Origin of the sequence: Acidocella sp. (assembly GCF_035535915.1) — a bacterium.
Classification (GTDB): domain Bacteria; phylum Pseudomonadota; class Alphaproteobacteria; order Acetobacterales; family Acetobacteraceae; genus Acidocella.
Window position 1 is genome coordinate 1 of record NZ_DATLPB010000008.1, and the last position, 45,277, is coordinate 45,277.

The window sequence follows — 45,277 nt, forward strand, 5'->3', positions numbered from 1 at the left end:
TTCCCCTATACCCCTGCGTGCCCCCGCAACCAATACATATCAATTAAAATAAGGCGTTAGACGAAGGCGGATATCCGCCGAGGTTTCCGCTTAAGCCTGGCTCATTTCGCCGCGAACAGCCGCCGCGCCGTGTCCTCCGCCAGCGCCGCATAAGCGCCGTTCAGTGCCGGTGTGTGGGAATGGTAATCGCCGATCGCCGGCAGCAGCGAGTCGTGTGTTTCGTCCAGATATCCACGCAAAATCAGCGCCGCGGCGGCGATGTTGAAGCAAGGGTCCTCGATCAGCCGCGTTCTTGTCTCCGACTCGTTAAAGCCTGAGCGCGCCGCCAAGACGGGCACCCAGATCGTGTTCACCTGCATCACGCCGAGATCCTGCGTGCCATTCTCGTTCTGGTGCACGACGCCCACGGCACCGCCTTCGATTTTCTGAAGCACCGGCAGTACCCTTGGCGGCAGCGCCGTGGCGGCGGCCACCACCAACATGCAGTGCAGATATGGAATCATTTGCCTGCCTTGTCCTGGTTTCGCGGCTTGCTTGTCGTTATGACGATGCTATATCCGGGCGGGACACGCAGCAGAAGAGGCGGCCTTGGCTGACATAAAAAGTTCATATTATAACAGCAGATTTTTAAAACATGAGGAGCGTGAACGGGGTTTCACGTTGCTCGAATTGTTGGTCGTCATCGTCATTCTCGGTCTGCTCATCGGCCTGGTTGCCCCGGCTGTGCTGAGCCAGCTCGGTCACGCGAAAAATTCGATTTCAAAACAATCCATCGAGCGCATCGGTTCCGTGCTTGATCTCTATAAGCTCGATGTCGGCTCCTATCCCAGCACGGAGGATGGTCTTCAGGCGCTGATCACCAAGCCGGACGATGCCAATGCCTGGGCCGGCCCGTACCTTAAGGGCGGTGGTCTGCCGCGCGATCCTTGGGGCCATCCCTATCTCTACCAGTCGCCTTCCAACCGCCCGGGGCTGGATTACGATCTCTGCTCGCTGGGGCCGTCTGGCAAGCCCGGCCAGCCGGGCGATCCGGGGCTGGTCTGCAACCAATAAAACAAGAGAAGGAAGGCCGCTTTCTGCAAAAAGCGGCCACTTTCTTGCTTTTCTTCCCGTTCTAACCGCCGCCGAGCTGCATCACGCTGTAAGGATGTGGGCTGTCCGTGCCGGCCAGGCTGAACACGCCATGCCGGTGGACCATCGCCCGCCCGGGCCCCGCCTCCGCCTCGATCTCCACGGTGGGAAAGCTGCCCCGGTAGCCGTCATGCAGCGCGCCGGGGTCATTCGCCAGTTCCAGCGCCCGCCGCACCAGCGGGCTGGAGAGGGCAGGGTCCGGGTCATCGGTCTGGTACAGGCTCATATAAGGCAGCATGGCCTGCAGCAGCGCGGGCGTCATGCCCAGCACGTCCTTGAGCTCAGCGAGATCGGAAAACGCCGTCCCCGGCGGCGAAAATTTCAGCCGGGCGCGGCGATAGGTCTGCGCGCGCGCCGTCTCCGCCGCCTCGGAGAGCGGTGGGCTGCGCCAATCGATGATGGCCGCGGCCAGCCGCTTGGCCTGCGCCTCGTCCGCTCCGCAGGCTTGCAGCACCCCGGCGAGCAGGTTGGTGGAGGCGAGGTTGGGGTTGATCAGCCCGCCCAGCGTGGTCACGCGTACGCGCACGCCCTCCGGCAGATCATGCCAGCTTCCATCCGGTGCCCAATGCTGGGCGCCAGTGGCCAGCGCGTGGAACAGCGCCTCGTTGATGGCGCCGTCAGCGCGGGCGCCGGCGGACGCCGCGTCGCGCACATTGCCGGCCAACGTGATGGCGGTGCGGCCATTGGCAAGCAGGGTGGTGATCATCAGCGCCAGCAGCACCATGCTCCACAACACGATGAGCAGAGCAAAGCCACGCTCCCGGCTTGGTTTCACTGGTTCATCCGCGCCCGAAGCGTCTGGGTCGGATCGTCGGAGCCCTGGAATGGTTCGCGCTGCAGCGCGACCGGTACCAGGGCCGCATTGGGCAGTTGCTGCCGCAGGTCCCGGGTCAGGTCCAGCGCTTGGCTCTGGTCGCGGATCACATGCGGGGTGATCAGCACCAGCAGCTCTTCGCGCGTGCGGTTGTTGGTCTGGGTGCTGAGTAATGCACTGAGCAGCGGCACGTTTTTCAACCAGGGAAACCCTGAATTCTCACGTGAATCATTGTCGGAGATCAACCCGGCCAGGCCAATCGTCTGCCCGTCCTGGATGGCCACACGCGAAGTCACGTTGCGCTCGGTAAAGGTCGGCGAAGCGATGGTCGAGGAGGTCGTCGGGGTTACGCCGCTGACTTCCTGACTGATATCCATAGTCACCAGCCCGTCGCTGCCGACATGTGGCGTGACGCGCATGATCACGCCGATATCGCGGTAATTGATGGACTGGATCACTTGCGAGGTGGAGGTGAGCGTACTCTGCGATGTCTCCGAGAGATAGGGCACGCTGTCGCCCACCGTCAGGCTTGCCGCCTGTCCGTCCAGCACCATCAGTTCCGGCGAGGACAGCACCCGCACCTTGGTCACCGCCTCCAGCGCCGAGATCGCCAGCGGGGCGGCATCGTTGCCATGGCCGGAGAGCACGAAGCCGGGGAAGTTAGTCGCCAGCGCCGAACTCGCGGCATTGCTGAGCACAGCGTTGATGCCGCCCATCTTGAAGAAATATTGCGTGCCGTATTCCAGCTGCCCGGTGAGATCGACCTCGGCGATCGTCGCATCGATCCGCACTTCCAGGGGCTGGATGTCGATCTTGCTCAACATCGCCTCCACCTGGTCGTCCTCCACGGCGGTGGCATAGATCATCACTGCATTGTTCGACGTATCGGCAATGATCCGCATTTCGTCGTTGCTGTCGCTGCTGGTGTTGGCGGTCAGGGGGCCGAGCAACGCGCTGGCGCTACCGGTATTGCCGCCGCCGCTGCTGCTGGTGGCGCCGTTCCCGCTTGCCGTGTTGGCGGGCCCGCCGGCATTGGTACTGCTGTTGCCGCCGCTGTTGCTGGTACCCGTGCTGGTGGTCATGCCGGTGGTCGTGTTGCCGGCGCCGGTGTTGTTGTCGCTGTTCATCGGGCTGGTATCGGTCTGCGTCGCCGGCGGGGTTGGCTGGGCGGTGACATTGTCCGGCGTGAAGGCTTCCTGCAGCAGATAGGCCGCGTCATTGGCCTGGGTGTTGCGCAGATAAAAAACATGCCAGCTGCGGACCGTCTCTCTCTGCACGCGGTTGATCACCGCATAAATGCGCCCCGCATTGGTCAGATCTCTCTGTGCGCGGGCAATCACCAGGACGGCGCTGATCCGCTCCAGCGGCACCACCGTCACCGCCGCCGTGCCCTTGGTGCTGGCCGGCTCGCCCAGCGCGGCGGTGAAGGCGGTGGCGAAATCCTTGGCATCGCCGCTGGTCACCGGGAACAGCTCATAGGATTGCCCGGCCAGCGTATCCACATCGAAGGCCTGCACCAGTCCGGCCAAGGCCACGCGCGCCGCCGGGTCGCCCTGGATGACGATGCTGTTGCTTCCCGCATCTGCCGTCAGCGCGCCGCCCTTGGCGACATAAGGTTGCAGCACCGAAGCGAGTTGCGTGGCGTTGGCGTACTGCAGCGGTATCACCTGCGTATCCGCCGCAGCACCTGCGCCCTCGCCGGCCGGCATCACCCGGTACAGCCCGTCCGTCTGCACCAGCACGGCGCCGTTTTGCGCCAGCAGCGTCTGCAGGGTGGGCAGCACCTGGTTCAGGGTCAAAGGCACGATGGTCCGCAGTGTTGCCGTACCCTTGACGTCCGGATCGATCGTGTAGTTCGCGTGCAGAATATTGCCGAGAATCTGGGCGGCAACGGTACGAATATCGGTATCGGCGAAGTTGAAGCTGATAGCGCCCTCGCCCTCCACCGCCGTGCCGGTGCCGCCGACAGGGGAGGGGGCCGGCGTGCCGTAAGAGGCGCTGGGGCGGGGCAGGGCGCCTTGGCGGGTCACGGCGCCGCTGATCCGGGCGGCGGGCGGCATGAGTTCCCCCTGTGTCGCGGCCACAGGTGTCACCGGGGAGCCGATCAGCGAGGCCGGCGGCACCCGCTCATGGCAGGAGGCGAGGACGAGCAGGCCTAACAAGGCGGGAAGCGGGGTCTTACGCATGATCACTCGTTATCGTAGGGGCCGGCGGTAAAGCTGGAATCGAGCGGTTGCCCGGTGATTGGTGACACTGGGACAGGCGGGGGTGGCGCGGCGGCCGATGTCGCGCCTTTGGCGAATCGTGGGCGCAACGTCACCGGTCCGGCCGGCGTGAGCAGCACCACCTTATCGGCGCTGATGCTCTGCACCCTGTCGCCATCCACCAGCCCGCCAGGCTGCACCACCAGCGGCTTGTGGCCGTCAGCGGCGAAGATGGCGCTGGCCATGCTTTGCCCGATCAGGATGGCGGAGAGGCGCGGCAGCCCGTCGCCGCTGGCGGCGGCACCGGACGGGCGGCGGTCCTGATTGAACAAGGGCCGGGCCAGGATCGTCTGGATCCAGCCCCGCACATCCGGGTCAGCTGTGGCGGCGCCGCCGCGCGGGAGGGGGACGGCGGGCCGGGGGCCGCCATCGTTGCCGCCGGGCTGCAGCTCGGCCAGCAGGACCAGCCCGAGCAGCGCCGCCAGAACGGGGCGGACCCCGAGCCTGGCGGCCCAACCGGGCAGGCGCGGCCCGGTTTCGCGGCGGCGCAAGGTCGCCAAGCGCCTACCCAATCCTGTATGTCCCCTCATGACCCCCCTGCCGCGCGGAAGGCGCTGACGGTGAAGCTGGCCTGCACGGGGGGCGCACCGCCGGCATCCGGAGGGCCGGCGTTGCTCAGGCTCAACCCACCGACAATCATGCGCGGGCTGGCGGTTTCGATGGAAGCAAGGAAGCTGATCAGGGCCGGCCAGCTTGCCGTCAGGCTCACCTGCAGCCCGAGCTTGCGCAGCGGCCCCTGCGCTTGCACCGGCGCCAGGGCGGCGCTGTCCAGGCTGGTGCCGGATCGCGTGGCGAGATCCTGCAGCGCCGATTGCAGATTGGCACCGGCAATGGCGTCACTGTCGCCTTGCAGCAGCAGCGCCGGGCCGCCCTGGTCCGGACCTTGCGCGGCGACGGCGGCGCGCAAGGTCGGAATCTCACGCGCCAGGGCTTGCATGCGCACCGCCAGGACGCGCTGCTGCGCCAGCTCGTCGGCCCGTTCCTGGTACCATCCAAAAAGCGGGGCCAGCAGTGCCACCCAAAGCAACAGCAGCGCCGCTAGCCCTATGCCCAGCGCCAGAATCTGGCCGCGCCGCCCGTCCGGCAGCCTGAGGTGCAAGGGATTCATTCCTTTACCCCGACGCGCAGCGAGAACAGATCCGCCTTGCCGTCATTGGTGCGTGTGACCGGGGCCGTGAAGCTGGGATCCTGCAGCCCCGGCACGGCGGCGAGCCGCGCGATCAGCTTGGCGGCATCGGTGGATTGCCCGTCCATGGTCAGGCTGCCGGATTTCAGCGAGAGATCGGCCAGCCAGGTATCGTCCGGCAGCGCTTGGGTAAGGGCAGCGAGGATCTGCAGCGCATCGCCCTGGTGGCGCGCGGCCGCGATGGCGGCGCGCCCGGAGGCGGCTTCTTCCAGCTGCGCGCGCAGCAACTGGGCAACATGCGCCGCTGGGGCACGCTCTGCTACCAGCGCTGCCGCCTGGTTCAAGGCAATCTGCTGGCGAATGAAGGGTACGGCCAGGCAGGCCAGGGCCAGCGCCGCGCACAAGGCGGCAAGCGCGGACTGGCGGCGCGGGCGCGGCGCGCCGGCATCGAGCGGAATGCGCCCCTGGGCATGCTCGATCCAGCCCGGCGCCAGCTTCTGCCCCGCCAGCCAGTCCAGCAGCGCCGTCACCGGGGCACGCGGCGCGATGGCCAGGCGCAGGCGCAGCCGGTCCTGGGTGCGGTCCTCGCTCTGGGCGGAAACGCCCCAGAACAGCTCATCCGCGTCGAAAGGGGTCAGCCGGTCCATCTCGAAGCGCAGCACGGAACGCAAATCCCGCGCCGCGGCCAAAGGCAGGGTTAGTTCGCGCACGAGCAGGCAGCCGGGGGGCAGGCGCAGCAGCATCGGCAGCCCTGGCGGCACGGCACTCCGCTCCGGCTCGTCGAGCGTGCGCAGACATTGCTCTTGCCCGCTGCGTCGCAGCAGCAGCGCGCCGCCGGGCGCGCCGGCATGGCCCAGCCGGTCAATGGCGATGATCAGCGCATCCGACGCCTGGCCCGGTCCGATCAGGCCTTGCACCAGGGCACGCATCTGGCTGACCCACCACGCGAAAAATTCCGCGAGCATCAGCACGCGCCCGGCAGATGCCACCCCAATTTCATGTCGGCTGGTTAAACTTTTGGGTGGCGGTCGTACCGGGCTGGTCAAAATTCATGCCGGACGGTTAACCGGTCTGTTTTGCAATAAAAAATGAAGCTTTCGTGTCATCCGCTGCCTCAATTGCCTTGCGCGGTGGGGGCGGCGATCAGGTCCGGCCACGGGCGGCCGCGGCGTTCCAGATGCATGCGGACCAGCAACGGCAGGCCCTTGCCGGACCATTGGCTGCCCCAAACCGGTCCGGCACCGGGCGCGTTTTGCAGATAGCTGAAGCTCACCTCTCTCAGCCCGGTGGTCAGAATGTCGATTTGCGGCGTCGGGGCGGGGCCGAGCGGCAGGCCCGGCGGATGCGGGGTCGAGCGCAGCACCAACACGCCGTCAGGGCCGAGCTGCAAGGCCACATCCTGCAGTCCACCCACGACGCCGGCCCCCTGCGGCAGACGGGTGGTGAAGGCAAGGGAATAAGGTCCGCCTGTCATGCTGTCCGGCTGCGCCTGCTCGATCATCCTGCGCAGCGCCATATCCATGGCGGCCAGATCCTCCGGCGCCTGGATGGCGCGGCTGCCCGCGGAAATGGCTGAGACGCCATAGCGGAAGGCCTGGGCGACGCCCGCCATCACCAGCCCGAACACGACGAGCGCCACCAGCATTTCCAGCAGCGTGAGGCCCGCCTCGCCGTCTCTCATGTGCTGGGACCCAGACGTTTCGTGGTCAGCGTCACCACGCGGGTGCCGAAGCGCTCCGTCACCTGCACATCGTACAAAGTCAGCGTGCCGGTGCTGGGGCCGGCGGCGATGTGGATCTGCCAATGGAAGCCGCCGCCGTCATCGCCGCTAAGCTGCTCGGTCTGCAGCTTCACCAGGGGGCCGACCGCGGCGAGACGCGATTGCGCGCGCACCAACGCCTCCTGATAGCGCGCGGCGGTGACCGCCTCGGTCATGCCCGAAACCCCGGCCTTGTAGAGCACGATGCAGGCCAGGGCAGCGATGATGAAGGCCACCATCACCTCGAGCAGCGTGAATCCCGCCTCGTGAGCATGACGCGGCATCATTTCGTCCGGATGCTGATCTGGCCGGTCAGCCAATTGGCGCTGATCAGGCTGCGCATGCCCGGCGCCGCCAGCAGGACGGTCCCGCCGCTGGAACTGCCGTCCGGCGCGAAGATCAGCCCCTCTTTGGGAAACTGGGCGATCACGCTGAGCCAGCCGGGCAAAGCCGGCAGGGTGACACGCACCGGCCGGCCGGTGGCAATGGCCAGGCCCCGGTCCTGCCTCATCACGGCGGCAACGCGCTGCGCGGCGCGCTCGACCTCCAGCCGATGGCTGTGGGGCTGCGCGTAGCCGGTGATGAGCAGCATCATCAGGCCCATCACCACAATGGTGATCAGCATCTCCAGTAAAGTGAAGCCGCGCTCGGTGTGACTACTGGGCGACATTGTTGAGGCTGAGCATGGCCAGCATCAGCGAAGAGACGATGCCCGCCACCACAGTGCCCATGAAGATGGTGATGGCCGGCACCAGCAGCGCCACCAGGCGCTGCAAGGCGAGGCGGGTGCGCTCCTCGAACAGGTCCGCGGCGCGCAGCGAAAGCGGGCCGAGTTGTGCCGTCTCCTCGCCCAGGCGCAGCAGATGGACGAGGCGTGTGGGAAAAACCCCCGCCGCCCCGAGCGCGCGGGACATGCCCTGCCCCGTCTTCGCGCTTTCGGCGGCCGCATGCACCGCAATCTGCGCGGCCTTGTTTCCCAACAACTCCTCCACGATGCCAAGTGCGGGCAGCAGGGCGACGCCATTGATCAGCAGCATGCCCAGGGTGCGGGCGAAGCGCGTGGCAAGAATTTCCCGCGCAATGCCGCCGGTGAGCGGCAGGCGCAGCATTAGCCTGTCCCAGACCAGGCGGATGCCAGGCCGCTGAAGGGCCTGGTGCAGCCCCAGCCCGGCAGCCGCCATGGCCAGCAGCGCATAAAGCCCATAGGCTGAGACGGCATGGCCCAGTTCCAGCAGGAAGGCGGTGGAGGCGGGCAGGGCCAGCCCGTTCTCGGCAAAAAGCGGCACGAATTGCGGCAGCACCTGGGTGAGCAGCAGCACGATGGAGCCGATGGCGGCGAGCAACAAAATGGCGGGGTAGACCATGGCCGACTGCACGGTGGCGGTAAGCCTGCGGCTTCGTTCCAGCTGCTCGGCCAGCCGTTCCAGTGTCCCGGCCAGATCACCCCCCGCCTCACCCGCGCGAACCAGGCCGATAAAGAGGCGCGGAAAGCTTTTCGGCTCGCGTTGCAGGGCGGCGGCAAGAGCCACACCGTCGCGCACCGAATCACGCACCCGCCCCAGCACGGCGCCCACGCGCTTGTTAGGCGCCTCCTCGGTCATGAGCCGCAAAGCGCGGTCCATGTCCTGACCGGCGGCGAGCAGGCTGGCCAGCTCGCGCGTCGCCTCGGTCAGTTCGCCCCGGCGCAGCGCCGTCCCGCCCAGCTCCAGAGCGAGCAGCCCAACGCCGCGCCCGGCCGGGGTGATGCCGAGCACCATGGCGCCGCGCTTCTGCAACTGCGCGGCCAGCTCGGCGGCGCTGGCCGCCTCCTGCGTGCCTTTCTGCAACGTGCCGTCGGGCCCGAGAACGCGGTAAGTGAAGTCTGCCATCACTCCTCGGCCCGCACCGCGCGCAAGATTTCCTCAACCGTCGTCTCGCCGCGCGCGACCGCCTCCATGCCGGTGACAAGCATGGTCTTCATTCCAGCGGCGATGGCGGCGCGTTCGATGGCGCTCTGGTCGGCCTTGGCAAAGAGCAGGCGCTCGATTTCGGCGTCGGGCGTCAGGAATTCCGCGATGGCCTGGCGGCCGCGATAGCCGGTGTTGCGGCAGGCGGGGCAGCCATGGGGCCGGAAAATGGTCTCCGCCTGGATGTTGTAGCGGGTGCGGAATTCCGCCGGCGTTTCCAAGGGCGTTTTGCAGTCGTCGCACAAGCGGCGGACCAGCCGCTGGGCCAGCACGCCGCGCAGCACGGCGGCGATGAGGTAATCCTCCATCCCCATGTCGCGCAGCCTGGTGATGGCGGCGGCGGCGGAGTTGGTGTGCAGGGTGGAGAGCACGAGATGGCCGGTGAGCGCCGCGCGCGCGGCGATTTCCGCCGTTTCCAGATCACGGATCTCGCCGACCATGATGATGTTGGGATCCAGCCGCACGATGGAGCGCAGCAGCGTCGCGAAATCCAGCCCGATCTGCGGCTTTACCTGGATCTGGTTGATCCCCGGAAGCTGATATTCGATCGGGTCCTCGACGGTGATGATCTTCGTCTCTTCGGCGTTGAGCGAGAGCAACGCCGTATAGAGCGTGGTGGTCTTGCCCGAGCCGGTCGGGCCGGTGACGAGCAGGATGCCGTTGGGCGCGGCCAGCGCCGCCCGCAGCCGCGTGATGACCTGTTGATCGTGGCCCTGCGCCGCAAAATCGAAGGAGACGGAGGAACGGTCGAGAATGCGCATCACCACGATCTCGCCATGCAGGCTGGGCGCGGTGGCGATACGGAACACCACCTCCTGGCCGCGCACCGCGATGCGGATGCGCCCGTCCTGCGGCAGACGGCGCTCGGCAATGTCCAACTTGGCGAGGATTTTGAGGCGCGAGACGATAGCGGGCGCGAAGCGTGCCGCTTGCGTTTCGGCCTCCTGCAAATCGCCGTCATAGCGGTAACGAATCCTCACCCGGTCCTCGAAGGGCTCGATGTGAATATCGGAGGCCAGGCTCTCCACCGCGCGGCCAATGATCTGGTTGACCAGACGGATGACCGGCGCCTCGCTCGCCATGTCCTTCAGCCGCTCGGCATCATCCTCCACCACGTCTTCCTGGCCGTGTGCCGCTTGTGTTTGCTCTTCCTCGGGGTAGAGCCGGGCGAGTGCCGCCTCCAGTTCGATGGGGAGGGCGACCTCCCGCCGCAGGGGGAGCCCGGTGGCCAAGGCAACGGCGCCGGCGGTGAATTCATCTAGCGGGTCGGCCATGGCGAGGGTGAGGGTTGCGGGTGCGTCCGCCGCGTTTTCAAGTGCCAATGGCAGGCAGCGCGCAGCGCGCAGAAAACGCGGGCGCAGCCGTTCCGGCAGCACCGGTGACTCAGGGTAGCGTTCCGGCCCGGCCAAAGGCAGGTCAAGCAGCCCGGCCAAGCACTCGGCTAAAGTGCGCTCGGAGACCAGGCCGAGCCTGACCAGCGCCTGTGCAGGGCTTAAGCCCGTTTCACGTGCGACGGCACGGGCGCGCTCCAGCGCGATGGAATCGCAGACGCCCTGGAGGGCGAGATGCGCGAGCACGGTTTCCGCCAGGGCCGGGGATTCGATGGACGGGAGTTCCACGCGAAGTTCTTTCGATATCGTGATGATGACAAAATCATGTCACGTCAATTCTAGCAGTCTAATGCACTGACATTATTATAGACGATGTTAAATGTTTGCGAAGAAAAGATAAGTCATAATTGATTAACACGCAGTCCTGTTGTGATCGCCTATGAGGCAGCGCTGTCCTAACAAACACATAACATACAACGGGTGAAGAGTTATGAATTTACGTACATCTCTTATGTGCGCAACGTTCTGCGTCTCCACGCTGGCGTCCGCGTTGGCCCCCCTTGCCTCCGAGGCCGCCACCACCACCACCGGCGCCAAGGCGCCGCTGACGCCGGCGAATGTCGCGCGCTATACTGACGATCTTAAGACCGCGACGCCGATCAAGCATCTCGTCATCATCTATGGTGAGAACGTTTCGTTCGACCATTACTTCGCCACCTATCCGCACGCCACCAACCCGGAAGGCGAGCCCGGCTTCACCGCGTCCTTCCGTCCGATCGTCCTGGGCGGTGACATGCGCGAAACCGCGGTGGACAATCTGTCCAACAACCACCTGCTGACCAACAACCCGAACGACACCAACGCCGCCAACGGTGCGGGTGCTTCCAACCCGTTCCGTCTGGACCGCTCCCAGGCGGCCACCTCCGACCAGAACCACGCCTATCAGAACGAGCAGGAAGCCTATGACGCCGGCAAGATGGACCTGTTTCCCAAATACACCGGTACCGCTTCCGCCGGTGGCGTGGGCGCTTTCGGCACCACCGGCCAGGTGATGGGCTATTATGACGGCAACACCGTCACCGCGATGTGGAACTACGCCCAGAATTACGCGATGGACGACAACGCCTGGACGGACACTTACGGCCCCTCCACCCCGGGCGCGCTGGCGGTTGTCTCCGGTCAGACCAACGGCGCGGTCCCGGTGCTGGGAACCTCGTCCTCCGAGGTGCCTGACGGTCAGGGTGGCTACACGCAGGATGGCGACGTCGACCCGGCCTATGATTCCTGCTCCAGCACCAGCACCACCGTGAAAATGAGCGGCCAGAATATCGGCGATCTGCTGAATGCCGCGGATATCACCTGGGGCGGCTTCATGGGCGGCTTCGATCTGGGCCTGACCAATGCAAACGGCACCACCGGTTGCGGGCGTTCCACCGTGTCCACCACCGTGAACCAGACGGTTGCGGACTATATCCCGCACCATAACTGGTTCCAGTACTACGCCTCCACCGCCAATTACACGCATGCCCGCCCGGCGAGCATCAGCGATATCGGCTTCTCCTTCGAGGCCCGCGGCGCGGTCGACCCGGCGAACCATCAGTACGACCTGATCGATTTCGAAAACGCGCTGAGCCAAGGCAACGTCCCGGCCGTCTCCTACATCAAGATGCCGGCCTACCAGGATGCCCATGCCGGTTACTCCGACCCGCTGGACGAGCAGGTTGGCGTTGTCGGGCTGATCAACCAGATCATGAAGTCGCCCGACTGGAAGTCCACCGCCATCATCGTCACCTACGATGACTCCGACGGCTGGTACGACCATGCGTTTGTGAAGCCCACCACGTCTTCCTACGGCGCGCTGGATGCGCTGGACGGCGCCAATGTCTGCGGCTCAGGCAAAGAGCCGGATGGCCTGGACGGCAAGCCGGTGCATGGCCTCTGCGGTCCGGGCACGCGCATTCCCTTCATGGTGATCTCGCCGTTCGCCCGTCGGGACTATGTCTCTCACACCCTGATCAACCAGGCTTCTGTGGTGCGGTTCATCGAGGATAACTGGCTGCACGGCAAGCGCCTCGGCGGCGGCTCCTTCGACGCCACGTCCGGCTCGATCATGGACATGTTCAACTTCATCCACGCCGACGCTCCGGGCATGATCCTGAATCCCACCACCGGTGGGGTCAACCAGGCGGATCCACATCATTTCTTCTAAATTCTAATCCGGATTGAAGGATAGCTGCAGACGCCATGCGTATTCTGGCGAGCCTTGTTCTTATCGTGACGCTTGGCGTCTGTGCCGCCTTGGGGTGGGTTCTGCAAGGCCCCATTCCCCTGGCGGACTGGTTCTCTAACCCCGTGGCGAGTTTCCAGCTCGCCCGGGGCGAAAATCCGTCTCCTGTTCAGCTTGTCCGCCCGGTGCCGCCGGCGCAGTTTTCCATCGTTGCTGAGGTCGGCAGACAGATTTTCTTCGACACCAGCCTGTCTGGCTCCGGCAAGCTGTCTTGTGCCTCCTGCCATGACCCAGCCAACCATTACGGTCCGCCGACCGGCAGTTCCATCGTTTATGGTGGTCCCGACATGCATAGCCCCGGCGTGCGCGCGGTGCCGACCCTGACCTATTTGAGTTTCCAGAAGAATTTCTATATCGGCCCGGATCCGGCCGGGGACAGCGACGTGATGCCGGCATTGCCGCAACTGGCCAAGGCCGCCCAGAGTGCGGCCCGCACCGTGAAAACGGCGCAAAGCACGGCGCAGAGTGCCGCCAATATAGTGCCCGCCGGCGGGTTGTTCTGGGATGGCCGCGCCGACACGTTGCAGCAGCAGGCCATGGGCCCGCTGACCAGCCCCTACGAGATGGATGGCGGCAGCGCGCAGACCATCGCCGCCAAGCTGCAGGCCGCCCCCTATGCCAGCACTTTGAAGCAGCTTTTCGGCGATGGCATTTTCAGCGACCCGTCCATTGCCGTGTCCGAGGCGTTGTTCGCCGTGGCGCGCTATCAGATCGAGGATCGGGACTTCCACGCATACACCAGCAAGTATGATTACTGGCTGGAGGGCAAGGCACGCCTGAACCCGGCGGAGATGCGCGGTTATATCCTGTTCAACGATCCCGCCAAAGGTGATTGCGGCGCCTGCCATCTTGACCAGCCAACGCCTGATCACCGCCCGCCGCAATTGACCGACACCCAGTACGAGGCGCTGGGCGTGCCCCGTAATCCGGATATTCCGGCCAACCAGGATCCGCATTATTACGATCTCGGCCTATGCGGGCCGTACCGCACGGATTTGCAGACTCAAACGCAATATTGCGGCATGTTCCTGACCCCCACGCTGCGCAACACGGCCACGCGAAAGGTGTTCTTCCACAACGGCGCGTACCATACTCTGCGCGATGTGGTGGAGTTCTATAATCTGCGCGATGTCGATCCGGGCAAGATCTATCCCACCGGGCCGGATGGCAAGGTAAAAAAATTTAACGATCTGCCGAAGAAATATTGGGCCAATATCGACAATACCGATCCGCCGCTGAACCGCCGCCTGGGTGACAAACCCGCCCTCACCGATGCGGAGGTGAGTGATCTCGTTGCTTTCCTGAAAACGCTGACCGACGGGTATAAGCCTGGAGCATGATAGGGAAGGCTTTTTTTGTGAACAAAAAGAAGCAAAAAAACTTTGATTTATGCTGGGCCATGGGCGTTGGCGCTGACACAGCCTCAGGCCCAGCATAACAAAAAGTTTTTGCGCCGCTTTTTTCAAAAAGCGGCCTCTTTCTTCTCTTCCTGAATCGACCTGAAGCCATCACATTCTAAGGGCGGCTGAGTTGGAAGGATAACGGGATGTTGGCTCCACCGGGCTGGATGGTGCTGCCGGCGGCGCTGGTCATTGGCAGTTTTTTAGGCGTAGTCGTGCGCCGTCTCCCGGCGGGGCGGGCGCTCGCACTGGCACGTTCCCAATGTGAGTCTTGCGGCCATGTGCTGAGCCCGCGTGAACTGGTTCCGTTATTTAGCTTTGTGCTTCAGCGCGGGCGGTGCCTGCATTGCGAGGTACGCATCGGTTGGTTTCATCCGGCCATCGAGCTGGCGTCACTGGCGGTTGCTTTGGCGGCCTTCACACTGGCGCCGGGCGGGTGGGTGTTGTGGGCGGATGCCGCGCTCGGCTGGGCGCTGCTGACCGCTGCATGGATTGATATCGAGCGTTACCGGCTGCCAGATGTGATCACTTTGCCATTGCTGCTGGCCGGACTGGTGGTGACCTGGATGCGCGCGCCGTGGATGATCTATGACCATGCGCTGGCGGCCGCCCTTGGCTATGCCGTGTTTCGGCTGCTGGATACGCTGTATTGGCGTTTGCGCGGCCGCCATGGGCTGGGGCAGGGGGACGCCAAGCTGCTGGCTGCCGCCGGGGCCTGGACGGGATTGGCGGCCGTCCCAACGATCGTGCTGGCGGCTGGGCTGCTGGGGCTGGGGATGGCGCTGCCCCTGGCGGCGCGGCGCGGCCAGGGCGGGCAGACCATGATCCCCTTCGGCCCAGCTTTGGCGCTGGCCTGTTTCGGCATGGTGCTGCTGGGTAGCTGAGACTTAATGCCGCCCGCCGCAGTCCTCGTGTCCATGCTCGTTGCGCCTTCCAGGGGCTGCGGAGGCGCCTGGATCGATCGACGTTCCGCTCTCGCCCCGCGTCGGGAAGCAAAATCGATTCAGGCTCCGCTCATCACGCTCTAAAGGCCGCCCATGCCGCATAAGCAGGGGCGAGGCCGCGCCCTGCGGCGATTTTTGGTTCGCTGACGGGTTGTCGAACGGTCGCGGAAAGGCGATGAAGAGCCCGTCAACCTACCCAAGCTGAGTTCTCTTGTGTGAAGCCTGCCTTATTCGCCTATCATCGGCCGCAGACGGTCGCCGCCGCGCTCGCTTTGCTGGCTGAGTTCGACGACGCGAAACTCCTGGCGGGCGGGCAGAGCCTGGGCCCGATGCTCAATTTGCGCGTGGCGCGGCCGGCGCATGTGATCGATCTTAACGATTTGCTGGAACTCGACTTTGTACGGCGCCAGCCGGGCCTGCTCGAGATCGGCAGCCTGACGCGGCATCATCGCCTGGCGACGGATGCGGAGGTGGCGGCCGCTTGTCCGATCCTCGCAGCGGCGGCCGCCAGCATCGGCCATTACGCGATTCGCCAGCGCGGCACGCTCGGCGGCAGTCTCGCCCATGCCGACCCGGCGGCGCAGCTGCCGCTGATCGCGACGCTCCTGAATGCGGAGATTGTGGTGGCTGGCCGCACCGGCACGCGCATGGTCCGGGCGCGGGAATTTTTTGTCTCCAGCCTGGTCACTTCGGTCCAACCGGAGGAGATGATCGTTGCCGTCCGTTTTCCCGCTTTCCGTCCCTCCCAGGGCTGGGGGCTGGAAATTTTCAGCCAGCGGCATGGCGATTTCGCCATTGTCTCCGTCGCCGCGACCGTCACCTGTGCCCCGACCGGAAAGGTCGCGGAGCTGGACGTGGCGCTGGGCGGCATCGGCGCCACGCCGCTCTCGCTGCATGCGCGGCTGGCCCCGTTCCGCGGCCGCGTGCCGGATGCGGACTGGAGTGCCGAGCTGGGCTCGGTCGCCGCGTCGGCCGTCGCGCTGGAGGATGACGCGCGCATCCCGGCCGCCTATCGCCGTGAACTGGCCATGACGCTGACACAGCGCGCCCTTATGGCGGCGGTCGAGCGGGGGGAGGAGCGGAACAATGGTTGAACGGATGCTGATCACCCTTTCCGTGAACGGTGTGGCGCACGAACTCGCCGTGCCGCCGCGCCGCCTGCTGTCCGACGTGCTGCGCGAGGATCTTGGCCTCACCGGCACTCATGTCGGTTGCGAGCACGGCGTGTGCGGCGCCTGTACCGTGCTGATCGACGACCGGCCGGCGCGGGCCTGCCTGACCTTCGCGGTGCAGATGGAAGGGCACGAGGTCACCACCATCGAAGCGGTGGCGCGCGACGGTGCCCTGACCCCGCTGCAGCAGGCGCTGCATGAGGAGCACGGGCTGCAATGCGGCTTCTGTACGCCGGGCATCGTCATGACGTTCGAAGCCTTCCTGCGGGACAATCCGAACCCGAGCGAGGCGGAAATCCGCGACGTGCTCTCCGGCAATATCTGCCGCTGTACCGGCTACCAGAATATTGTGGCCGCGGTGGGCAAGGCCGCCGCCGTGATGCGCGGGGAGGGGACGTGATGCCGGATACACCCTTCACGCAGATCGGCCGGGCCCTGCCGCGCCGTGAGGACCGGAAATTTTTGACCGGAGCCGGCCGCTACCTCGACGACATCGCGATCCCGCAGGCTTTGCACGCCACCTTCCTGCGCTCGCCGCACGCCCATGCGCGCATTCTCAACATCGACAGTGCCGCCGCCGCCGCCATGAAGGGGGTGGCCGCCATCGTCACCGGGCGCGACATCGCGCAATGGGCGAGCGTGCTGCAGATGGCACCGCCCATCGAGGGGCTGCAGCCGACAATGATGGAACCGTTCCCGACGGGGAAGGTGCGGTTCCAGGGGGATCTGGTCGCCTGCGTCCTCGCCACCGACCGCTATCTCGCCGAGGATGCCGCCGAGGCGATCGAGGTCGAGTATGAGGTGCTGCCCGCCGTGGTGGATATGGATGCGGCCCTCGCGCCGGACGCGCCACGCGTGGACGAAACCCTGCCCGGCAATCTCCTCTCCGAGCAGCATTTTGCCAGCGGCGATGTCGCGGCGCGCTTCAGGGGCGCGCATGCCGTCGTCACCGCCTGCTTCTCGCAAGCTCGGCAAGCGCAATTGCCGCTGGAGACGCGCGGCTGCGCGGCGGTGTGGGATGAGGGGTGCCAGCATCTGACCTTTCACACCGGCAACCAGGTGCCGCATCCGCTGCGCACGGCGCTGGCGCGGCGGCTTGGCCTGTCGGAATCGCAGATCACCGTGATCTGCCCGGATATCGGCGGCGGGTTCGGCCAGAAAATCGCATTGTACCGTGAGGAGCTGGCGGTCGCGGCTTTGGCCCGCCAGCTCAAGCGCCCGGTGCGCTGGCGCGAGGACCGGCTGGAAAATCTGCAGGCCGCCTGCCATGCCCGAGAGCAGCGCTGCGAGACCCGCGCCGCCGTGGCCGCCGATGGCCGCATCCTTGCCCTGGAACTGTCCATGACGGAGGATTTCGGCGCGTACTGCTTCTTTCCCGGCAATTATATCGCCCGGGTGGTCGCGCTCATTCTCACCGGCCCGTACCGCATCGCCGATTACGCATATCGGGTGCGCGTGGCGCTCACCAATAAATGCGGCGCCGGACCGATGCGCGCGCCGATGGCGATGGCGAGCTGGGTGATGGATGGCACGATGGACGAGATCGCCCGGCAGCTCGGCCTGGACCCGCTTTCGGTGCGCCGCGTGAACATGCTCACACCGGCCGAGCTACCTTATACGATGCCGACCGGCGAGCTACTGGAGGATGTTACCCCGGCCGAGACGCTGGAGGCCGTGGTTGCTTCCGTCGGCTATGAGGATTTCCGCCGCCGCCAGGCTGAGGCGCGGAAGCAGAACCGTTATCTCGGGTTTGGCCTGTGCACCGTGGTCGAGCCGACCACTTACGGTTCGCGCTTCTATAAGGCTGCCGGGATTCAGGGGTCTGGGCACGAAGCTGCCTGGATACGGATTGAGCCGACCGGCACGGTGCGCGCCTCGGTCGGGCTGATGGCGACAGGGCAGGGCTATGAGAGTTCGTTGCCGATGGCCGTGGCGGAAGGGCTGGGTGTGGACGTTGCGGGCGTGCGCCTGGATCTCGGCAATACTGATGTCGCACCCTACGGCATGGGCAGCCGCGGCGCGCGCGGCGCCACGGCGGGCGGCGGCGCGCTTTATCTCTGTGCGCGCAAGGCGCAGGAGAAGGTGCTGGCCATCGCCGCTCATATGCTGCAGCTGAACAGCGCCGGCGATTTGCGGCTGCACGAAGGAACGGTCGAGCGGCTGATCGGCGGCGCCTGGATGGGCACCGGCATCGCGCTGACCGATATCGCCAGGGTCGCCTATCTCGACCCGCTGGCACTGCCGCCGGGGATGGAGCCGGGGCTCGACGTCTCGCACGCTTACGACCCGCCGCCGATGACCTATTCCAATTCCAGCCATGCCTGCGAGGTCGAGCTCGACGTGCAGACCGGCTGCGTCAGAATCTTGCGCTATGTGGTCGCTGAGGATTGCGGCACCGTGTTGAACCCCGTGGTGGTGCGCGGCCAGCAGCAGGGCGCGGTGGCCATGGGGCTGAGCGGCGCGCTGTTCGAGCATGTGTTTTACGACGAAACCGGGCAGAATCTCAGCAGCACGCTTGCCGATTATCGGGTGGCCTCCGCCTGCGAGATACCCAATTTCGAGATCCTGCCGATGCACACGCCGAACAAGCGCACGCCGGCCGGGATCAAAGGCATGGCCGAAGGCGGCGTGATGGGCGCGATCGGCGCGGTGACCAATGCCGTGAACGACGCGCTCGCGCCGTTCGGCGTTACGGCCACGCATCAGCCTTTGACCCCTCCCACCCTTCGCGGCCTGCTGCGCGACCGGATCTGACACAAGGACATCGAGAACATGAAGGATTTTCCCGCAATCAAGACGGTCGGCTTCATCGGGCTTGGGATCATGGGCCGGAGCATGGCCGGGCATATTCAGGCCGGTGGCTACCAGCTGCATGTGCATAACCGCAGCCGCGCCAAGGCCGACGATCTGGTCGCAAAGGGCGCCGTCTGGCACGACAAACCAGGCGAGATCGCTTCCGTGTGCGATGTCGTGATCACCATTGTCGGCTTCCCGCAGGATGTGGAAAACATCTATCTGGCGCCGGATGGACTCGTCGCCCAGGCCAAGCCCGGCACGGTGCTGATCGACATGACCACCTCCAGCCCTTCGCTCGCGCAGCGCATTGCCGCCGCCGGTGCCGCGAAGGGCGTTGCCGTGCTCGATGCGCCGGTTTCCGGCGGTGATGTCGGCGCGCGCAACGCCAAGCTCTCGATCATGGTGGGTGGTGACGCGGCGGCGGTCGAGCATGTTCGCCCGGTGCTGACGCGGATGGGCGAGAACGTGGTGCGCCAGGGCGAGGCGGGAGCCGGGCAACACACCAAGATGGCGAACCAGATCACCATCGCCTCGAACATGATGGCCGTGTGCGAGAGCCTGGCCTATGCCAAGCAGGCCGGGCTGGACCCGCGCCAGGTGTTGAAATCGATCGGCGCCGGGGCGGCTGCCAGCTTCGCGCTGAACAATCTCGGACCGCGCATGCTCGACGGCGATTTTGCTCCGGGCTTCTATGTCCGCCATTTCATCAAGGATATGGGCATCGCTTTGGCCGAGGCAGAGCGCATGAAGTTGGCGCTGCCGGGCCTCACCCAGGCCAAGGCGCTCTACGACAAGCTCGCGGCGGCCGGCCATGAGGATGAAGGCACGCAGGCGCTGTTCCGCCTTTACGCCGCATGAACATCGACGGGGAATATCGGATTCCGGCCCCGCCGCAGCGCGTCTGGGACGGGTTGAACGACCCTGCCGTGCTGCAAGCGAGCCTGCCGGGCTGCCGGGCGCTGGAACAGACCGGCGCCAATGAGTTCACCGCCACGGTGATCGCGAAAATCGGCCCGGTTGCGGCGACGTTCAAAGGCAAGGTCGAGCTCTCCGATCTCGACCCGCCGTATGGCTATACCTTGTCCGGGCGCGGGCAGGGTGGCCCGGCGGGTTTTGCCAAAGGCAGCGCGCAGGTGCGGCTGACGCCGGACGGCGACGGTACGATTCTCCGCTACAGCGCCACGGTGGAAATCGGCGGCAAGCTTGCCAGCGTCGGCAGCCGCTTGATCGGCGGCGTCGCCACCAAGCTCGCCGGCGAATTCTTCGAGAGTTTCGGCCGCACGATCACGGGCGGCGCGGCGCCGGCGGAAGTGGCACCAATCGCACCGCCCGCCGTGGCGAAGCCGGCGTCAGTGGCGCCGGTGCCTGTGTCAGTGCCGGTATCGGCGGCCGGGTATCTGCCGCTGCTGGATCGCTGTGCCTGGCTGGTGGCAGGCATCGGCATCGGCATCGTCGCCACTTTGGCGGCGCTTGGGCAACTTTGAAGTGGGCCGTGCTTGCTTCGGCGCCACAGGCCCAGCTTTAAAGAAGTTTTTGCGCCGCTTTTGATCGAAAAAGCGGCTGCTTTCTTTCCTTCACCTGCCGGAAACAATAAATCCCAACACGCCATAAAATAGAAAGAAGAGGCTGCTTTTTCTGCGGGTGTGGGGTGAGCCGAACGAGAGAACCCGGTGAGATAAAGAAAACGCTCCTTTTGCCTGCAGATGCACATGTGGCGCTGCAGCGCGCGGCGGTGCTGGAGAGGGGCTTCTTCACTCCTGCTTTGTTCATTCAAAGTTGCCCAAAGCGGCCGCCACCGGCCGACCCATAAAATACCTCGGTATAGTACCCTCTCCGCCAGATGCCGTGCGCCACTCGATTTAGGATCACTGTTGTCGTGGGACGCACTCAGCTCCCGGCCTTGCCGGCAGGCGCGGAAGCTACCGACGGTTCGCCTCGCAACGCGATCGAGCGCCATTGGGTAACGAGCACGCCAGCGACGCAGATGGCTGCGCCGGCGATGAGGGCCGGGGTCAGGCGCTCGCGCAGAAGGGCAACCGCCGCAGCGACAGCAAAGGCCGTTTGCAGCAGGGCGAACGGTGCCACACGCGCCACGGAGCACTTGGCGATCAACCAGAACCATAAGCCGAAGCCGGCGATCCCACCAAGAAGGACTGTGTAGGCGAACGCCAACCAGGCTTCAAAACCGGCGGTCCCGAGCGAGGCCATTTGTCCTCGTTCAAATATGGCGGATGCAGCGAGAACCTGTGGCACGGTAAAAAACGACATCCACGCCATGAGCTTCATGGGCTCGAATGGACCGTAACGCTTGGTGAGCACGTTTCCGGTTGCCAGCGCAAGTCCCGATCCGACAACAAGAAGTGTCGGCACGACCGGCACCGAGACATCGGGGTCGGCGACCGTCAGAACCACGCCGCACAGCGCCATGACGACGCCGATGATCGCCCGCATCGATGGTCGCTCACCGAGCAAGGGCCATGCGAGCAGCAGCGTGAAGGGCGTCCAGAGCTGATTGGCGACGCCGGTGACGCTCGCTCGTCCATGCGCGAGACCGACGAAGACCAGACCGAAATTCAGACCGCCGATGAAGATCGAAATGAGCATGAAGGGACCGAGTTCGCGTTTTGTCGGCAATCCCACGAATGGAATGAGAATCATCGAAACAACGATGAAGCGGAGGCCGACAAAGAACAGTGGCGGGAACGCCGCCAGTCCGGTTTTGATGACAACATATTGAACACCCCACAGCAGGGGGACTAACACCGCGCAAGCGATCTGAATCGGTGACATAAAGTTTCCTTCGCGACCAATCGATCCATAAATAGTCATGCTTTTGTCAGCAGCAGCGCCGTCAGTTCCGCCGGTCGGTCGAGCATGATCCCGTGGCCGCACGGCACCGTATGGACGTCCCACTGCGGATGATTCTTCAGCCGGGCATGTGTTGAGACGAACCAATCCCCACCGTTCGCGGTCGCGAACAGGTAGGTGCGATTGGCGACGGGCGCAGAATTCACGCCCGCCCGGACCCCCTGGACGAAAGTCGCCAGCGGCTGCGGAACCGACATTGAATCGACCCAGGCGGCATCCGCTTCATTTACGTTGAACACGGCGGCCGGAATGGGTGGAATCATACCACCGTGCCGGTTCGCCTGGTCGAGGAAAGCGAGGGCGGTTTCGGCGCCCGTGATGTCGATGAGAGATTGACCGTCATCAGGGGCATAAGCATCGATGTAAACGAGCGAGCGGATACGCTCGCCGATTTCATGAGCGACGCCGGTGATGACCATCCCCCCATAGGAGTGGCCGCACAGGATCGCATCGGTGATGTCTTCATATTTGAAGACGTTGACGATGTCTTGAATGTGCGTGTCCAGGTTGATCGCACGATCGGCCAGGTGGGAGCGTTCTCCGAGCCCGGTCAATGTCGGCGTATAGATCTCATGCCCGGCCTTACGAAGCATGCGGGCAACTCGTGCGTAAACCCAGCCACCCTGGAAAGCGCCATGGACCAGAACGAATTTCGCCATTTCTATTTTGCCTTTTTGAGAAGAAGAACGGAGCAGGAGCCGTGAGCGGGCGGCTTGGGTCGGAGGCAGGCGCCTATTTTCACGACCATTTGGTCTATAAATCGACGTGCATGAGCAATGGTCTCCTCATGCGATGATCTACCTCGCGAAGCTGTCGAGCAGCGTATCGGCGGCGGCCTGTGATGCAGCCCGGTTCGGACCTGTCTTGCCGACGACACGCAATCCCTCGAGCAGGCAGAGCAGCATATGGGCCACGTTCGCGGGCTCAACGCCGGCGGCCAGTTCGCCCGCTCTCTGTGCACGCACAAGAGCCGCGGTGAGCCGCGTCTCCATTCCCTTGAAGAATCGCCTGATACGTCGCTCGACCTCGGCGTCATGGGCGGCCAGTTCCATCGCGGTCGCCACGACCAGACATCCGCGTTTGCCGTTGGCGCCACTCGTGCGCTCGACATACCCCGCCACGCAGGTCCGCAGACCCGCCAGCGCAGATTCGCGCCGATCGAGTTCGGCGTCGAGACGCGCTAACGCCTCGTCGATATAACGGTCGAGGGCGCGCAGAAACAGCCCGTGCTTGTCTCCAAACGCAGCGTAGAGGCTGCCGCGCGAGAGCCTGGTTGCCTGAAGCAGGTCTGGAAGCGAAGTGCCGTGATAACCAGACGTCCAGAAAACCTCCATGGCGCGCTCGACGGCGACATCCGTGTCGAATTCCCTCGGACGGCCACGCGGCGCCGGGAGCGGTGGTTGCGGTGTCATTGCGCATATATAGACTGATTGGTTGTCATATGCAATCGGCCGATCGGCATTCGCCGTCAGATCAAAATATCTGAAATTTCTGCGATGGTCTCGCGCAGCCGCGAAGAGTCCGCCTTGGCATTACATCGCGCCGGGCAAGCCGCAGCAGAACGGCTTCGTCGAAAGCCTCCGAAACACGGCGTGCTTCATCCTTGCCGGTTGGAGCGCAAGGCCGTTACGGTGAAACCGGTCGTCCGTTCATTTTTGCCGCCCCGCGGGTTGATTGCCTCCTTTAGGGCACATCCGCGCGTAGCGAGCTGGTGGCGCGCCCGCATGGCGCGCGAAGGCGACACTGAAGGTGCTGGCCGAACTGTAGCCCACGCGTTTGGCAACCTGATCTATGCCAAGGTCGTGCTCGCACAGCAATCGCTTCGCCAGCGCCATCCGCCAAGCCAGCAGATATTCCATCGGCGACAGGCCCACAGTGCGGCCGAAACGTACAAAGAAGGCCGAGCGCGACAGAGCTGCTTCGGCAGCCAGTTCTGCTACGGTCCAGGGATATTCGGGCCGCGCATGGAGGGCGCCCAGCGCGGCCGCCAAGCGATCGTCGGCAAGGCCACGGGCCAAGCCCGGCACAGACGTGGTCTCCGCGCCTCCGCACCGCAACGCTTCAATCAGCAGCACCTCCAGCAGCCGCTCGAGCACGAGTTCACGCGCCGGACGCCGCGCGCGGGTTTCGTCGCCGACCAGCTGCATGAGGATCGCGAGCCGGGGTTCGCGCGCGAGAACCACCTGCGGCAGGAGCGGTACGAGCAGTGCCGCATCGGGCGAACCAAAGCTGCAGTGACCGATCCACATCCGGAGTTCGGCGAGCCCGTCTTCGCTGCCGACACGAAAGCAGCCCTCACGGACCTCGATCGGTCTCGTCGTCACGCCGGCTGGTGGCGCGTTCAGGCTTTCGTTGATGAGGTCGTGCATGGCTGGCACCAGCACGAAATCGCCGGCCTGCAGCGTCATGGATGGTTGCCCGTTGACCGAAACCCGGCAGCGCCCCTCCAGCACCGCACAGTAGAATGGCTCGGCGGTCGTTTCGCGATGGATCCTCCAGGAGCCGGCGCACTCCACCAGCTTGGAGAAACGCGCGGTTGGCTCGAGCAGCATTACAATCTCGGCGAGCGGATCAACGGTCATTGCAGGACTTCCGCCAAAGAATTACGTATTCTGAGCGATACCAAGTCCTGCGCATGCAATCTACCTTCGGGGCAGCCCAACGCTTCTAGGAGTTGCCCATGCCCACGATCCTCATCACCGGCTGCTCGTCTGGCTTCGGCCTGGAGACCGCGCAACTATTTCTCGATCGCGGTTGGGATGTCGTGGCGACCATGCGGGCGCCTCGTTCCGGGCTGCTGCCCGATTCAGCTCGACTGCGCATCCTGCCGCTCGACGTCACCAATCCCGAGAGCATCGCCAAGGCCATCGCGGAGGCCGGTACAATCGACGTTCTGGTCAACAATGCCGGCTTCGGCGCGCCGGCGCCACTCGAGCTGACCGCGCCCGAGACGGCGCGTTCTTTGTTCGAGACCAACACGCTGGGCACGCTGGCGATGGTCCAGGCGGTGCTTCCCGCGGTCCGCAAGCGCCGGGCAGGCGTGATCATCAACGTCAGCTCGAGTGTGACACTCAAGCCGCTGCCTCTCGTCGGCGTGTACCGGGCGAGCAAGGCGGCGGTTAACGCCTTCACTGAATCACTCGCGGTGGAAATGGAGCCATTCGGCGTGCGCGTTCACATCGTCCTGCCGGGTCGTTCGCCCGAGACGCGATTCGGCGAGAATGCGCGGCCGCATCTGCGCGGCCTTGATAATCCCGACTATGCACCGATGATTGAGCGCTTCGTGGCGAGAGTCCAGGATAGCTCCGCCCCGGTGACCCATGCACCGGACGTGGCAGAAGCGATCTGGCGGGCCGCAACCGATCCATCCGCACCGCTACGCATTCCCGCCGGTGCCGATGCGGGAGCATGGATGGCGGAGGCAGGCTGATCGCCCGCCGACGGTCCTGCACCGCGCGACGAAGGGACCAGGTTGGTCGCTCGTCGGCTCGCGCCCCAGCGGCGTGGTGGTGTGACCGTCATGGCGAAGGCATGCATGTTGACAGGATTGGTGCTGCCGCAAAGCTTGTCTGTGACCTCGTGGATCGGTGGCGCCTCCCTATCCGCGGGCAGGCCGAGTTTATTGCGGTATTGCGGGAAATTCTCATGCATGTTCCAGGGCGCCGAGCATGGTGCGAGCATGCCAGATCGAGCGGAACCATGCTTCATTGGAAAGGTCGAGACTCGCCAAGAGGTAAGGGGCAAGCGATTTCATGATTGTTTTTTGAAGCGCTTCATGAGGCTTCAGCCCGAATAGTGTGCGACTAATGACTGCATCTTAGGCGTTGTGCATAAAATATTTCTATTCAGCGATCGTTAGCTGTGTTTTTCTAACCTTTTCTGGCTCGTCAAGCATTGCCGCTTTTCGCAACCTCACCTACCGTGACAACACGCACTGAATTGATGGAGGACTTCATCAAGACCCCGACAGTTGCCTGTTTCTGCACGGGAAGAAACGATCACGACTCTCATTCGAACGGGTGACATAATTCACTAACTAACATTTCTTCGATCTGAGGTTTTCATGCTTGCACTGACACGCCGTACCCTTCTCAAAGGCGCTGCAACCTTGCCGGCGATGGCGCTTGCCGCCCCGCGTATCGCCCGTGCTGCCACCACCGAAGTCAACTTCGTAGAGGCCGTGCACAACCTTGGTTATATCGACCTCTATGTCGGCCAAGCCGCCGGCTATTTTGAACAAGAAGGCATTCACCTCAACGTCTCCGCGGCCGGTGGTGATACCCAGGCCTTTGCAGCCGTGCTGAGCCGGTCAGCGATGTTCGGCATCGGCGATCCCACCATGGCGGTGATTTCCGCAGAGGCCGGAGGTCCAGGCAAGGTTGTCGGCAGCGTGGTGCAGCGCGCGCAATATTTCGGCGTTTCCAAAACCATTGGCCGCATCACGAACCCGAAGCAGTTCAAGGGGCTCACCCTCGTTACCTCTCCCGATCCCAACACCAATTACAGCGTGACCAAACGACTGCTGAATCAGAATGGACTCGTCATCGGTCGGGACGTGAAAATCCTCCAGGTCAATCCGGGCACGGAAATCGCCGCGATGCTGGCCGGACAGGCCGATGTGGCGATCGCCTACCAGCCCGGCGTCGCCGAGGCGCAGGCACAGGGTGCGAAAATCGTTTTCGATTTCGCCAACGCCATTGGCCCGTTCTGCAATACCGGCATCATGGTCCTTCCGGAGACCATCAGCCACTCACCCCGCACCATACAGGCGCTGTGTAACGGTTTCCAACGCGCCATGCGGCGTGTCTATGCGGACCCCGCCTATGCCAAATCCATAGCCCGCAAGGAATTTCCCGAACTTCCCGGCGGCGTTGTAGACCGGGCGATCGATGCTGAACTGCAATACAGGATTCCCTCGCAATCCGTCGTCGTCGACCGCACCCAGTGGGAAAATCTGCTGCAGATGCAGATCTATCTGAAAAACATCAAGGGAACGACGACCTTCGCGCAAATCGTCGACAACAGCTTCGCGGAAAAGGCGGTGGCCTGATTTGCCGGCCGCGCACGCAGACGCGTTTCGCGACCTGGAACAGGACGTTCTGATCCAGGTCAATGGTCTCGGCAAAGCCTTCGATGTCGATGACGGCACAACCATGGAGATCATTCGCTCCATATCCTTCAGCCTGGGCCGCGGTGAAATCGTCAGCATCGTCGGCCCGTCCGGCTGCGGAAAAACCACCTTGCTCAACCTGCTCTGCGGCCTCCTGCCTCCGAGTCGCGGATCGGTGCTTTGGCACGGGCAGCCGCTGGACGGCGCGCCTTCACGCGTTGGCTATATGCTGCAGAAAGACCTGTTGCTGCCATGGCGGACGGCGATTCAAAATGTGATGCTCGGCCTGCAGGTCAAAGGCATTCCAAAAGCAGAGCGTCGGGATCGTGCTTTCGCGTTGCTCGAGCAACTGGGGCTTGGCAAATTTGCCGACCATTATCCTTCGACCCTGTCGGGCGGCATGCGCCAACGCGTGGCGCTCGCCCGCACGATGGCGCCGGATCCCGAGGTTCTGCTGTTGGACGAGCCTTTTTCGGCCCTCGACTTTCAGACAAAACTCCTGATCGAGCGTGATACCAGCCGGTTGGTTCGCGGGCAGGGCCGCTCGTTGCTGCTCATCACCCATGACGTCGAGGAGGCCGTCGGTATCTCCGACCGTGTCATCGTTCTATCGCAGCGTCCCTGCACCGTCATCACCGAGCACCGGATCACCCTGGCGGGTGACCGCAGCGACATGGTGCTCATGAGGGAGGCTGACGGGTTCGGCCGCTATGTGCGACAGATCTGGGCAGAACTCGATATCCATTAGGAGTTTCATCAATGGCCAACCCGCAAATAGCGATCGGCGGCCCACCGCCAACCGCTGATAGGACGCTGCGCAAGCCGGCGCGAAGCGGCAGGCGCCGCCGGTCGCGCCTGGTCGTGCTTGGCTGCCAGATCGCATTGATCCTCGTACTGCTGGGGCTGTGGCAACTTGCCGTCGACCATGGCCTGGTCAGCGCCTTTCTCTATGGCTCGCCGGCCACGATATTCGCCGGGCTGATGACCACGGTGAACGATGGCACGATCTGGAACGACACATGGCTTACCGGGTCGGAGACGCTCGCGGGGTTCGTTCTCGGCAACGTCATTGGCACCGCCATTGGGCTTTCCCTTTGGTATTCCCGCTTTGTTTCGCGCTTGGTGCAACCCTTCATCATGGCGCTGGGCTCGATCCCCATTGTCGCGCTCGCGCCGATCGCGATCATCTGGTTCGGCACCGGTTTTGCCTCGAAAGTAGCGATGGCGACACTCTCCGTCGTGGTGGTGTCGCTGATGATTTCCTATAAGGGGGCAACGGGCGTGGAGCCCGACCAGATCAACCTGATGCGCTCGCTCGGCGCCAGCAAGCACCAGATTTTTGCGCTGCTGGTTGTACCTTCGTCGTTCACCGATATTTTTGCCGGCCTGAAACTCACGGTCGGCCTGGCTCTGATTGGTGCGATCATCGGCGAGTTCATGTCCTCCACCGCCGGGCTTGGTCACCAGATTTTCAAGGCAGGTAGTCTGTACGCGATCGGCCAGGTCTTTGCCGAATTGGTCATCACGGTCGCCTTGGCGCTTGCTTTGTCAGGCGCGGTGATGCGGTTGGAAAAATGGCTGCTGCCCTGGCGGCATGATTTACGCTAGAAAGGAAGAGTTTCGTGACACGACTGATCAAGAAACATGGCAATCTAAAATACGCGCTCGCGCAGGGCGACGCGACGATCGAAGAGATTGCCCCGGGCGAACGAATCGAGATCGAATGCGAGATCAATTGCAATGCCGGAGTCATCACTTCGCTCGATTCAAAAGTTTCACCCGACAACGTGACACCGCCCTTCGTCAATCCGGCGACCGGCCCGCTTTATGTGAAAGGCGCGCGCAAGGGCCAGATCATCGACGTGACGATTCATGATATGACGCATGACGAGCTCGGCTACACGGCGCTTTGGCCCGGCATGGGTATTTTTCCGGACTGGGTACGCCAGAAGGAATTCGGCATTCAGACGCGCGTGATGCGGGTCAGCGAGGGGTTTGTCCATTGGAATGACGCCATCAAGCTGCCGATCCGGCCGATGGTCGGCGTCATGGGCGTTGCGCCGGTGCTCGGTGCGGTTCCGACCGTCGATAACGGTCCGCATGGCGGCAACCTCGATGTCCAAGAAATGACCATCGGCAGCACCACGAGCTTTGTTGTGAACGAGGACGGTGCGGCGCTCTATATCGGCGATTGCCATGCACTGCAGGGTGACGGCGAGTGCGCCGGCATGGGGGCATTGGAAATCGCCACCAATGTCACGTTCAGTGTCGCGCTGCGCGACAAGCCGGCCCGCATGACCTGGCCGCGCATCGAGACCGACAGCTACATCGCCACACTCGGCTGCGCCCGTCCGCTTGAGGATGCAATGCGCACCGCTTTCGAGCAGATGGTCTATTGGCTGGCCGATAGCTACGGTTTTTCGGAGGCCGATGCTTACATCTTTCTGGCACAGATCGCCGAGGCGCGCTGCACGCAGATGGTCAATCCGAAATACACTTATATCTGCAAAGTGCCGAAGGCGTTCCTGCCAGCCCCCTCCAAATCTTCGTAAGCTAAAAAGGCGTGACGCGTTCCTGATGTGAGTCGGTTGCGGCTTCTTCCTCGGCTGTCTGTCTGACCTGCCCGGCGGGGCCCGTGGCGTTCCAACGCCACGGGCCCAAACTCAAAAAGTTTTTGGTGCCGCTTTTTGCAAAAAGCGGCCATTTTTCTTGTCTTTCTTAAGATCAAGCCCGCTGGGCGTGGAGCCGGTCCAGGCGCAGCCGGTCGCGGTGGTCGGTGAGTTTGAAGATCACCAGGTAGACCGCGGCGAAGGCGCCCAGGCAGTTGCCGCCGACGATCAGGAACATCAGCAGGATCTGGTATTTCGCCGCGCTTAAGGGATCCATGCCGGCGAGCAGCTGGCCGGTCATGATGCCGGGCATGGTGATCAGCCCGGCAGCGGTCATCACGTTGATCGTCGGGATCAGCCCGGTGCGGATCGCCTGCGCGGCAAGGCCGTGCAGCGCCATGTAGCGGGGCTCGCCGAGTGCTAAGCGCGCTTCGATGGCGTTGCGCTCGCGCTTGACGCTGTTGAAGAAGGAATTCAACGCCAGGCTGACGGAGTTCATCACGTTGCCGAGGATGATGCCGGTGAGCGGCAAGGCCTCGCGCGGATTGTACCAGGGCGTGGGCTGCAAGGTGGTGACCAGCGCGAGGATTGTGATGACCAGCGTGGCGAACACGGTGGCGCCGCCGCCGGTGGCGTAATGGCTGATCAATCCCAGCCGCTGCTGCTGGCGCGCGCCGACCTCATAGCTCGCGGCGCCGGCCATCACCGCCGCCACCAGCACCGTGAGCCAGGGGTTCATGGTGACGAAGACGAAGCGCAGCACGTAGCCGACCAGCATCAGCTGCACGACCATGCGCACCGCCGCCCAGATCAGCGAGCGGTGGATGCGCAGGGACAGAACCAGCGACAGAGCGGCGCTGAGCAGCACCAGGCCGGAACTGATTGCCAGGTCAAAGGGGGTGAGATCGATGGGGTTCATGCGTGGCGTTCCAGGTCGGTCAGGGTGCCGTGGGTCATTTGCACGCGCCGCGTGGCGATGCGCTCGGCCTGTTGTTCGTTATGGGAAACCACCACCAGCCCGGTGCCGGCGGCAGCGAGTTCGGTGAGCAGGGTTTCCACGGCGAGCGTGGAAGCCTGGTCGAGCGCCGAGGTGGGCTCGTCGAGCAGCAGCACGGCGGGCTTGCGGATGATGGCGCGGAGCAGGGCCATGCGCTGCCGCTCGCCGGTGGAAAGCTGGGCGACCGGAGCGTCGAGCAGCTCCGCGCGCAGGCCAAGGCGCGGCGCCAGGGCGGCGGCCTCGGCGGCCGGCTGCATATGCTCGCGCACCTTGTCCGCCCACCAGCCGGATTCCGCGGCGACATACATCACCTGCCGCCGCCAGTGCGGGGCCGGCATGGTGTCACGCGCCGCGCCGTTGAGGAGGATCGTGCCGGTATTGTCGTCGAGGTCGGCGATCATGCGCAGCAGCAGGCTCTTGCCGATGCCCGAGGGCCCGGAAATGACCAGGCAGTCGCCGGCGGCGAGGGTGAAACTGAACGGCCCGCCGGGCGCCCCGGTCAGGTCGCGGATGTCAAGCAACATAACGGTCCGATCCCTTGTCGTGCGGATAAAGAAAAATTTTGTCCTCCGGTATGGTCAGTCTGGCGTCGCTGCCGGGTTTTTGCGCTTCCCGGCTGCAAATGAGGGCGGTGAGGCCGGCGACGCGCCAGTAGGCGAGCCAGGCGCCGGCCTCGAAGACACAATGCGCCAGAGCGGCCGGCAGGCCCGGGCCGGCCGGCCGGGAGATGATATCCTCGGGGCGGAAATAGGCGGTCAGTTCCGGCGCGCCAGGGTGGTCCGGCCGGGCCGGAAGAAAAATGCCGCCGAGGCGGATGCCGGAGGCGCCGTTCTCGGCCGCGGGAACCGCCGGAAACCCGCCCTGGGCGCCGCTGAAGCGCGCCACATGGGGCGTGGCGGGGCGGGTGAAAAGAATTTCCGGAGTGGCGAGCTGGGTGATGCGCCCGGCTTCCAGCACGGCGACGCGGTCGGCCAGGCGCCAGACATCGGTGGGGTCGTGGCTGACGAGCAGCGAGGCCGTCCCGGTTTCGCGCGCCAGGCCGCGGATATCGTTGCGCAGCTGGTCGCGGATATGCGGGTCGAGGCTGGAGAAGGGCTCGTCGAGTAGCAGCAGGTCCGGCTGCGCGACCAAAGCGCGGGCGATGCCGACGCGCTGCTGCTGGCCGCCCGAGAGGTGCTGGGGGCGGCGCTGCGCGAGCGCGCCGATCTGCATCCGCTCCAGCATCTCCTGAGCCCGCTTCAGGCGGTTCGGGGTACGCGGGGGCAGGGCGGCGGCGACATTGTCCAGGCAGGAGAGATGCGGCCAGAGCGCGTAATCCTGGAACACCATGCCGAGGCGGCGCTGCGCGGGCGGCACGAACAAAGAAGCGCGCGGGTCGTCGACAATGTCGCCGCGCAGGCCAATCCGGCCGCCGGTGACGCGCTCCAGCCCCGCCGCCGCGCGCAAGATTGTCGTCTTGCCAGAGCCGGAGCCGCCGATCAGGACCAAAAATTCGCCGGTTGCGAGCTGCAGCCCGATATCGTGCAGGACCTGGATCTGGTCGTAGCGTTTCTGCACATTTTCGAGATGGAGAAGGGTCATGGACGCTCCTGTGGGGCCGGGCCAGAATCATCGGCGGCGAGCCATGCCGCCACGCCGATGGCGGCGAGGCAGACGAGAATCCCGCAAATGGCCAGGCGCGCCTCGGTGACGTAATTGAGATTCTGGTCCAGGCCCAGCAGCTGAACGCCGAGGGGCGTGCGGCCGGCGGGGTAAAGCAGTTCCGAGACCGGCAGCTCGAACAGGATCTGGCTGAAGGCCAGGCACCAGCCCCAGAGCAAAGGCTTGGTCAGCAGCGGAATGTGAATGCGCCGCAGCCGGCGGGGAAAGCCGAGCCCATGCACCCTGCCGGCATCGGCCAGATTGATGTGCAGCTGGCCGAGAGCGGGCTGCAGGAAGCGCACCAGCATCGGCGTGTGGGTGGCGACATAGCCGACCACCAGCAGCAGCGGCGTGCCGTAAAGCGGCGCCCACTCATTGTTGAAGGCGATCACATAGGCGGCGCCGAGCACCAGGCCGGGCACGGCCATGTTGCCCAGCGTGATGACGTCGAGCGCGTGGCGCAGACGGCCGGAGCGCCCCGCCCGGGCGGTGAGGCCGGCCGCCAGCCCGACGGCGAGCGTGGCGGCGATTCCGGCATAGGCGGCGGAGTTGCCCAGGCTGGTGAGGACCCCGTGCGGCAGAAAGGCGCCTTTGAGGGGCAGCGCCGCCTCGGCCAGCAGGGTGAGAACGGGCACGGCGAGGCCCAGCACGACCAGGGCGGCCAAGCCAAGGGTCGCGGCGAGAGCCTCGGCCCCGTGGCAGGCCGGGCGCGCGACCTCACGCTGGCGGCCATGGATCGAGGCGCTGGTATAGCGCAGCAAAATCATCAGATGCAGCGCCACGGCGAGCCCGGCGAGCAGCACCAGCCACCAGCTGAGCCGCGCCGCCGCGGTGAAATCGATCGGCATGGACGTGAGCTGCTTGTAGATGGCGTAGATGATCAGCGGCAGATGGATCTGCGCGCCGAGCGTCGCGGCGATGCCGAAATCCTGCAGCACTTCGACAAAGACGATGACGAAACCGGCGCCGGCGGTGGGCAGCAGCAGGCGCAGCAGCAGCATGCGGCGGCGCCAGGCATCATGGATATGGATGCGCGCGGCGTCGCCGATTTCCCCGCCGATCGCGCGCCAGCCGGTGCGCGCCGCCAGCACGCAGAACGGCAGGCCCTTGAGGGCGAGCAGCAGCACGATGCCCGGCGCGCTGAAAAACAGATGCTGGATCAGGCTGCCGCGCGGGAATGCCCCGAGCAGGATCTGGAACCCGGTGGCGATGAGATAGCTCGGCAGCACGAAAATCAGCCATAGCGTCGCCGTGAGCACGCGGTTGCCGGACCAAGTGCGGCACTCCAGCAGGAACGCGAAGAGAATGCCGGCCGGCACGCTGACGGCGGCGGTGATCAAAGCGAGCTGCAGCGTGTTGAGAATCGCCTGCGCCGACAGGCTGCTTTGCTGGGCGGCGACGCCGACCGCGCCGAGCGGCCCCAATGAAGGGAACAGCGGCAGGGCCAGGAAGCGCAGCAGCGGATAGACGAACAGCAGGCCGAACAGCAGCAGGATTGGCGCGCCGGATAATGTGCGCAGGCGCGCGGCGCGGGCGAGGACATTCATGATTGCGCGGTCAGACGGTCGAACCAGGCGCCGACGGTCGCCTCCCGCGCGCCCCAGCTCGCGGGGTTGAGGATCGTCACGGGCAAATTGTCGAGCGAAGGCAGGTTCGGCGGCGCGGCGACGCCGATGGTGACGGGCCAGTACATGGCGTCCGTGGCGTGGCTGGCCAAACGCAGCGCCTGGATTTTCGGGGTCATCACGAAGCGGACGAAGGCCTCGGCGGCAGCGCGCTGGCGGGGGGAAAGGTTGGCGGCGACGGCGATCACGCTGGGCAGGACCGCCGGGCGGGGCGGCAGCACCACTGCAAATGCGGGGTTGTGCTTGGCCAGCGCGTAGGCGGCGGAACTCTGCGCCACCGCGAGGTCGATCTGGCCGGTCTGCAAGGCAAGCTCGCTGTTCCCGTTGACGGGATAAAGCCGCATGCCGTTGCGCTGCAGCGCGCGCACATAATCCTGGCCCTGCGGCCAGCCGCCATGCAGCGCCAGCAGGTTGGCGAGGAGGATGTAAGCGGGGCCGGAAAGCTGCGGATTGGCCAGGCCGACTTTGCCCTCCTCCGCCGGCGTGAGCAGCGTGCTCCAGTCGAGCTTCTGCGCCGCGCGGCCCTTGGCGACGGAGAACACGCCGGCGAGGGTGATTCCGGTGGGGGTATAGGCGCCGTCGGCGGGCAGCAGGGCCTGGCCGAGCTTGGTCCAGGGCAAGGCGGGGACGGTGTGCGGCGCCAGCAGGCCGCTCTGGTCGAGCGCGGTGGCCGCGGCGTCGCCGTCGAACCAGACCAGCGACCAGTCGGCGTGGTGGCCTTCGGCCGAGACGCGGGCCAGCAGCGGGCCCGTCGACATGTTGATGAGGGTGACAGGAATTCCGGTCTGCTTCATAAACGCCTCGACCACTTCCGGCGCATAGCCGACCGCGCCGTACAGCACGAGCGTGGAACCGGACGAGACCGGGCGGAAGGTCCAGACCGTGGCGACGCCGAGCAGCGACAGGCACAAGGCGAATACCGTGCGGCGGCAGATCTGCATGAGACGGCGGGCGGACGGCGCGCTGTGGGGATGGCGTGTGGGATGAGGCATCGTGTATGTAGTGCCTATTACAGATACTTCCGAACCATCTGCAACGCTACAGGGTTGACAGTTTCATGACGCGTTCACCATCCAGTCCGAAGCCGAAACTGCCCGCGCGCGCCGCCAAGGTGCCGGCCCCGGCGGCCCCTGCCGAGCCTGATGACCGCTTGTCGGCGCAATTGCACGCGCTGGAAGCCGAGCTGTCGCCGACCGTGCTGCGCGTGGCGCGCTATCTGAACCGCAACCGCGTGCTGGTGCTGAGGGATTCGGCGGCGGAGCTGGCGGCGAGCATCGGAACCTCCGATGCGACCGTGGTGCGCACGGTGCAGATGCTGGGCTTCCAGGGCCTGGGCGAGCTGCGCCAGGCCATCGCCGCCTCGATCAACCGATCCACGGCGCCCTTGGAGAATATGCGCCGGACCTTGCAGAATTTGCACGGGCCGGCGGAAATGGAGGCGATGAAGGCCGCCGATCTGGTGCTCGACACGCACGGCGAATCGGTGCGCCAGATGCAGACGGCGGCGGGGCGCGGCCTGATTCATCAGGCCATCGCGGCGCTGCATCCGGCCGAACGCATCGTTATTTATGGTACCGGCCCGTCAGGCGCGATCGGCGCCTATCTGCAAGTGATGCTGAACCGCCACGGGCGGCGGGCCAAGGTGATCGGGCAGGGCGGGCAAGGGCTGGCCGACCAGTTGCTCGATCTGTCGCCACAGGACGGATTGCTGATGCTCTCCTATGGCGAGCCCTATCACGAGGTGCTGCTGACGGCGGCGGAAGCCGCGGCGCATAACATCCCGATTGTGCTGGTCACCGACAACCCGGCAAGCAAGCTCGCCGAGAAGGCCGCCGTGGTGCTGCCGGCGCGGCGCGGCCGCGCCGAGCAGGTGGCGCTGCACGGCGCCACGCTGATCACGCTGGAAGCCCTGCTGATGGGCCTGGCCGTGGCCAACCGCGCGAACACCATCGAAACGCTGGAACGGCTGGCGGGGCTGCGCGCGGCGTTGAGCAAGCCGAAGTAAGAAAAAGATAAGAAGAAAGTGGCCGCTTTTAAAAAAGCGGCGCAAAAATTTTTGTTATGCCGGGTCATGGGCGTTGTCGCGGACATTGCCCGTGGCCCAGCATAACAAAGTTTTTTTGCTACTTTTTGTTCACAAAAAGTAGTGCTTTCTTTTGCTTGTCTTACGCTGCGTTAACAACCTGCCGCAGTTCGCCCTTGGCGTAACGTTGCGCCATCGTGTCGAGGTCGAGCGCGCGGATGCGGCTGGCCTGGCCGGCGGTGCCGAACGCTTCGAAGCGAGCACGGCAGACCGCGCGTGCTTCGTCCAAGGCGGCCTGGAGAAATTTGCGCGGGTCGAATTCGCTCTTGTTCTTGCCCATGACGCGGCGGATGCCGGCGGTCATCGCCAGGCGCAGGTCGGTGTCGATATTCACCTTGCGCACGCCGTGGCGGATGCCTTCCTGGATTTCCTCCACCGGCACGCCGTAGGTTTCCTTGATGTCGCCGCCATGGTTACGGATTTCTTCGAGCAAGGCCTGCGGCACGGAGGAGGAGCCGTGCATGACCAGATGCGTGTTCGGCAGGCGCGCGTGGATGGCCTTGATGCGGTCGATGGCGAGGATCTCGCCGGTCGGCCGGCGCGAGAATTTATAGGCGCCGTGCGAGGTGCCGATGGCGATGGCGAGCGCGTCCACCTGGGTTTCGTTGACGAAGCGCGCGGCTTCGTCCGGGTCGGTCAGCAGCATCTCGCGCGAGAGTTTGCCTTCCGCGCCGTGGCCGTCCTCCTTGTCGCCCTGCATCGTCTCGAGCGAGCCGAGGCAGCCCAGTTCGCCTTCCACCGAGACGCCGGCAGCGTGCGCGATCTCCACCACTTTGGCGGTGACGGCGGCGTTATAGGCGTAATCGGCGGGGGTTTTGCCGTCTTCGCGGAGCGAGCCGTCCATCATCACCGAGGTGAAGCCGTGGCGGATGGCGCTGATGCACACGGACGGGGTGGCACCGTGGTCCTGGTGCACGGCGATGGGGATGTTCGGCCAGGTTTCGGCCGCGGCTTCGACGAGATGGCGGAGGAAGATATCGCCGGCATATTTGCGGGCGCCGACCGAGCCTTGCAGGATCACCGGGCTGTCGGTGGCGGCCGCGGCCTCCATGATGGCGCGGATCTGCTCCATGTTGTTCACATTGAAGGCAGGCAGGCCGTAGCCGTGCTCGGCGGCATGGTCCAGCAGCTGGCGCATGGAGATCAGGGGCATCGGGTCAACTCCTCTCGTTGAGATGGCGGCCCAGTAGCATGCGAATGCGCGCCGCGACACCGGCCGGGGTGAAGCCGAACGCTTCGAGCACCGCCGCCTCCGGGCCGGATTCGCCGAAACGGTCGAGGCCGATGGTGGCGCCGTCGCGCCCGGCATAGGCGCGCCAGGCCGCAGTGGCCCCGGCTTCGAGCGTGATCACCGGCAGGTCCGGCGGCAAGACGTCGGCGCGGTAGGCCTCGTCCTGCGCTTCGAAGCGGCTGACGCAGGGCATCGAGACCACGCGCAGAAAAATATCCTCGTTCACCAGGATTTGTGCCGCCGCCATGGCCAGCGCGACCTCGGAACCGGTGGCGAGCAGCACGGCCTGCGGTGGGCCGGATTGCGCCAGCACATAGCCGCCGCGGCGGATGGCGTCGCGTTCGCTCGGGCTCCGCGGCTGCGCGGGCAAAGCCTGGCGGGACAAAGCGAGCAGGGTCGGGCCGTCATGCCGGCGCAGCGCCTCGGCCCAGGCGCAGATGGTCTCGGCGGTGTCGCAAGGGCGCCAGACTTCAAGATGGGGGATCAGCCGCAGCGAGGCGAGCTGTTCGACCGGCTGATGGGTCGGGCCGTCTTCGCCGAGCGCGATGGAATCGTGGGTCATCACATAGATCACCCGCAGGCGCATCAGCGCGCTCATGCGGATGGCATTGCGGGCGTAATCGCTGAACACCAGGAAGGTGGCGACGAAGGGGATGAAACCGCCATGCAGAGCGATGCCATTGGCGATCGCCGCCATGCCGAATTCGCGCACGCCGAAGGAAATCTGGTTGCCGGCCGGGTTGTCGGTGATCGGGATGGAGCCGGGATGGAAGGTGAGGTTGGAATGGGTGAGGTCGGCCGAGCCGCCCAACAATTCGGGCACCGCCGGCGCGAAGGCGGTGAGCGCGATCTGGCCGGATTTGCGCGTCGCGGTTTTCTGATCCGTGATGGCGGCGTAGGCCGCCTCGGCGGCGGGCCCAAGCTCCGGGCGCAGCCGGCCGGCAATGCGGCGGGAATATTCGGCCGCAAGCTCCGGGTAGGCCGCCCGGTAGCGGGCGAAGCGCTCTTGCCATTCCGCTTCCGTCGCCGCCCCTTCCGCTCGATGGTCCCAGGCGGCGGCGACATCGAAGGGGATCTCGAAAGCCGGGTAGGGCCAGTGCATAGCCTCGCGGGCGCGCAAAATTTCCTCTGGCCCGAGCGGGGCGCCGTGCGTGTCCTGGTGCCCTTCCTTGGTCGGCGCGCCGCGGCCGATGATGGTGCGGCAGCAGAGCAAGGAAGGGCGTTCCGTTTGTGCCAGAGCGGCTTGGACGGCGGCCTCGATCTGCGTGGGATCGTGGCCGTCGATGTCACGCAGCACCTGCCAGCCATAGGCTTCGAAGCGGCGCGGCGTGTCGTCGGTGAACCAGCCGCTCACCTTGCCGTCGATGGAAATCGCGTTGTCGTCATAGCAGGCGACGAGCTTGCCGAGGCCGAGGCGGCCGGCGAGGGAGGCGGCCTCGTGGCTGATGCCTTCCATCATGCAGCCATCGCCGAGAAAGACGAAGCTGCGATGGTCGACGATGTCGTGGCCGGGGCGGTTGAACTGCGCCGCCAGCGTGCGTTCGGCGATGGCCATGCCGACGGCGTTGGCGAAGCCCTGGCCGAGCGGGCCGGTGGTGGTTTCCACGCCCGGCGTCACGCCATATTCGGGGTGGCCGGGCGTGCGCGAATGCAATTGGCGGAAGCGGCGTAGCTCGGCCAAGGGCAGATCATAGCCGGTAAGATGCAGCAGCGCGTAGAGCAACGCCGAGGCATGGCCGTTGGAAAGCACGAAGCGGTCGCGATCCGGCCAAAGCGGGTTGGCGGGATTATGGCGCAGATGGCGGCGCCACAGGATTGCGGCGATTTCCGCCATGCCCATCGGCGCGCCGGGATGGCCGGCTTTGGCCTGTTCCACCATGTCCATCGCCAAAGCGCGGAGCGCGGCGGTGACGGGCCAGTCAAGATCGCCCGGGCGGGCTTCGGTGCGCTTGATGATGTGCTCGATGGTGTTCATGGGCACTCCTTACTGGGACCGTTGCTGGCGTTCGATCAGGCGCAGGATCAGCGGGGTGAGGATCAGTTGCATGGCGAGATCGAGCTTGTTGCCGGGGATGACGATGCTGTTGGCGCGCGACATGAAGCTGCCGGCGATCATCGACAGCAGATAGGGAAAATCGATGCCGCGCGGATTGCGAAAGCGGATCACCACCATGGATTCGTCGGGCGTGGGAATCCAGCGGGCGATGAACGGGTTGGAGGTGTCGACCGTGGGGATGCGCTGAAAATTGATGTCGGTATGGGTGAATTGCGGGCAGATATACTGCGCGTAGTCGGGCATGCGGCGCAGGATCGTCGCCATCACGTCTTCGGTGGAATAGCCGCGCGTGTTGCGGTCGCGGTGGATTTTCTGGATCCATTCGAGGTTGATGACCGGGACCACGCCGATTTTCAGGTCGGTATGGCGCGCGAGGTCGAGCCCGTCCGCCACCACCGCGCCATGCAGGCCCTCATAGAACAGCAGATCGGTGGGGGTTTCGAGATCGTGCCATGCGGTGAAATGGCCGGGCGGGGCGCCGTAGCGCTCGGCCTCGGCGGAATCATGCACGTAATGGCGGGTGCGGCCGGTACCAGACTCGCCGTAATCGCGGAACAAGCTCTCCAGCTCTTCCAGCAAATTGGCGTCGAGGCCGAAATGGCTGAAATGATGATTGCCGCAGGCTTCTTCCTCGGCGGTTTTCTGCCGCATGGCGGCGCGGTCGTAACGGTGGAAGGCGTCGCCTTCGATATAGGCGGCCTGGACTTTCTCGCGCCGGAAAATCTGCTGGAACGTGTTGCGGACCGACGTGGTGCCAGCGCCGGATGAGCCGGTGACGACAATGACAGGATGGCGGACCGACATTTTCGCTTCCTCCGTTGAAACTTAAGAAAGCGCTACTTTTTGTGAACAAAAAGTAGCAAAAAAACTTTGTTATGCTGGGTCATGGGCTATGTCGGCGACAACGCCTCAGGCCCAGCATAACCAAAAGTTTTTGCGCCGCTTTTTTCAAAAAGCGGCCGCTTACTGTTTTCTTTCAAGCGCAGAACAAAGTTCGCCGGCGAAAGAGTGGCGCGCGTTCGCCATCGCCGCCGGGGCCGTTCAAGTACGTCGCGAGGCGCTCCATTTTTTCGCGCGCACCAAACATCAAAGGCGTGCGCTGGTGCAGCTTGGCGGGAACTTTCTCCAGAATCGGCATCGAACCGTCGGTGGCGAGGCCGCCCGCCTGGTGCACCAGCATGGCGATGGGGTTGGCCTCATAGATCAGCCGCAGCCGGCCGCTGCCGTAACCTTTGCGCGCGTCGGCGGGGTAGAGATAGATGCCGCCGCGGCTGAAGATGCGGTGCGCCTCGGCGACCAGGCAGGCGAGCCAACGCATGTTGAAATCGGTTTGCTGCGGGCCGTCCCGACCGCTCAGGCAATCGTTGATATAGGCGCGCACATTTTCCTCCCAATGCCGGTAGTTCGACATATTGATGGCGAATTCGGCTTTGTCCCGAGGGATCTCGAGCTTGGCCTGCGCGAGGTGAAACATGCCGCTGTCCGGATCCAGCACGTAGAGATCCGTGCCGTCGCCGACGCTCAGCACCAGGGAGGTATGCGGGCCGTAGAGCACATAACCCGCGGCCAGTTGCGTCGTGCCGGGGCGTAGAAATTCGTGTTCGAAGGTGACCGCCTTGCCGCGCGGCAGGATCGAGAAAATCGAGCCGACCGTGAGCCCGGTGTCGATGTTGGAGGAACCGTCGAGCGGGTCGAGCGCGACCAGCAGCGGCGCGTCGGGCGTGAGAGGGATGGCCTCCGGTGCTTCTTCCGAGGCGATGGCGGCGACCCGGGCGGCGCGCAGACAGGCGATGAAAATCGCCTGGGCCTGCACATCCAGGGCCTTTTGCTCCTCGCCGGCTTCACCGTCGAACAGCACCGCGCCGAGATTGCCGGCGAGCGGGCCGCTGGCGAGCAAACGGGAGAGTTTCGCCGCCCCGTCCGCGAGGCACAAGATCGTCGCGGCGACGGCGTCACGCAGCGGATCGGAATCCGCCCAGGCGATCAGAGTTTCATCAAGCCGCTTCCTCGGTGTCATGGTTTCCTCCGTCGTCTTCTTGTTGGCTGCCATCGAGGCCGGTGAGCACCCGGCTTGCGCGCAGATCGGCGGCTTCGATGGTGGTCAAGGCGGCGCGGTCCATCAGGCCCGGCGTTTCGAACAGGCGCAGCGACTGGCGCAGGCGCATGCGGTCGAAGGCGTTGCGCATCGAGCGCGCGTTGGCGAAGTTCGGCTGTTGCCGCCGCGCGGCGACGTAGCGGCGCAGCAGCTCGAGCGCCGGTGGGCTGAATCGATATTGGGCTTCGTCCAGCATTTTGCAGGTGATCGCCACCAGCTCATCATCCGAGAAGTCCGGAAAATCGATATGATGCGCGATGCGCGAGCGAAATCCCGGATTGGATTTGAAAAACTGGTCGATGCGGTCTTTGTAGCCGGCGAGAATGACGACCAAATCGTCGCGCTGGTTCTCCATGACCTGGAGCAGGATTTCGATGGATTCCTGGCCGTAGTCGCGTTCGTTCTCCGGCCGGTGCAGATAATAGGCCTCGTCGATGAAGAGCACGCCGCCCATGGCCTTTTTCAGCACCTCCTTGGTCTTGGGCGCGGTGTGGCCGATATATTGGCCGACCAGGTCGTCGCGGGTTACGGAAATCACGTGGTTGCGGCGGATGAAGCCCAGCCCGTGCAGGATGGCCGCCATGCGCAAGGCCAAAGTGGTCTTGCCGGTGCCGGGATTGCCGGTGAAGGCCATGTGCAGGGTCGGCGTGCCGGTGGCGAGGCCCATCATCTGCCGTGCCCTTGTGACGAAGAGATAGGCGGTGATTTCCCGGATGCGGCGTTTCACAGGGATAAGCCCGACCAACTCGCTGTCGAGCGCGGCGAGCATCTGGCCGACCTCGCTGTCCGCATAGAGGGCGGAAAGGTCGAGCCGGTCCGGGCCGCCGAATTCCATCGCTGGCTCAGGCGCCATATCGAGACCCTTCGGGCCGGTCGGTGGCGTAAGCGCGCGTGGTGTAGGCGATGCGCCGGCCGCTTTGTTCCGCGCGGTCAAGCCGGAAGCCCGGCTCTTCGGCGGGGCGGTTGACGATGAAGGAGAGGCGCACCGACTCCCAGCCGGCTGTGCTGTCGAAGGCGGAGAGGCGGATATAAAGGTCGCCGTGGAGTTTCCGGCAGGCGGCGAGTTCGGCCATCACCCCGGCGGCGTCGGCCAGGTCGAACATCGGCAGGCCCCACATCTCCCAATAAGTGTTGCGCGGGTGCGGGTCGTCGGTGAATTCCAGGTTCACCGCCCAGCCATGGTCGAGGCAATATTGCACCTGGGCGGTGATCTGCTGGTCGGTGAGGTCGGGCAGGAAGGAAAAGGCGCCTTGGGTCACGCGCATGGCTATGTTCCTTTCGGTCAGACGGACACGCTCTCGCTCGGCACGAAATCCGGCGTGTCGGTGGAGGCATAGTTGAAGGTGACGTCGCGCCAGGTTTCCAGCGCCTGGGCGAGCGGCAGGCAGTGGGAAGCGGCCGCGCTGAGAATGGCCGGGCCCTCGGTGAGAATGTCTCTGCCTTCGTTGCGGGCGAGCACCATGGCTTCCAGCGCGACGCGATTGGCGATGGCCCCGGCCTCGATGCCGAGCGGGTGGCCGATCGTGCCGCCGCCGAATTGCAACACCACATCCTCGCCCAGCAGATGCAAAAGCTGGTGCATCTGCCCGGCATGGATGCCGCCGGAGGCGACCGGCATGATTTTGCGCAGGCTCGCCCAGTTCTGGTCGAAGAAAATGCCGTGCTCGAGCTGCATCGGGTTAAAGCCTTCGCGGCAGATATCGTAATAGCCGCGCGTGGTGGCGGGGTCGCCTTCCAGCTTGCCGACCACGGTGCCGGCATGGATGTGATCGACGCCGGCGAGGCGCATCCATTTGGCGATGACGCGGAAGGACACGCCATGGGTCTTCTGCCGCGTATAGGTGGAGTGGCCGGCGCGGTGCAGATGTAGGACCATGTCGTTGCGGCGGGCCCATTTCGACATCGACTGGATCGCGGTGTAGCCGATCACCAGGTCGATCATGACGATCATGGAACCGAGCTGCTTGGCGAATTCCGCGCGCTCATACATCTGCTCCATGGTGCCGGCGGTGACGTTGAGATAGGTGCCTTTGACCTCGCCGGTGGCCGCCTGGGCGCGGTTCACCGCCTCCATGCAGTACAAAAAGCGGTCGCGCCAATGCATGAAAGGCTGCGAATTGATGTTCTCGTCGTCCTTGGTGAAATCCAGCCCGCCTTTCAGCGCCTCATAGACCACGCGGCCGTAATTGCGCCCGGAAAGGCCGAGCTTGGGCTTGACCGTGGCGCCGAGCAGAGGGCGGCCGAACTTGTCCAGCCGCTCGCGCTCGACGACGATGCCGGTCGGCGGGCCGTCGAAGGTTTTCACATAGGCGGTGGGAAAGCGCATATCCTCCAGCCGCAGCGCCTTCAGCGGCTTGAAGCCGAACACGTTGCCGATGACCGAGGCGGCGACATTGGTGATGGAGCCGGGCTCGAACAGATCGAGATCATAGGCGATATAGGCGAAAAAGGAGCCTGGCATGCCAGGCACCGGGTCCACCCGGTAGCATTTGGCGCGGTAGGTCTCGCAGGCGGTGAGCCGGTCGGTCCAGACCACGGTCCAGGTGGCGGTGGAGGATTCACCGGCGACGGCGGCCGAGGCCTCCACCGGGTCCACGCCGTCCTGCGGGGTGACGCGGAACAGGCAGATGATGTCGGTATCCTTGGGAACATAGTCGGGCTCCCAATAGCCCATGTTCCGGTACTCCATGACACCGGCGGAGTAGCGGCTTTTCCGGGCCGGCGCGGCCGTTACCGGGCGGCTATGGGTCATCGGAATCCCTCCTCGAAAATTGTTCTGGAGGGCAGCATGGGCGCGGGAGGCCGGTTTGAGAATTTGAATGTTCTGAAGGAGATTTTCAGATAAATTGAAGGCATGCGCCGGGTCACGCTCAAACAGTTGCGGATCGCCGCCGCCGCGGGACGGCTGGGCAGTTTCACCGCGGCCGGCGACGCGGTGGGGCTCACGCCCTCGGCGGTGAGCATGCAGATGAAGGCGCTGGCCGAGGAGGTCGGGCTGCCGCTGTTCGAATTCGCCGAGGGCAGGCTGCTGCTCACCAAGGCGGGCGAAGAGGTTCTGGCGGCGGCGGCGCGCATCGAGGCGGTGCTCAGTGATTGCGACCAGGCGGTGGCCGGGCTGCGCGACCCACGGCGGGGCCGGGTGGTGGTGGGCGTGGTGTCCACCGCCAAATATTTCGCCCCCCAGGCGCTGGGCGCGTTCCACAAGGCTTACCCGCTGGTCGAACTGAAGCTGGTGATCGGCAACCGCACCGACATTATCTCCGGATTGCGGCAACGCGAGATCGACATCGCGATCATGGGGCGGCCGCCGGAAGGGATGGAGGTGGAGCTGGTGAAGCTCGCCGATCATCCGCATGTGATTATCGCCGCCCCGGACCATCCGCTCCGGCAGCGGCGCCGGCTCGAGCCGGCGGATCTCGGCGAAGAGATCTTCCTGGTGCGAGAGCGGGGGTCGGGCACGCGGATGCTGATGGAGCAGATCTTCGCCAAAGCCGGGGTGACGCCGCGCCTGGGCATGGAGATCAGCAGTAATGAGACGATCAAGCAGGCGGTGATGGCGGGGTTGGGGATCGCCTTCATTTCCGGCCACACGGTGGGGCCTGAGCTTGCGGATGGAAGGTTGGTGACGCTGGATGTGGTGGGGCTGCCGGTGGTGCGGCAATGGTACGCGGTGCATTTGACGGATCGGACGCTGCTGCCCGCGGCGCAGGCGCTGCAGGCGCTGTTGCGGGAGCATATGGCGGGCCTGTTCCCGCCCGGGCGGTCATAAAAATGCTGCGGGCGCAAAAATTTTTCGGCCCCGGCCGGGCGGGTTGAGGGCAAGGTGAGGCAAACCCTGGGTTTTTACGTGTATGACGTTGTGTTGACAGTGGAGGTGGGTGGCGAGTAGAAGGCGCTCCACGCGATTGGCGTTTGGCTGGTTGGCACCGGAGACGGTGCCGTTTTAATTGGCTGGTGCTGGTTGTTTTGATGTTTGACAATTGAATAGGCTG

Annotated in this window: 43 protein-coding genes and 1 pseudogene; 17 read left to right on the forward strand and 27 right to left on the reverse strand. The window is 64.8% G+C overall.

Going from position 1 to position 45,277, the window contains the following annotated elements; translation table 11 throughout:
- Window positions 1-101: 101 nt before the first annotated feature.
- On the reverse strand, window positions 102-503 hold the full coding sequence (locus VNC39_RS00920; protein ID WP_325395253.1) for a lytic transglycosylase domain-containing protein: 402 nt from the start codon (window positions 501-503) through the stop codon (window positions 102-104).
- Between the two features lie 85 nt (window positions 504-588).
- On the opposite strand from VNC39_RS00920, the gene gspG reads away from it, so the two are divergent.
- Window positions 589-1,053 (forward strand): type II secretion system major pseudopilin GspG, encoded by a 465-nt coding sequence (gene gspG / locus VNC39_RS00925; protein WP_325395255.1) that lies wholly within the window; start codon window positions 589-591, stop codon window positions 1,051-1,053.
- A 61-nt stretch (window positions 1,054-1,114) separates the two neighbouring features.
- Here gspG and VNC39_RS00930 read toward each other — a convergent pair whose 3' ends face one another.
- The 10 genes from VNC39_RS00930 to VNC39_RS00975 all read right to left on the reverse strand — a co-directional run bounded on the left by VNC39_RS00930 (window position 1,115) and on the right by VNC39_RS00975 (window position 10,659).
- Window positions 1,115-1,906, reverse strand: a complete 792-nt coding sequence (locus tag VNC39_RS00930) for a general secretion pathway protein GspK (RefSeq protein WP_325395257.1) — start codon at window positions 1,904-1,906, stop codon at window positions 1,115-1,117.
- Entirely contained in the window at window positions 1,903-4,131 is a 2,229-nt protein-coding gene (gene gspD, locus VNC39_RS00935; RefSeq protein ID WP_325395259.1) for a type II secretion system secretin GspD, read from the reverse strand. The genes VNC39_RS00930 and gspD overlap by 4 nt, the downstream gene beginning before the upstream one ends.
- Before the next feature lie 2 nt (window positions 4,132-4,133).
- Window positions 4,134-4,709 (reverse strand): hypothetical protein, encoded by a 576-nt coding sequence (locus VNC39_RS00940; RefSeq protein WP_325395261.1) that lies wholly within the window; start codon window positions 4,707-4,709, stop codon window positions 4,134-4,136.
- A gap of 26 nt (window positions 4,710-4,735) precedes the next feature.
- Window positions 4,736-5,317 carry a type II secretion system protein GspM gene (gene gspM / locus VNC39_RS00945; protein WP_325395263.1) on the reverse strand — a complete coding sequence of 194 codons (582 nt, stop codon included), beginning with the start codon at window positions 5,315-5,317 and terminating at the stop codon, window positions 4,736-4,738.
- Window positions 5,314-6,324, reverse strand: coding sequence for a PilN domain-containing protein (locus tag VNC39_RS00950; protein WP_325395265.1), 1,011 nt, complete (start codon window positions 6,322-6,324; stop codon window positions 5,314-5,316). Before VNC39_RS00950 ends, gspM begins: the two co-directional genes overlap by 4 nt.
- 125 nt (window positions 6,325-6,449) lie before the next feature.
- Window positions 6,450-7,016 carry a prepilin-type N-terminal cleavage/methylation domain-containing protein gene (locus VNC39_RS00955; protein WP_325395267.1) on the reverse strand — a complete coding sequence of 189 codons (567 nt, stop codon included), beginning with the start codon at window positions 7,014-7,016 and terminating at the stop codon, window positions 6,450-6,452.
- Window positions 7,013-7,378 carry a type IV pilus modification PilV family protein gene (locus VNC39_RS00960; RefSeq protein WP_325395269.1) on the reverse strand — a complete coding sequence of 122 codons (366 nt, stop codon included), beginning with the start codon at window positions 7,376-7,378 and terminating at the stop codon, window positions 7,013-7,015. Before VNC39_RS00960 ends, VNC39_RS00955 begins: the two co-directional genes overlap by 4 nt.
- The gene (locus VNC39_RS00965; protein ID WP_325395270.1) at window positions 7,378-7,764 is read right to left on the reverse strand and encodes a prepilin-type N-terminal cleavage/methylation domain-containing protein; all 387 of its coding nucleotides are present in this window, start codon (window positions 7,762-7,764) and stop codon (window positions 7,378-7,380) included. Before VNC39_RS00965 ends, VNC39_RS00960 begins: the two co-directional genes overlap by 1 nt.
- Window positions 7,751-8,962: a type II secretion system F family protein gene (locus VNC39_RS00970; RefSeq protein WP_325395272.1), complete on the reverse strand. Its 1,212-nt coding sequence runs from the start codon at window positions 8,960-8,962 to the stop codon at window positions 7,751-7,753. The genes VNC39_RS00965 and VNC39_RS00970 overlap by 14 nt, the downstream gene beginning before the upstream one ends.
- Window positions 8,962-10,659 carry a GspE/PulE family protein gene (locus VNC39_RS00975; RefSeq protein WP_325395274.1) on the reverse strand — a complete coding sequence of 566 codons (1,698 nt, stop codon included), beginning with the start codon at window positions 10,657-10,659 and terminating at the stop codon, window positions 8,962-8,964. The genes VNC39_RS00970 and VNC39_RS00975 overlap by 1 nt, the downstream gene beginning before the upstream one ends.
- Before the next feature lie 202 nt (window positions 10,660-10,861).
- On the opposite strand from VNC39_RS00975, the gene VNC39_RS00980 reads away from it, so the two are divergent.
- The 8 genes from VNC39_RS00980 (at window position 10,862) to VNC39_RS01015 (ending at window position 20,454) form a co-directional block, all read left to right on the forward strand.
- Complete coding sequence (locus VNC39_RS00980) at window positions 10,862-12,580, forward strand: phospholipase C (protein WP_325395276.1); 1,719 nt, start codon at window positions 10,862-10,864, stop codon at window positions 12,578-12,580.
- A 35-nt stretch (window positions 12,581-12,615) separates the two neighbouring features.
- Window positions 12,616-13,998 (forward strand): cytochrome-c peroxidase, encoded by a 1,383-nt coding sequence (locus VNC39_RS00985; RefSeq protein WP_325395278.1) that lies wholly within the window; start codon window positions 12,616-12,618, stop codon window positions 13,996-13,998.
- Between the two features lie 206 nt (window positions 13,999-14,204).
- Entirely contained in the window at window positions 14,205-14,942 is a 738-nt protein-coding gene (locus VNC39_RS00990; RefSeq protein WP_325395280.1) for a prepilin peptidase, read from the forward strand.
- Between the two features lie 275 nt (window positions 14,943-15,217).
- On the forward strand, window positions 15,218-16,096 hold the full coding sequence (locus VNC39_RS00995) for an FAD binding domain-containing protein (protein ID WP_325395282.1): 879 nt from the start codon (window positions 15,218-15,220) through the stop codon (window positions 16,094-16,096).
- The gene (locus VNC39_RS01000; RefSeq protein WP_325395284.1) at window positions 16,089-16,574 is read left to right on the forward strand and encodes a (2Fe-2S)-binding protein; all 486 of its coding nucleotides are present in this window, start codon (window positions 16,089-16,091) and stop codon (window positions 16,572-16,574) included. The genes VNC39_RS00995 and VNC39_RS01000 overlap by 8 nt, the downstream gene beginning before the upstream one ends.
- Window positions 16,574-18,928, forward strand: a complete 2,355-nt coding sequence (locus VNC39_RS01005; RefSeq protein WP_325395286.1) for a xanthine dehydrogenase family protein molybdopterin-binding subunit — start codon at window positions 16,574-16,576, stop codon at window positions 18,926-18,928. Before VNC39_RS01000 ends, VNC39_RS01005 begins: the two co-directional genes overlap by 1 nt.
- 18 nt (window positions 18,929-18,946) lie before the next feature.
- A complete protein-coding gene (locus VNC39_RS01010; RefSeq protein WP_325395288.1) occupies window positions 18,947-19,828 on the forward strand; it encodes an NAD(P)-dependent oxidoreductase in 882 nt (293 codons plus the stop codon).
- Window positions 19,825-20,454 (forward strand): SRPBCC family protein, encoded by a 630-nt coding sequence (locus VNC39_RS01015; RefSeq protein ID WP_325395290.1) that lies wholly within the window; start codon window positions 19,825-19,827, stop codon window positions 20,452-20,454. Before VNC39_RS01010 ends, VNC39_RS01015 begins: the two co-directional genes overlap by 4 nt.
- A 403-nt stretch (window positions 20,455-20,857) precedes the next feature.
- On the opposite strand, the gene VNC39_RS01020 is transcribed toward VNC39_RS01015, so the two are convergent.
- From VNC39_RS01020 to VNC39_RS01030, 3 genes are all read right to left on the reverse strand, one after another.
- Complete coding sequence (locus tag VNC39_RS01020) at window positions 20,858-21,760, reverse strand: DMT family transporter (protein ID WP_325395292.1); 903 nt, start codon at window positions 21,758-21,760, stop codon at window positions 20,858-20,860.
- Between the two features lie 35 nt (window positions 21,761-21,795).
- The gene (locus VNC39_RS01025; RefSeq protein WP_325395294.1) at window positions 21,796-22,497 is read right to left on the reverse strand and encodes an alpha/beta fold hydrolase; all 702 of its coding nucleotides are present in this window, start codon (window positions 22,495-22,497) and stop codon (window positions 21,796-21,798) included.
- Between the two features lie 138 nt (window positions 22,498-22,635).
- Window positions 22,636-23,172: a TetR/AcrR family transcriptional regulator gene (locus tag VNC39_RS01030; RefSeq protein ID WP_325395296.1), complete on the reverse strand. Its 537-nt coding sequence runs from the start codon at window positions 23,170-23,172 to the stop codon at window positions 22,636-22,638.
- A 157-nt stretch (window positions 23,173-23,329) separates the two neighbouring features.
- Between VNC39_RS01030 and VNC39_RS17395 the strand changes: the two are divergent.
- Window positions 23,330-23,428: pseudogene (locus VNC39_RS17395) on the forward strand (integrase core domain-containing protein); the annotation flags it as partial.
- Between the two features lie 59 nt (window positions 23,429-23,487).
- Here VNC39_RS17395 and VNC39_RS01035 read toward each other — a convergent pair.
- Window positions 23,488-24,420, reverse strand: a complete 933-nt coding sequence (locus VNC39_RS01035) for an AraC family transcriptional regulator (protein ID WP_325395298.1) — start codon at window positions 24,418-24,420, stop codon at window positions 23,488-23,490.
- A gap of 98 nt (window positions 24,421-24,518) precedes the next feature.
- Between VNC39_RS01035 and VNC39_RS01040 the strand changes: the two genes are divergently transcribed.
- The 5 genes from VNC39_RS01040 to VNC39_RS01060 all read left to right on the forward strand — a co-directional run bounded on the left by VNC39_RS01040 (window position 24,519) and on the right by VNC39_RS01060 (window position 29,500).
- A complete protein-coding gene (locus VNC39_RS01040; RefSeq protein ID WP_325395300.1) occupies window positions 24,519-25,268 on the forward strand; it encodes an SDR family oxidoreductase in 750 nt (249 codons plus the stop codon).
- Window positions 25,269-25,901: 633 nt separating this feature from the next.
- On the forward strand, window positions 25,902-26,888 hold the full coding sequence (locus VNC39_RS01045) for an ABC transporter substrate-binding protein (RefSeq protein ID WP_325395302.1): 987 nt from the start codon (window positions 25,902-25,904) through the stop codon (window positions 26,886-26,888).
- Window position 26,889: 1 nt separating this feature from the next.
- Window positions 26,890-27,696 carry an ABC transporter ATP-binding protein gene (locus VNC39_RS01050; RefSeq protein WP_325395304.1) on the forward strand — a complete coding sequence of 269 codons (807 nt, stop codon included), beginning with the start codon at window positions 26,890-26,892 and terminating at the stop codon, window positions 27,694-27,696.
- Between the two features lie 11 nt (window positions 27,697-27,707).
- Window positions 27,708-28,556, forward strand: coding sequence for an ABC transporter permease (locus VNC39_RS01055; RefSeq protein WP_325395306.1), 849 nt, complete (start codon window positions 27,708-27,710; stop codon window positions 28,554-28,556).
- A 14-nt stretch (window positions 28,557-28,570) separates the two neighbouring features.
- Window positions 28,571-29,500: an acetamidase/formamidase family protein gene (locus VNC39_RS01060; protein WP_325395308.1), complete on the forward strand. Its 930-nt coding sequence runs from the start codon at window positions 28,571-28,573 to the stop codon at window positions 29,498-29,500.
- A 172-nt stretch (window positions 29,501-29,672) separates the two neighbouring features.
- Here the strand turns inward: VNC39_RS01060 and VNC39_RS01065 are convergent, their stop codons facing one another.
- From VNC39_RS01065 to VNC39_RS01085, 5 genes are read right to left on the reverse strand one after another with little or no spacing between them, the layout of a single operon-like run.
- Window positions 29,673-30,476 (reverse strand): ABC transporter permease, encoded by an 804-nt coding sequence (locus tag VNC39_RS01065; RefSeq protein WP_325395310.1) that lies wholly within the window; start codon window positions 30,474-30,476, stop codon window positions 29,673-29,675.
- Window positions 30,473-31,078, reverse strand: coding sequence for an ABC transporter ATP-binding protein (locus tag VNC39_RS01070; RefSeq protein ID WP_325395312.1), 606 nt, complete (start codon window positions 31,076-31,078; stop codon window positions 30,473-30,475). The genes VNC39_RS01065 and VNC39_RS01070 overlap by 4 nt, the downstream gene beginning before the upstream one ends.
- Entirely contained in the window at window positions 31,068-32,135 is a 1,068-nt protein-coding gene (locus VNC39_RS01075; RefSeq protein ID WP_325395314.1) for an ABC transporter ATP-binding protein, read from the reverse strand. The genes VNC39_RS01070 and VNC39_RS01075 overlap by 11 nt, the downstream gene beginning before the upstream one ends.
- Window positions 32,132-33,742, reverse strand: coding sequence for an ABC transporter permease (locus tag VNC39_RS01080; RefSeq protein WP_325395316.1), 1,611 nt, complete (start codon window positions 33,740-33,742; stop codon window positions 32,132-32,134). The genes VNC39_RS01075 and VNC39_RS01080 overlap by 4 nt, the downstream gene beginning before the upstream one ends.
- A complete protein-coding gene (locus VNC39_RS01085; protein WP_325395318.1) occupies window positions 33,739-34,812 on the reverse strand; it encodes an ABC transporter substrate-binding protein in 1,074 nt (357 codons plus the stop codon). The genes VNC39_RS01080 and VNC39_RS01085 overlap by 4 nt, the downstream gene beginning before the upstream one ends.
- Window positions 34,813-34,877: 65 nt before the next feature.
- Between VNC39_RS01085 and VNC39_RS01090 the strand changes: the two genes are divergently transcribed.
- Window positions 34,878-35,825: a MurR/RpiR family transcriptional regulator gene (locus VNC39_RS01090; RefSeq protein WP_325395320.1), complete on the forward strand. Its 948-nt coding sequence runs from the start codon at window positions 34,878-34,880 to the stop codon at window positions 35,823-35,825.
- A 160-nt stretch (window positions 35,826-35,985) separates the two neighbouring features.
- Here VNC39_RS01090 and fba read toward each other — a convergent pair whose 3' ends face one another.
- The 7 genes from fba to VNC39_RS01125 all read right to left on the reverse strand — a co-directional run bounded on the left by fba (window position 35,986) and on the right by VNC39_RS01125 (window position 44,037).
- Window positions 35,986-37,056 (reverse strand): class II fructose-bisphosphate aldolase, encoded by a 1,071-nt coding sequence (fba, locus tag VNC39_RS01095; protein WP_325395322.1) that lies wholly within the window; start codon window positions 37,054-37,056, stop codon window positions 35,986-35,988.
- A gap of 4 nt (window positions 37,057-37,060) precedes the next feature.
- On the reverse strand, window positions 37,061-39,109 hold the full coding sequence (tkt, locus tag VNC39_RS01100) for a transketolase (protein WP_325395324.1): 2,049 nt from the start codon (window positions 39,107-39,109) through the stop codon (window positions 37,061-37,063).
- A 9-nt stretch (window positions 39,110-39,118) separates the two neighbouring features.
- The gene (locus tag VNC39_RS01105) at window positions 39,119-39,994 is read right to left on the reverse strand and encodes a phosphoribulokinase (RefSeq protein WP_325395325.1); all 876 of its coding nucleotides are present in this window, start codon (window positions 39,992-39,994) and stop codon (window positions 39,119-39,121) included.
- A 172-nt stretch (window positions 39,995-40,166) separates the two neighbouring features.
- Window positions 40,167-41,207: a class 1 fructose-bisphosphatase gene (locus tag VNC39_RS01110; RefSeq protein WP_325395327.1), complete on the reverse strand. Its 1,041-nt coding sequence runs from the start codon at window positions 41,205-41,207 to the stop codon at window positions 40,167-40,169.
- Window positions 41,185-42,138, reverse strand: a complete 954-nt coding sequence (gene cbbX / locus VNC39_RS01115; protein ID WP_325395329.1) for a CbbX protein — start codon at window positions 42,136-42,138, stop codon at window positions 41,185-41,187. Before cbbX ends, VNC39_RS01110 begins: the two co-directional genes overlap by 23 nt.
- Window positions 42,128-42,550 (reverse strand): ribulose bisphosphate carboxylase small subunit, encoded by a 423-nt coding sequence (locus VNC39_RS01120; protein ID WP_325395331.1) that lies wholly within the window; start codon window positions 42,548-42,550, stop codon window positions 42,128-42,130. Before VNC39_RS01120 ends, cbbX begins: the two co-directional genes overlap by 11 nt.
- 17 nt (window positions 42,551-42,567) lie before the next feature.
- Window positions 42,568-44,037 (reverse strand): form I ribulose bisphosphate carboxylase large subunit, encoded by a 1,470-nt coding sequence (locus tag VNC39_RS01125; RefSeq protein ID WP_325395333.1) that lies wholly within the window; start codon window positions 44,035-44,037, stop codon window positions 42,568-42,570.
- 102 nt (window positions 44,038-44,139) lie between these two features.
- Here VNC39_RS01125 and VNC39_RS01130 point away from each other — a divergent pair, with 102 nt between their 5' ends.
- Window positions 44,140-45,054 carry a LysR family transcriptional regulator gene (locus VNC39_RS01130; protein WP_325395335.1) on the forward strand — a complete coding sequence of 305 codons (915 nt, stop codon included), beginning with the start codon at window positions 44,140-44,142 and terminating at the stop codon, window positions 45,052-45,054.
- The last annotated feature ends 223 nt before the right edge of the window (window positions 45,055-45,277 follow it).

Excerpts from the sequence above, each read along its gene's own strand:
- VNC39_RS01085 (WP_325395318.1), bottom strand. The coding sequence starts at position 34,812 with ATGCCTCATCCCACACGCCATCCCCACAGCGCGCCGTCCGCCCGCCGT.
- VNC39_RS01065 (WP_325395310.1), bottom strand. The coding sequence starts at position 30,476 with ATGAACCCCATCGATCTCACCCCCTTTGACCTGGCAATCAGTTCCGGC.
- VNC39_RS01125 (WP_325395333.1), bottom strand. The coding sequence starts at position 44,037 with ATGACCCATAGCCGCCCGGTAACGGCCGCGCCGGCCCGGAAAAGCCGC.
- VNC39_RS00980 (WP_325395276.1), top strand. The coding sequence starts at position 10,862 with ATGAATTTACGTACATCTCTTATGTGCGCAACGTTCTGCGTCTCCACG.
- VNC39_RS00960 (WP_325395269.1), bottom strand. The coding sequence starts at position 7,378 with ATGCCGCGTCATGCTCACGAGGCGGGATTCACGCTGCTCGAGGTGATG.
- VNC39_RS01075 (WP_325395314.1), bottom strand. The coding sequence starts at position 32,135 with ATGACCCTTCTCCATCTCGAAAATGTGCAGAAACGCTACGACCAGATC.
- VNC39_RS01035 (WP_325395298.1), bottom strand. The coding sequence starts at position 24,420 with ATGACCGTTGATCCGCTCGCCGAGATTGTAATGCTGCTCGAGCCAACC.
- VNC39_RS01040 (WP_325395300.1), top strand. The coding sequence starts at position 24,519 with ATGCCCACGATCCTCATCACCGGCTGCTCGTCTGGCTTCGGCCTGGAG.
- VNC39_RS00970 (WP_325395272.1), bottom strand. The coding sequence starts at position 8,962 with ATGGCAGACTTCACTTACCGCGTTCTCGGGCCCGACGGCACGTTGCAG.
- VNC39_RS01025 (WP_325395294.1), bottom strand. The coding sequence starts at position 22,497 with ATGGCGAAATTCGTTCTGGTCCATGGCGCTTTCCAGGGTGGCTGGGTT.
- VNC39_RS01055 (WP_325395306.1), top strand. The coding sequence starts at position 27,708 with ATGGCCAACCCGCAAATAGCGATCGGCGGCCCACCGCCAACCGCTGAT.
- VNC39_RS00985 (WP_325395278.1), top strand. The coding sequence starts at position 12,616 with ATGCGTATTCTGGCGAGCCTTGTTCTTATCGTGACGCTTGGCGTCTGT.
- VNC39_RS01045 (WP_325395302.1), top strand. The coding sequence starts at position 25,902 with ATGCTTGCACTGACACGCCGTACCCTTCTCAAAGGCGCTGCAACCTTG.
- VNC39_RS01120 (WP_325395331.1), bottom strand. The coding sequence starts at position 42,550 with ATGCGCGTGACCCAAGGCGCCTTTTCCTTCCTGCCCGACCTCACCGAC.
- VNC39_RS01070 (WP_325395312.1), bottom strand. The coding sequence starts at position 31,078 with ATGTTGCTTGACATCCGCGACCTGACCGGGGCGCCCGGCGGGCCGTTC.
- gspM (WP_325395263.1), bottom strand. The coding sequence starts at position 5,317 with ATGAATCCCTTGCACCTCAGGCTGCCGGACGGGCGGCGCGGCCAGATT.
- VNC39_RS00920 (WP_325395253.1), bottom strand. The coding sequence starts at position 503 with ATGATTCCATATCTGCACTGCATGTTGGTGGTGGCCGCCGCCACGGCG.
- VNC39_RS01030 (WP_325395296.1), bottom strand. The coding sequence starts at position 23,172 with ATGGAGGTTTTCTGGACGTCTGGTTATCACGGCACTTCGCTTCCAGAC.
- VNC39_RS01105 (WP_325395325.1), bottom strand. The coding sequence starts at position 39,994 with ATGTCGGTCCGCCATCCTGTCATTGTCGTCACCGGCTCATCCGGCGCT.
- VNC39_RS00955 (WP_325395267.1), bottom strand. The coding sequence starts at position 7,016 with ATGAGAGACGGCGAGGCGGGCCTCACGCTGCTGGAAATGCTGGTGGCG.
- VNC39_RS01010 (WP_325395288.1), top strand. The coding sequence starts at position 18,947 with ATGAAGGATTTTCCCGCAATCAAGACGGTCGGCTTCATCGGGCTTGGG.
- VNC39_RS00965 (WP_325395270.1), bottom strand. The coding sequence starts at position 7,764 with ATGTCGCCCAGTAGTCACACCGAGCGCGGCTTCACTTTACTGGAGATG.
- VNC39_RS01110 (WP_325395327.1), bottom strand. The coding sequence starts at position 41,207 with ATGACACCGAGGAAGCGGCTTGATGAAACTCTGATCGCCTGGGCGGAT.
- VNC39_RS01080 (WP_325395316.1), bottom strand. The coding sequence starts at position 33,742 with ATGAATGTCCTCGCCCGCGCCGCGCGCCTGCGCACATTATCCGGCGCG.
- VNC39_RS01005 (WP_325395286.1), top strand. The coding sequence starts at position 16,574 with ATGCCGGATACACCCTTCACGCAGATCGGCCGGGCCCTGCCGCGCCGT.
- VNC39_RS01000 (WP_325395284.1), top strand. The coding sequence starts at position 16,089 with ATGGTTGAACGGATGCTGATCACCCTTTCCGTGAACGGTGTGGCGCAC.
- VNC39_RS01130 (WP_325395335.1), top strand. The coding sequence starts at position 44,140 with ATGCGCCGGGTCACGCTCAAACAGTTGCGGATCGCCGCCGCCGCGGGA.
- tkt (WP_325395324.1), bottom strand. The coding sequence starts at position 39,109 with ATGAACACCATCGAGCACATCATCAAGCGCACCGAAGCCCGCCCGGGC.
- cbbX (WP_325395329.1), bottom strand. The coding sequence starts at position 42,138 with ATGGCGCCTGAGCCAGCGATGGAATTCGGCGGCCCGGACCGGCTCGAC.
- VNC39_RS00990 (WP_325395280.1), top strand. The coding sequence starts at position 14,205 with ATGTTGGCTCCACCGGGCTGGATGGTGCTGCCGGCGGCGCTGGTCATT.
- gspD (WP_325395259.1), bottom strand. The coding sequence starts at position 4,131 with ATGCGTAAGACCCCGCTTCCCGCCTTGTTAGGCCTGCTCGTCCTCGCC.
- VNC39_RS01020 (WP_325395292.1), bottom strand. The coding sequence starts at position 21,760 with ATGTCACCGATTCAGATCGCTTGCGCGGTGTTAGTCCCCCTGCTGTGG.
- VNC39_RS01015 (WP_325395290.1), top strand. The coding sequence starts at position 19,825 with ATGAACATCGACGGGGAATATCGGATTCCGGCCCCGCCGCAGCGCGTC.
- VNC39_RS01090 (WP_325395320.1), top strand. The coding sequence starts at position 34,878 with ATGACGCGTTCACCATCCAGTCCGAAGCCGAAACTGCCCGCGCGCGCC.
- fba (WP_325395322.1), bottom strand. The coding sequence starts at position 37,056 with ATGCCCCTGATCTCCATGCGCCAGCTGCTGGACCATGCCGCCGAGCAC.